We start from the raw sequence: 57,255 nt of genomic DNA, 5'->3' as shown, positions 1-57,255 counted from the left end.
TCGTGGTGCGCGCCGCGGCCGAAAGCATGATCCCGCTGATCTCGGCCGTGGGCCACGAGACCGACATCACGCTGATCGATTTCGCCGCCGACAAGCGCGCGCCGACGCCGACAGCCGCTGCCGAAATGGCGGTACCCGTGCGCGCCGAACTGATGGTGGAGATATCCGGCTTCGAGCGCCGCATGATGCTGTGCTGGCAGCGCGGCCAGGAATCCCGCCGCAACGAACTGCGCGCCGCAGCGCGTGCTCTGCCGGATCTCAGCGAACTGCTCGCCATTCCGCGCCAGCGTCTCGACGGCGCAACCGCATCGCTGCCGCGCGCTCTGAAAGCAAATACACACGCGCATCATCGCCGCTTCGCGCAGGCCAGCGCCGGACTGACGCTGCGCGTGCTGCGCGCACAGATCGCGCACGCCACGCAGCGACTGACGGTATCGGGTGAACGCTTGAGCCTCTCCGCGCGTGCCCTGCTTCGGCAGCGCCGCGATCGCTTCACTGGCCTTGAAGCACGATTGAAGGCCTCCAAACTCGCCAATGCGCAGGCGCAGCGCAATGCCATCACGCGCGATCGGGAGCGCGCTCTGCGCCTTGCCGAACGCGCGCGCCGTGCATTGACGACACTGGTGCAGCGCCAGCAGGCGCGCGTACAGGCGTCGAGCCAGCTGCTCGGTGCCCTCTCCTATCGCAGCGTGCTGGCCCGCGGCTTCGCGCTGGTGCGTGACGAGCAGGGCGCAGCGCTGCATGCCGCCGCTGCTGTCGGAGCGGGCGCGCGCCTGAGCATCGAATTCGCCGATGGCCGTGTGGATGTGACCGCCGATGGCGACCGCACGGCACCTGCTCCCCGCGAGGCCAAGCCTGCAGCGCCGGCTGCGCCGAAAAAGGCGACGAAAATCGATCAGGGCAGCCTGTTCTAGAGGTTGCGCGGGCCGCCTTTATTGGGCGACGCCGCGGCCCTATTTATGCTACGAGATGACGACATTCAGGGCCGGTGACCGATCCGGCAAGACGACTTAGTGACGATCCAGGAGACAGCCGTGCTGAACAAATTTGGCCCCTCGGGCCACGGCGAAGCCCAGTTGCAATATCTCGACGGCGATTTCCGCGTGGTGTCACCCGGCACCTATGTGACTTGCGCCATCACAGGCGAGCGCATTCCGCTGGACGAGTTGAAATACTGGAGCGTCGATCGTCAGGAAGCCTATGCGGTGCCGAATGCCGTGCTGGCGCGGCATTATCCAGACGCGGTGAAGGGTCAGAAGTAAAGTCGTAGGATGGGTAGAGCGTCTTCGCGAAACCCATCATCTCCCCGCACGAAAGGTGATGGGTTTCGCGGAGTTTATCATTGGGCGCGCTTCGCGCGACCCGTTGGCTCTGCCCATCCTACCTTCCGAGTGTCTTCACTCTTGCCCGATTGAGCCGTTCGATCACGAAAGCCTGCAACGCCGCCTTGTCCTCGAAGACCAGCGTGACGGCGAATGGTACGATCTCCGCTGCGGCCGGCACGCTGCTGAGTTTGACGACATCCTTCTCCGTCGTCACCAGCGTGAGCCCATCTCGCTTCGCTTGCAGGGCCAGCGCATCGATCTCAGCGGGCGCATACGGGTGGTGATCGGCGAAGGCTTTCTCCACAGCCACGTCCACACCTGCATGACGCAACGTGCGGAAGAAGCGTTGGGGATCGCCGATTCCCGCAAAGGCCAGCACGCGCTTGCTGCGCAAGGCTGCCACTGACGTCTCGTCCGGCACGAGGCGCGCCGTCAACACCGGACCGCCCTTGCCAGCGACCAGCGCCGCAACGCCCGTCGCTGCAACACCATCGCCGATCACGACCAATGCATCGGTGCGTGCGATCTGCAGATCGAGCGGCGCCCGCAAAGGTCCCGCGGGCAGCACGCGCCCGTTGCCGAGACCGCGATTGCTGTCGATCACAATAAACGACGCATCCTTGGCGATGGCCGGATTCTGGAAACCGTCATCCATCACGATGACGCTGGCGCCGGTCGAGCGCGCCAGCGCTGCGCCAGCGACGCGATCCCCGGAGATCACCACCGCCACCTGTCGTGCCATCATCAGCGGTTCGTCGCCGACATCTGCCGCCACGTGCCTCGACGGATCAACTTTCACCGGGCCGCGCAGCTTTCCACCATAGCCGCGGCTGAGCACCACCGGCGTCTCGCCGAGATCGCGCAGCACTTGCACCAGCGCTAACGTGGTCGGTGTCTTGCCGGCACCGCCGACGTGATAATTGCCGACGCAGAGAACGGGAATGCCGACATCGACGCCCTTGCGCGCCATGCGGCTGCCTGCGACTTCGCCATAGATGGCGCCAAGCGGCATCAGCAGACGCGACAACCATGTCGATGGCGGCCGCCAGAATGCCGGCTCACGCATCCTGCGCTCCCGCTTCGAGCCGGAGCTGCATCAGATAAGGCTCCAGCGCATGCAGGGTGCGATCGAGCGCACCGCCAAGCCGTTCAACCACGCGATGCCCGGCCTCGATCGCGGCCTCGCGTGCCGCCTCGTTGCCGAGCATCTGGCCGAGCTGTTTCACCAATTGCTCGGAGGAGTCGGCGAGCTTTGCACCGCCGGCGCCATCCAGCGCCTCATAGACGTCGGTGAAATTGAAGACGTGCGGGCCATGCACCACGGACGCACCGAGCTTCACGGCTTCAATCGGATTCTGCCCACCATGCGGCACCAGCGAACCGCCAATGAACACCACCGGTGACAGACGATAGAACAGGCCGAGCTCGCCCATGGTGTCGGCCACGTAAATATCGGCGCCTGCATGCGGCAATTCCTCGCGCGAGCGCAAGGCAACCTGCGCACCTGCCACCGTAATCATCTGCGCGATATCCGCTCCGCGATGGGCGTGGCGCGGCACGATGACCGTCAGCAATTTCGGGAAGAAACTGGTCAGCGTCTTGTGAGTCTCGAGGATAATTTCTTCTTCGCCGGGATGCGTCGACGATGCGACGATGATGGGGCGACCGCGCGTTACCGCCATGAGCTTGTCCAGCTTCACGGCGTCGCCCGGCGGCGCCTGCACGTCGAGCTTCAGATTGCCCGTGACGACGACGCTGCGCGACCCCAATGCGCTGAAGCGCTCGGCGTCGGTTTCGGACTGCGCCAGGCAAATCTCGAAGCGGCCGAGCAAGGCGCCGATGGTCGCCGAAAATTTCTGCCAGCGCGGGAACGAGCGCTGCGACATGCGCGCATTGATCAGCACCATCGGCAGACGGCGCTTAGCGGCGGAGATGATCAGGTTCGGCCACAGATCGCTCTCGATAAACAGTGCCAGACTCGGCTTCCAGTGATCGAGGAAGCGCGCCACGAAGCGCGGTGAATCATAGGGAATGTACTGGTGGATGATATCGGTCGGGAATCGCTTGGCGATGATCTCGGCCGAGGTCACCGTGCCGGAGGTCAAGAGGATGCGCATGCCCAGCGCGCGCAGCCGCTCGATCAGCGCTGCCGCCGCCAGCACTTCGCCGACGCTGGCGCCGTGAATCCAGACCAGCGGCCCGGCGGGGCGCTCGATCTGCGAGATGCCGCGACGCTCGTCTAGGCGCGCAGGATCTTCCTTATTCTTCTTCAACCGTTGCCTGATCAGGACGGGCGCAAGCGGCGTCAGCGCCGCCGACAATCTGCGATAGGCGCGCAGCGTGATCGGCAGCGCGTTAGGCACGACGCGCACCTTCCGGCCGACCTACCGCGTCATAGGCCCGCTGCGTGGCCTCGTTCAGCGTGGCTTCGAGCTGCAGGCGCAGCGCCTCCATCGTGGCAGCGTCGGCATCGGCAGGAACGCTCAGCGGTTCACCGCCGACCAGCACGCCGCGACCGAAAGGCAGATTGATCGTGGTGCGGTCCCAGTTGTTGAGCTGGACGTAGCGGCTGGTGGCCATCGCGAACGGCATGATCGGCCGGCCGCTTTCGCGTGCCAGCATGATGATGCCCATGCCGGCGACACGCGAGCGCTTCGGCACGTCGGCGGTCAGCGCCATATTGATACCGCGCTCCAGCACCCGCACCATTTCCTTGAACGCACCGACGCCGCCCTTGCGGTGAAACGCGCCGCCATGATCGCCGGAGCCGCGAACGGTCGCGATGCCGAGCCGCTCGGCAGCCAGCGCATTGAACTCACCGTCGCGATGCTTCGAGATCAGCACCGCGCCGCGATAGTCCTTCTGCCGGATGAACGGCGTCATGAAGTGCTGGCCATGCCAGAACGCCAGGATGACCGGCATCTGCGGCTCGACAATGTCATAGACATCGACGGGATCGAAGGTGAAGGTGTTGGTCTTCCAGACCAGACGCAAAAATTCGGCCGCGAGAACCCCCGCGGCGCGCTGAACCCAGCTGCTGCGCAGCGTGTTTCGGAGCAGTCGTTTCAAGCGGTCGGCTTCGCGTCTTGACCCGGATCGAGCAGCCGATGGAGATGGACGATGAAGTAGCGCATGTGGGCGTTGTCGACGGTCTGCTGCGCCTTGGCCTTCCAGGCGACAAATGCCGTCGCGTAATTCGGATAGACGCCGACGACTTCAACCTGGCTGAGATCCTTGAACGTCGTCTCTTTCAGGTTGGTCAGCTCGCCCCCGATGACCAGATGAAGCAGTTGCTGTGGTGTGTCAGACATGAATCCTGTTCCTGCAGCGACCGGCTGCGATCCGATAAGTCAAAGATAGTGGTGCAGCCGGTTAAACCCGGCGGTTCTGGAATTGCTCGACGATGTAAGCATGGCGATCGGCCCCCGCTGCCACCAGCAACCCGTGCGTGACTTCCCGGCGATTATAGAGGATGGGATCGCCCGAAAGCTCGGTCATCCTACCATTCGCTTCGTGCACGATCAAATCTGCGGCGGCCAGATCCCAGTCCCGGCTCTGCCCCCCGGCAAAGGCCGCATCCAGCCGGCCATTGGCGATCCAGCACAATCGCAGCGCCAGCGAGCCGATTCGCGGATAGAGGGTAATGTCCTGCCGGGGATGGACCATCCGCTCGACCAGAGGCTTCGGCCCCGCCACGCGCGAAAAGTCCATTGCGGAACCGGTCGTGGCCCGAACCGGAATGCCGTTGCAGGTGGTGCCCTGCCCGCGGATCGCCAGGAAAAATTCATCTGTGGATGGCGCAAATACCGCGGCCATCACCGGCCGGGCGTCCTCGACCAGCGCGACACAGACACACCAATCCTCGCGACCGGCGAGATAGCTGCGGGTGCCGTCAATCGGATCGATGATCCAGGTCAGCCGTTTGCCGAGACGAGATTCGTCATCGGCGCTCTCCTCCGAAAGCCAGCCGTATTCGGGCGTCGCGGCGCGAAGCCGCTTCTCGATCAGATCGTTGACGGCGATATCCGCTTCGGAGACGGGGGAGGATTCGCCCTTGGTCCATTTCTTGAGTTCTGTACCGAACATTGCGAGGCCGAGCTCGCCGGCCGCACGCACGGTGTCCGCCATCAGGGCGACATCGTGCGCGAGCCGTTTGTCGATGTCGAGATCAGCGTCCGGCAATCGTCAGTCCCTCGACGCGCACGGTCGGCGCGTTGACGCCGTATTTGAAAGCGAGGTCGTTGGCCGGGATCATCGACTTGAAAATCTCGAACAGATGACCGGCGATGGTGATCTCGCTGACGGCGTAAGTCAGCTTGCCGTTCTCGATCCAGAATCCGCCGGCGCCGCGGCTATAGTCGCCGGTCACGCCATTGACGCCCGAACCGATCAGATCGGTGACGTAAAAACCTTCCTTGATATCGGCGATCAGGTCTTCGGGGCTCACGTCGCCTGCTTCCATATGCAGATTGTAAGCGCCGGGCGATGGTGACGACGACACGCCACGATGCGCGTGGCCTGTCGTGGTCATGCCGAGTTCGCGCGCAGTGGCGCAGTCCAGCAGCCAGGTCGTAAGCACGCCACCATCAATGATGGCCTGCTGCTTCGTCGCAACGCCTTCGGCATCGAACGACTGCGAACGCAACCCGCGCACGCGCAGGGGATCGTCGATGATGCGGATATTGCTGCTGAACAGCTGCTTGCCGAGACTGTCCTTGAGGAACGTGGTCTTGCGCGCGACGGACGCGCCATTGGCGGCACCGATGACGTGACCGACCAGCGAGTTCGAGACGCGCGGATCGTACACCACCGGCACCTTGCAGGTCGGCACCTTGCGCGGATTGGCCCGCGCCACCGTGCGCTCGCCCGCGAGTTTGCCGACACTGGCCGGCGAGTCCAGATCGGACGCATGCAACGCCGAGGTGAAGGCGTAGTCGCGCTCCATCTTGGTGCCGTCGCCGACGATGGCTGTCATCGACACGCCCTGGCTCGATCGCAGATAAGATCCGTGGAAACCCGTGGAGGTGACGAGCACCATGCCGCCGATGCCGGTCGAGGCTGATGCGCCGCCCGACTTTGTCACGCCCTTCACCGCGAGTGCGGCTTCTTCAGCTTCGACAGCGCGGCGTTCGAGCTCTGTGACCGATGGCACGACGGGATCGAGCAGATCGAGATTTGCAAAGTCGCGCGCAAGCAGCGCTGGGTCGGCAAGGCCGACATATTGATCATCGGGTGCGACGCGCGCCATCGCGACAGCACGTTCGGCCAGTTGTGCGACATTGTCGCCGGACATGTCATTGGTGGAGATCACCGCCTGACGGCGACCGACGAACACGCGCAGCCCCATGTCGTCGCCTTCCGAACGCTCGGAGGCTTCGACCTTGCCGTCACGCACTTCGACACCATGCGACACGCCGCGCACCGCGACCGCATCCGCGGCATCCGCGCCGGCCTTCCTGGCAGCCTCGACGAGACGCTGCGCCAGCGTGGACAGTACGGACTGATCGAGCAGATCGGAATTGTCGGATTTCGTGGAGACAGACGACGATGCGTTTGGTGAAGAGTTCACGAACAAAATCCCAACATTGAGAGACGATTTCAACAGGTCCGAAGCGGCGATGGCCGCTGTTAGAGATGTGCTTATTTCGCAGGGACTTCAAGCATTTGCCGCGCCGAAAAGGAAAGAATTTCAGGGCTCTCGCAACGGTTCGTCAATCATGCCTGCCAAGCTTCTGTCAATCATGAAGGGCAGTCGGATTCGATTAACCAGCCTTTTTAAGCCGATTCCGAACCGGCTCTGGCAAGGTCTCCCCATCGACCGGGAACATAATTCCGGCGGGGAGATAAAAAGCCGTGAGGCATCAAACAGCGACAGGTGGGGCCCATGCCCCGGGATCGGGCAGCGCATTGCGGCTCGATCCCCATTCACTTCCGGTTCGTTTCGAGGCGCATGATACCCGCGCCGACGGAGCGATCCGCCATATCGAACTGCATCGTACCCGGGTCGTCCTGCATCGCGCCGTCGGCGGCATGCGCATGGCGATCAATGTGCGCGTCAGCGATTTTCTCGGCGTCACCTTGCGCGGTCTCGACGACGGCAAGATGCTGATGCTCGCGCATCGCGATCCTTCACTGTCGATTCCATTGCTGGTCAGTTCGGATCGCGAAGAAATCGACATGGCCTGGCAGATGTGGAGCGAGATCTTCGCGCTTCCGCAATTGCCGGAAGAGAAGACTTACGAACCGTCTCAGCGCCGCCGTCGCCGCAATGCGATTCGCGAACGTCGCCCGAAATTTCTGGTACGTCGTCGTCCGGGCGCTTTGCTCGGCGAAGCCGGCAGCTACAAGGGTGAACGCGAGATCATCGCGCGACACTAAGAAGACAGGCAGGAGCCTCCTGCCGTCTTACTCTCCCGGCAGTCGCAACACCTTGACCGGATTCATCATCCGGTCGGGATCGAGTGCGAGTTTCACGCGCCGCATCAGATCGAGCTCGACTTCCGACGTGTAGAGCGGAAGCCGATCGATATGCATGCGGCCGATGCCGTGCTCGGCGCTGATGCTGCCGCCACAGGCGACGCTTTCCTGATGCACGATGGTGTTGGCCTCGTGCGCCGCAGCCTCGCGGACCCGCGCATCGCCGATGTCGTAGGGAAACACGACGATCACATGCACATTGCCATCGCCGACATGCCCGCAATGCGCGACCTGCGCATTGGGCAGTTCGCGCTGCAGCCGACGCGTGACGCGGTCGATGAATTCCGGCAGCGCCGAGATCGGCACCGACGTATCGTTCGACACCGTAAAACCCTCGCGCTTGTTGGATTCAGAAATCGTGTGACGCAGGTTCCAGATCCTCTGGGCCTTGGCCTGATCGGTCGCAATCACCGCATCGCCGATGAGCCCTTCCTCCATCGCTGCGGCCAGTGCCGTCTCCAAGCTTTCCACGGCGTTCCAGTCCGCGGCGCTGTCCGCCAGTTCGAGCAGCACATACCATGGCGCCTCACCCGCCATCGGACTGCCGCTCGCAGAACCATGACGAAGCACGATCTGCAATTGGCTCTGCGACATCAGTTCAAAGGTTTCGACACGACCGCCCGTGGTGCGCTGCAGATACTGCAATAGCGCAATCGCCTGGCCGACCTCGTCCATCGACACCATCGCCGTCGCTGACACCATGAGCTTCGGATACAGTTTCAGCACAGCGGCAGTGACAATGCCGAGCGTGCCCTCGGCGCCGATGAAGAGCTGTTTCAGGTCGTAGCCGGTATTGTCCTTGCGCAGCGCCCTGAGGCCATTCCAGATCTGACCATCCGCCAGCACCACTTCCAGCCCGAGCACCTGCTCGCGCATATTGCCGTAACGCAGCACACCCGTGCCACCGGCATTGGTGGAGATCAGTCCGCCGACCTCGCAACTGCCGACGCTGCCGAGCAACACGGGAAATTGCCGGTCGTGCTGGTCAGCCAGCGCACGCACATCGGCCAGAATGCAGCCGGCTTCCAGCGTCACCGCATTGTTGAGTGGATCGAGATGACGCACACGGTTGAGCCGCGAGACATTGACGATCAGGCAGTCCAATTCATCCGGTGCGACCGCTCCGCCGGTGAGCCCGGTATTGCCGGCTTGCGGCACGACGGCCACACCGAAGCTGCGGCAGACGCCCATCAGTGCCGCAACTTCCTCCGTACTTCCCGGCAGGGCTACAGCGACAGCAGCCCCGCGATAACGGGCGCGCCAGTCTTGCTGATAGGCATCGGCATCCGCACCAGTGCGCACATATTTGCCGCCAATAACTGCGGCCACGGCAGCAAGAAATGCGGCAGGATCAGCTTTCAGAGACGTCAACACGCTATCCTTCCGCAGAGCTACTCCGCCTTCAGACCGGCGGCCCGAATGATCGGGCCCCACTTCACGCCCTCGGCTTTGACCTGCGCCTCGAGCTCGGCGCCGGTCGAGCCCACCGGATCGCCGCTCAGCTCGCGCAACTGCTTCGCCACGTCCGGATCGGCGACGGCCTTGCGGAACTCCGAACTCAACCGCTCTGCCAACGCCGGCGCCATGCCGGGTGGGCCGAACACCGCGTTCCAGGTATAGGTCTCGTAATCAGGCAGGCCGGACTCGGCAACGGTCGGGATATCAGGGAAGGACGGCGACCGCTTCTTGGTCGTAACGGCCAGCGTGCGGATCGAGCCCGCCTTGATGAACGGCGCCGCGCCGCTCAGCACGTCGAACAGTACCGGGATCTGTCCGCCCATCAGGTCGTTCATGGCCGGCGCGCCGCCGCGATAGGGCACGTGCTCCATCTTCACGCCCGCCTGCACCTTGAACAGTTCTCCCGACAGATTGGGCGGCGTTCCCACGCCCGACGACCCGTAACTATATTTGGTCGGATCGGCCTTGAGCAGCGCGATGAGTTCGCCGACGGTGGTCGCCTTCACCTGCTTGGACACCATCAACACATTGGGCACCGTCACCAGCATCGAGATCGCGGTGAAATCCTTGACCGGATCGTAAGGCGGCACCTTCGCCATCAGAGGATTGATGGTGTGGGTGGAGATGGTGCCCATCAACAATGTCAGCCCATCAGGCTTCGCGCGCGCGACCCGCGTGGCACCGACCACACCGCCAGCGCCGCCGGCATTTTCAATGAGGATCGTTTGTCCGATCTGATCGGAGACCTTCTTGGCGACATGCCGACTGACGATGTCGGTGGCCCCGCCAGCTGCGAACGGCACGACCAGCGTAATCGGGCTTTTCGGCAGGTCCGCCTGCGCCCAGACACGGGTACTCGGAATCATCATGCTGGACGCCGCAACGGCTGCCGAGCGGCAGAACGTGCGGCGTGTGATCTTGCTCGCCATTGTTTCCCTACCCTTGATGATTTTTGTTTCCCACACTGGTTTTCCAGCATTGGGTCTTCCAGCGATCGTCAGAAGGGCGCCGCATCCACATGGATGAGCGCCCCTTCCGTTGGTTCAGAGCGGCGCGTGTCCCAGCGCTGCACGGAATCGGTTCTTCACATAGACACCATCACGCGGCGGTAGCACGCGCGGCGGGTTTTCCGCTTTCACTTTGATGGTCGCTAGCTTGACGCCATCGCGCGACGACAGGCGAGTGCGCAGATCCTCCACGCCGGCCATATCGCGGATCTCGCGCGTCCAGCCGAAGCCGCAGGCCTGCGCCACGCGATCGAGATTGACGCCGAGCCCGGCGTGGCTGACCTGCATGCCGGTCTCGCCGAAATGTCCATTGTCGAGGATCGCGATGGTGAGATTGGCAGGTTTGCGGGTAGCGATGGTCGCGAGTCCACCCATACCCATCAGCATCTCGCCATCGCCCGTGATGACCAGCACCGAATGATCGGGCTTCGCCGTCGCCAGTCCAAGCCCGACCATGGCGGCGCTGCCCATCGCCGCCCAGAGATAGTAGTTGTTGTCGTGGTCGCCGGCAGCCATCACGTCATAGGACGGTGAGCCGAGGCCGGTGACCACGAGCAGATCCTTGCGGCCGGCCAGCAGCTTCTGCACGACCTCGCGGCGATCGAGCGCGCCGGTTGCGTTTACTTGACCCACTGCTTCTCTCCGATCAAACGCTGCCCCAGGAGCAATGCGCAGGCTGCATCACCATTGAATGCCATCGATGCGGCACCATGCAACAGCGGCGCAACATCCTGCGGCTCATCGGCGCGCCAGGTCAGCACGCCCATCAGGTTGAGCGCCTTGTCCGTCGCCTGCCCCATCGGATTCTGCCACGCATTGAACTCGGCCCAGTCGCCGCGCATGGTCACGACCATCAGAAGCGGGAAGCGCGTGCAGGCCTGCAGCGCCAGCGTGTTGATACAATTTCCGACACCGCTGGACTGCATCAGCAGCGCGCCGCGCTCGCCACCGAGCCAGGCACCCGCGAGATAGCCGATGCCTTCTTCCTCGGTCGTCAGCACCACGGAGTTGATCGCATTATCCTCGTCGGCGAGACGGATCGCCGTGGAATGGCCGGCATCGGGCACATAGACGATGTGCTTGACGTCGGCCTCCTTCAGGATGCGGAACACATCGTGCCGCCAATCCACCTGTGAACCGGGCGTGGGCCCTGCATCTGACATTCCAGTCTCCGTTGCTTGCAGCATAGCGCTGACTCACGCTTAGCCCAAAGCAGACAGCCCGACGCATACCGATTTGCTCGAAGAGATATGCCGAGATTTGATCTCTGGCGTTGCAGCACTCGACAACGCGCGAATGGTGCGACGCAGCTACGTTTTCCTGGGATCGATCATGTGTCCAACCCAGATATTCCGGGCGACGAGATCGGCGGCGATCTCCGTGAATGTATCGCCGACGAAGCGCGCCGCCGCGCTGACCGAACGGTCTGCCGGATAGGCCAGCACCAGCTTGCGCGCCGGTGTGGGATCGATTAGCGGCGCCGCACAGAGCACGCCGCTCTCGACCAGCACGTGGATCGGCGCGAGCGGCAAAGCAGTGGAGCCAACACCGTTGCGCACCAGATCGATCATCGCGCCGAAGGAGTCTGCTTCGACACTGCCACGCAACTGAATGCCAGCCTGCCGCGCGCATTCTTCCATGATCCCGCGCAAGCCATGGCGCAGGCTGGGGAGAACCAGCTCTTCGTGGGCCAGCGCCGCGAACGGAACGGGACGGTCCATCCGCAATCCCTTGCTGCCCGCGCTGACGAACAGCAGGTTCTCCATCATCACCGGCACGATGCGCAGTGAACGCAGCGGCTGCGGATCATAGGACACGGCGAGTTCGAGCTCGCCGCGCTGCAGCCAGTCGAGCAGATGGCCCGTGAAGGCCGATGACAGCCGGATCGAGAGTTGCGGATGCACTTCCTTGATCTTCTTCACCAGGGGAACGGTGACGATCTCGGCCACGGTCGGCGTCGTGCCGATGGAGACGAGCCCCTTGAACGACGCGCTCTCCTCCGAGGTGACATTGCGAATGGCATCGAGCTCGGTCATCACGCGGGTGGCGTGGTTGAGAACTTCGCGGCCGATCTCCGTGATAACCATGCCGCGCCCGTGCCGCTCGAACAGCGCGGCGCCGAGCTCTTTTTCCAGAAGTCTGATCTGCCGGCTCAAGGCCGGCTGCGCAATGCGAAGGCGATCGGCGGCCTTGCTCAGGCTTCCCAGTTCGGCCACATGGATGAGTGTCTTGAGCTGCGCGACGTCCATCTCTGTGGTCCACCAGTGCTTAGGAAGGCGCGATTACGCCGCCCGCATGATGGCATCCACAAGCAATCCTGCAAACAGCAGCAGCCCCGCGTCACGGTTGGACTTGAACAGCCGCAGGCATAGCGCGGAGTCGCTGATATCGGTGCGGGTGATCTGCCAGACCAGATGCAGGGCGAATGCCGCGAGGCCGAGCCATGCCGGCCAGCGTGCGCCAGCCAGTGCTAGCGCCGCGCCGATCAGCAACACGGTAAGCCCGTAGAACAGCGTCAGCGCGGCCTGCGTGCGTTCCCCAAACAGCAGCGCGGTGGACTTCACGCCGATCAGCGCGTCGTCCTCGGTGTCCTGATGAGCGTAGAGCGTGTCATAGGCGATCACCCAGCAGATCGAACCCGCGTACAAAGCCAGCGCTGTTGCATCGATGCGGCCGAACACGACAGCAAAGCCCATCAGCGCGCCCCACGAGAAGGCGAGGCCCAGCACGCTCTGTGGCCAATAGGTGATGCGCTTCATGAAGGGATAGGCGGCAACGATGCCAAGCGAGGCGATGCCGGTGGCAATCGCGAAAGTGTTAAACTGAAGCAGCACCACGAGACCGATGAGGGCCTGCAGCACCAGAAATGCAAAAGCCTGTTTCGCCGTGACCTGCCCGGCCGGAATCGGCCGCGAGCGTGTGCGCTCCACCTTGGCGTCTAGGTCGCGATCGGTGATGTCGTTCCAGGTGCAGCCGGCGCCGCGCATGACGAAGGCGCCGATGAAGAACAGCGCGATCATCTTGGGCAATTGATGGATATCATGCGCCATGCCGGAGGCGAGCGCCGCCGACCACCAGCACGGCATCAGCAGCAACCATGAGCCGATCGGACGGTCGAAGCGCGACAGCCGCAGATAGGGCCGCGACCACAACGGCGCCGAGCGATCGACCCAGTTGCCGGTCGCATCCGCAACGCGGGCGGCCGCGTCGCTCATTGGAACAGAATGATCTGCCACCCGATCATCGGGTGAGCACGTTGCCGTTCAGCGTATCGAAGGTGGTGCCGCCGCTCTTGCGCGCATTGTTCGCTTCCGGCAGCGATGCCGAGGAGCCCAGCACGTCGCTGAGGCGCGGCGCTGCCACCGGGCCGCCACCACCGCCACCCCGTTGCTGCTGCGCGACGCTGCACACCTTCTGCCGCATGCCTTCGGTGTTCTTGTGGCCGGTCTTCATCTGTTCGCCGACATTGGGCGGGATGCCGCACTTCTGCGCATTCGCCTCGATGTATTTGATCATCTTGACTTCGGTCTGCGAGAAAGAGGTGATCAGCTTGCAGGCCTCGTCCGGCGGCGCGCGACGCTCGCTCGCAGCCTTGATGGCAGCGCCCTTCTTTTCGGCGTCCTGGCGCAGGGGCAGAAAGCCCTTCATGCAATCTTCGCCGCCGGGCGGGCCCGCCTGTTGCTGCGGAGGAGCGCCGAAGCCGCCACCACCAATCGGCGCAGCGCCATTGGAGGGAAACGCACTGGGTGCGGCAGCCGCACCATTGACCGGCGGAAATGGCGACGCACTGGCAGGCGCACCATTCACCGGCGGGAACGGCGACGAACTCGCAGGCGCAGCCGAGCTGTTGCCCGGCAGCGGCGCGGGAAACGCGCCCTGGGCATGAACTTCGATAGCCTGCATGGCGAACACGGCCATGGACAGCGGCACAATCAAACGACGGATGATCACAGATATTCCTCCGGCAGCTCAGTGCCCCGATTGATCGGGGGCGAAGCCCATCCTGATTCAGGACTTTCTACGATTCCTGCCAAGCCTTAACAACCCACCAAGAGCACGCGGATTCGGGCGGCAGCGCGGCGCAAACCCGCGTTCTCGCATGATAATTCGTCGCAGTTGGGCTAAAGCTCGCCCTCTGAATGGAACATGAACGATGCCGCAAGCCGATTTCCGCAGTCCCCGCCTGTTTGTCGATGCGCCTTTTACAGCCGACGCGACCATTTCGCTCGACCGCAACCAGAGCAATTACCTCGGCAATGTGCTGCGGCTGGGCTCCGGCGCCTCGGTGCTGGTGTTCAACGGCAAGGACGGCGAATGGCAGGCCGCCATTTCTGGCGGCAAGCGGGCAGACCGCCTGACCCTGCTGACCCAGGTCCGGCCGCAGGACCACCTGCCCAACGTGACCTATGTATTCGCCCCGCTGAAACACGCCCGGCTCGATTACATGGTGCAGAAGGCCATCGAGATGGGCGCCGCGGCGCTGCAGCCGGTCATGACGCGCTTTACCCAGGCCAGCCGGGTGAATACCGAGCGGATGCGCGCCAATGTGGTCGAGGCGGCCGAACAATGCGGAATTCTGAGCGTGGCCAGCGTCGCCGAACCGCTGAACCTGCCCAAATATCTCGACCAGCGGGACGCCAAGCGGCTGCTGATCTTCTGCGACGAAGCCGCCGAGGTGGCCGATCCCGTGGCCGCGTTGACCGGTGCCCGCACGGCCGCCTCAGCCGGAATCGATGTGCTGATCGGCCCGGAAGGCGGCTTTGCCGAGGAAGAACGGGCTTTGCTGCTGAAACAGGCCAATATTCTCCGGCTGGCGCTGGGTCCGCGGATCATGCGCGCCGATACGGCGGCGGTGGCTGCGCTGGCACTGGTGCAGACGGCCCTTGGTGACTGGAATGGTAACCAAGTAGGCAAATAGCCCGCTGCCATGACCCGACATTAAGGCCACCGGGTGATGGTGGTCGAAACGTCGCAACCGCCATGCTATGGGCTGCGCCAACGACCACTCTGTTGAGATTGCTGGACTTCGAGATGACCAAACCCGCCGCCCCTCGCGCGACCGGATCCGCCGCCTGGGCGGATGCGCTGCTGTTGTCGTTTGCCGAGGCCGGCTACGCCCATGCCGAGCCGGCGATCCTGCAACCCGCCGATCCGTTCCTCGATATGTCCGGCGAAGACATCCGCAAGAGCCTGTATCTGACGACCGACGCGTCGGGCGAAGAGCTGTGCCTGCGGCCGGATCTCACGATCCCCGTGGCGCGCGATTATCTCGCCTCACCGCAGGCTGGCCAGCCTGCGGGCTTCAGCTATCTCGGCCCGGTGTTCCGCTATCGACAGGGCACGCCCAGCGAATTCCAGCAAGCCGGCATCGAATCCTTCGGCCGTCAGGATCGCGCAGCCGCCGATGCCGAAATGCTGGCGCTCGGCCTCGAGGCGACGGCTGCCTTTGGCCTCAGCGATATCGAAATCCGCACCGGCGACGTCGCCCTGTTCGCGGCGCTGATCGAGGCGCTCGACCTCTATCCGGTGTGGAAGCGCCGGCTGATGAAGGACTTCAACCGCAAGATCAGCCTGACCCACGATCTCGACCGGCTCACCCTCGCGGAGTCGCCGGTCCGCAACGAATATGAAGGCGTGCTCGCCGCTCTCGCGGGCTCCGACCGCAAGGCAGCGCTGGCACTGGTCACCGACCTGATGTCGATCGCCGGTGCCACCAATGTCGGCGGCCGTTCGGTGGCGGAAATCGCCGATCGCTTCCTCGAACAGTCGACGCTGAAAGGCGGCGCACTGCCGCGCGATGCGCTGGTGCTGATCAAGCGCTTCCTCGCGATCTCAGGCGATCCCGACGATGCCCTGCAGCAACTGCGCAAGCTCGCCTCCGATGCCAAACTCACCATCACGGCCGCCATCGACGAATTTGAAAGCCGCATCGGCTTCATGGCGGCGCGCGGTATCGATACCACCAGGACGCGTTTCTCGACCTCATTCGGCCGCGGCGTCGACTACTACACCGGCTTCGAATTCGAACTGCACCGCAAGGGCAATGGCACCGAGCCGCTGGTCGCCGGCGGCCGGTATGACGGGTTGCTGACGCAGCTCGGCTCCGCTACGCCGATCCCAGCGGTCGGCTTCTCGATCTGGATCGAAGCCCTCACTCACAACGCGTCCTCGGCGCTGGTTTCCGGGAGCGCGTCATGACCACACCATTCGTCCTTGCCGTTCCGTCCAAGGGACGCCTGCAGGAAAACGCCGAAGCCTTCTTCACCCGCGCCGGCCTGACGTTGGCGAAGCCGGGCGGCGTGCGCGATTACCGCGGCACCATTGCCGGCTTCGACAATGTCGAAATCGCCTATCTCTCGGCCAGCGAGATCGCCTCGAACCTGGCGCGCGGCGCCGTGCATCTCGGCATCACCGGCGAAGATCTTTTGCGCGAGAGCATCCCCGACGCCGACAAGAAGGTCGCTTTGATCGAAGGCCTGGGCTTCGGCAGCGCCAATGTGGTGGTCGCGGTGCCTCAGGCCTGGATCGACGTCCGCACCATGGCCGATCTCGACGACGTCACCACCGGCTTCCGCGCGCAGCACAATCGCCGCATGCGCGTCGCCACGAAGTATATCAACCTGACACGCAACTTCTTCGCGTCGCACGGCGTAGTCGACTATCGCATCGTCGAAAGCGCCGGCGCCACCGAAGGCGCACCGGCCACCGGCACCGCCGAACTGATCGTCGACATCACCACCACCGGCGCGACCCTCGTCGCCAACGGCCTCAAGGTACTCGATGACGGCGTCATCCTGCGCAGCCAGGCCAATCTCGTCGCCTCGCGCGCCGCCGACTGGTCGCCGCAGTCCCTGGAAACTGCGCGCATCATTCTCGACCACATTGCCGCGCGCGCCCGCGCCAGCAAATACAAGGAAGTGCGCACCCGCTTCGCCGGCTGCAATCAGGCGCTCCTCACCGAGGCCCACAACCGTTTCGGCGTGGTGTCGCCGTTCGGCGGCCCGACCTCGTCGGGCATGATCACGCTGCACTGCCCGCCGGCGCAGCTTTACGCGCTGAGCAGCTTCCTGCGTGCCAACGGCGCAGATACCGTCTCGGTCGCCTCGCTCGACTATGTGATGGATCGCGAGAATCCGCTGTTCGCCAAACTTGAGGCGTTCTTGCGGCAGTAACGCGCAGCGCGGCGTTTCGCCTTGCTGGCGGACGCACTGGCTGATTACCATATGATTCATGAGCGTATTTTAGATATCGGAATCTGATCGATGATGCTGGGCAGCGACGTATCGAGCCTGTCGACCGATGCCGCGACCGCCGCGGCACAAGGCCTGTCGATCGTTGTGCCTGTTTATAACGAGGCACCCGGCCTTGCTTTGTTTCATGAACGGCTGGCGACGCTTGCGACGACACTGAAAGAACGCCACGGCCTCGCCTGTGAAGTCGTCTATATCGATGACGGCAGCGCCGATGGCACGCTAGCGGTTGCGCGCGGCCTGCAAGCGACGTCGCTCGACGTTCAGGTCGTGTCGCTGTCGCGCAATTTCGGCAAGGAAGCCGCGCTGATGGCAGGGCTCGACCATGTCACCAAGGGCGCAGTGCTGTTCATGGATGGCGACGGCCAGCATCCGCCGTCACTGGTCGAACAGCTAGTGCGGCACTGGATCGTCGAAGGTTATGACGTCGTCTATACCGCCAAGGCGCATCGCGACAACGAGTCCTTCCTGCGCCGCCAGGCCGTGCGCGGCTTCTATGCGCTGATCAACTGGGGCGCGCGGCAGAAGATCCCGGAAGATGCCGGCGATTTCCGTTTGCTGTCGCCGCGTGCGGCGGCGGCGCTGCGCCAGTTGCCGGAGCGCAACCGGTTCTTCAAGGGATTGGCCACCTGGATCGGCTTCCGCCAGCTCCGCGTCGACTATGAACCGGCCGCGCGCGAACATGGCGTGACATCGTTCAATCCGAAGCAGCTGATCGGCCTGTCGATCGAAGGCCTGACCTCGTTCTCGGTGGCGCCGCTTCGTTTCGCCAGCCTGCTCGGGCTGCTGCTCGCCTTCGGCGCGTTCCTGTTCGGTCTGTCGATCCTGTGGGAGACATGGGTGTCCGGCAAATCTGTCCCGGGCTATCCGTCGCTGGTCGTCGGCCTGATGACCCTCGGCGGCGTGCAGCTGATCATGATCGGCGTGCTCGGCGAATATATCGGCAAGATCCTGTCCGAACTGAAGGCGCGGCCGATCTATTTCGTCGCCGAACACAGCGTGAAGCGTAACGCGACCGATAGCACGGCGCAAACCACCGACCGGACCGCCGCCGAATGACCGGTGCAGCCCTGCGCCGCATCACACTCTGCGCCGACGATTACGGCATCAGCCCCGGCGTCAATCAGGGCATCCGCGAACTGATAGCGCTTGGACGCCTCAACGCCACATCCGTGATGGTGGTCGGACCTGCGATTTCGCGCGATGACGTGAGTGCGTTGCAGGACGCCGTCGCCAAGAATCCGAATTGCGAGATCGGGCTACACGCGACGCTGACCGCCCCGTTTCATCCGCTGACGATGCATTACCGGCCGCTGCTCGATGAACTGTTTCTGCCGCTCGGCAAGATGCTGCGCTTCAGCCTGTTGCGAAAACTCGATCGCGAGGCGATCGAAACCGAGCTGACTACGCAGATCGCGAAGTTTGTGGCCCTGTTCGGGCGCGCCCCCGACTATGTCGACGGGCACCAGCACGTGCAGACGTTCCCGCAGGTGCGCGATGCGCTCCTCGCCGCAATGAAGAGAAATGCGCCGACGGCCTGGGTTCGACAATCCGGCCGCGTGCTGCCGTTAGGCCAACGCCTCGATAATCCGAAAGCGCTGTTGCTCGACACGCTCAGCGCCACGTTCCGCCGACGTGCGACGCGCGCCGGCGTGACGTTCAATCCGGGCTTCGCCGGCGCCTATGACTTCTCCAAGCAAGCCGACTTCGGCACGCTCATGGCCGGTTTCCTCAACGACCTTCCGGATGGCGGACTGGTGATGTGCCACCCGGGTCATGTCGATGAGATCCTGATCGACCTCGATCCGTTCACCGATCAGCGCGAGCGCGAATATCAATATTTGGCAAGCGATGCCTTCGCGCAGTTGCTGGCGGCGAGCAACGTCACGCTGGCGCGTTAGTCCGCAAACTGTCCGCTCGCCTTGATGATCGGCGCCCAGCGGTCGACTTCGCTATCGAGCTGCTTCTTCAATGCCTGCGGCGTCGCCTGATCCTGTGGCACCGGATCGGTGTTGATGTCGTTGAAGCGCTTGATCAGCTCGGGATCGCGCAACGAATCCTGCAGCACCTTCGCCAGTTTCTGCACGATATCGTCAGGAGTTCCCTTTGGCGCGTAGATGCCATGCCAGGCGCCGGCCTCAAAACCCTTCAGGCCAGCCTCGTCGGCCGTAGGGAGATCCGGCATCGACGACAGGCGTGTCTTGGTGGTGATGGCGTAGCTCTTCACCAGCTTGGCTGCGATCGGGCCGGTGGTGTTGGTGGTCTGATCACAAGTGAGATCGATCTGGCCGGCGATCAGGTCGTTCATCACCGGGCCGTTACCCTTGTAAGGCACTGACAGGATCTGCTTGTCGATGGCATTCATGAACATCAGGCCGCACAGCTGCGAGGCGGCGCCAAGACCCGCATTGCCGAAGGTCATCTTGTCGCCGTTGGCCTTGATATAGGTGATCAGCTCGGCGAGCGTGTTCGGCGGCAGGTTCGGCCTGGAGATGATGGTCATCGGCGCATTGGTGACGAGGCCGATCGGCGCGAAGGCGGTCTTGGTGTCGTAAGGCAGTTTGCGATACAGCGTCGCAGCGGTGGAAATTCCGATGTGATGGATCAGGATCGTATAGCCGTCCGGCTCGGCACGAGCCGCGCGTGCGGCGGCGATGGTGCCGCCGGCGCCTGTGGCGTTTTCGATGATGATGGTCTGGCCGAGGATCTTCGACATTGTCGCAGCGGTGACGCGCGCAACGGTGTCGGTGGCGCCACCGGCCGCGAACGGCACCAGCATGGTGATCGGCCTGTTGGGATAGCCCTGCGCGAAGGCAGCGGAGCTTGCCAGCGTAATCGCAAACGCAAGTGTAGCTGTGGCTTTCATGAGATCCTCCCTAAATATTGTTTTGATTTATTGAAAGCGAACGCCCCGGTGAGGCCGGGGCGTTCGGAAATCGCGTCAGACGTTCGAACTATGGATCGCCTCTACCACGGCGTCGGTCACTTCTTTCGTTGTAGCCTTGCCACCGACGTCCGGTGTGATGATGCCCGCTTCGCAGACCTTCTCCACCGCACGCATCAACCGCGCTGAAGCATCGGGTTCGCCAAGGTGATCGAGCATCTGCGCTGCGGTCCAGAAACTGGCGACAGGATTGGCGATGCCCTTGCCGGTGATGTCGAAAGCCGAGCCGTGGATCGGTTCGAACATCGAGGGGAAGCGGCGCTCCGGGTCGATATTCGCCGTCGGCGCGACGCCGAGGCTACCGGCCAGCGCGCCGGCGAGATCTGAGAGAATGTCGGCGTGAAGATTGGTGGCGACGATGGTGTCGAGGCTCTGCGGCTTCAGCGTCATCCGCACGGTCATGGCATCGACCAGCATCTTGTCCCAGGTGACGTCAGGGAAGTCCTTGGAGACTTCGTCGGCGATCTCGTCCCACATCACCATGCCGTGGCGCTGGGCATTCGACTTGGTGACGACAGTGAGCAGTTTTCGCGGACGTGACTGCGCGAGCTTGAACGCGTAGCGCATGATCCTGACCACACCGACGCGGGTGAACACCGAGACTTCGGTACCGACTTCCTCCGGCAGCCCGCGATGTACACGACCGCCGCAACCGGCATATTCGCCTTCGGAATTTTCGCGCACGATCACCCAGTCGAGATCGCCGGTTTCGATACCGCGCAGTGGCGAGGTGATCCCGGGCAGGATCTTGGTCGGGCGCACATTGGCGTATTGGTCGAAGCCCTGGCAGATCGGCAGCCGCAGGCCCCACAGCGTGATGTGATCGGGCACATCAGGCGCCCCGACGGCGCCGAAATAGATCGCGTCGAACTTCTTCAGCTTCGGCAGACCGTCGGCCGGCATCATCACGCCGTGCTTGCGGTAATAGGCTGAGCCCCAGTCGAAGGTCTCGACATTGAAGGTCACGTCGCCGACCCGCTTCTGCAGGGCTTCGAGCACACGGGTGCCGGCGGCGATAACTTCGGGGCCGATCCCGTCGGCCGGAATGGCCGCGATGGAATATTCGCGCATGGTGAGGTCTCTGCTGGGTTGAACTGGCTCTCCCCACCCTGCAGGTGAGCTACGCCCGGCTCAATCGAGGTTGTTTATATAAATAAATGATATAATAACTTCCGAGGCGGCCGAAGGGCGCCATCGGGAGGCTTGATGGATCTGCACCAGTTGCGCTGTTTCGTGACGGCGGCGGACGAACTGCATTTCGGCCGCGCGGCGCAGCGGCTCGAAATGATGCCGTCCGCACTCGGCCGCTACATCCGCCTCCTCGAGGACGATCTCGGCACACGCCTGCTGACGCGCACGACGCGCAGCGTCGCCCTCACCGATGACGGCGCCGAGTTTCTGAAACAGGCACGCGACCTGCTCGCTCGCGCAGATCAGATCGCGTCGTCCTTCCGCGCACGCGTGCGTGCCCGTGCAGCCACGATCCGGGTCGGCGCAATCGACAGCGCCGCCGCCGGGCTTCTGCCGGCGCTGCTTCACGATCTTCGCGAACGCGCCCCTGACCTTGCTATCAAGCTGGATGAGGACAAGACGATCCGGTTGCTGCCGCGCCTGCTGTCGGGCCGGCTCGATCTCGCTTTCGTCCGACCGCCCGAGAGTGCTGACAAGCGGCTGGAATTCATGTTTCTGTTTCACGAGACAGCCGTCGTGGCCGTCTCCGAGCGCCATCCGCTGGCGTCGCGCACGCATCTGACGATCGCCGATATCGCCGACGAGCCGCTAATCGTGCCGGAGCGACGGTCGCGACCGCACAGTCACGACCTGACGATGAAGCTGTTTGCGGAATCCGGGCTACAGGCGAATGTCGTTCAGATCGCCGACGAGAAGCAGACCATCGTCAATCTCGTCGCCGCCGAAATCGGGCTGGCGATCGTGCCGCGCTGGACGTCTCGCATGCCCGCACGCGGCGTTCGCTATATGCCGCTAGGCATGGCGGCAATGAACAGGCTTCCGCTCGCCGCGGCGTGGGTCAGAGGGACCCGCGATCCGGCACGGGATCAGATTCTCGACATGCTGAAGGCCAATCTGGCGCGCTACGCGCTGGAAGCATGACAAGAGGAAGCACGACAAGGCTTGCCGGTCGTTTTGTCGCATAACTAAATTTAATCCAGGCGGCACTTATTGCGACACAAAGCGTCACTACATCTCCAGCGCGCAAAGCAAGCGCGCTTTGAAGACAGAGGACGCCATGACACCGCAAGAACGCCAACTGGTTGACGATCTCTTTGACCGGCTCAGCAAGGTCGAAGGCGCGCCACGCGATCCGGACGCACTCGACGCCATTGCGCAGGGCCAGCGCCGCGCACCCAATGCGCTGTATGCGCTGGTGCAGACCGTATTGCTGCAGGACGAAGCGCTGAAGCGCGCCCATGAGCGCATCCAGCAACTGGAAGGCAACGGCGCCCCCGAACAGGCCGCTCAGGGCGGTTTCCTCGATTCGATGCGGGACGCCCTGTTCGGTCAGGGTCAGAGCCCGAACCAGCCGCGCGGCTCCGTGCCGAGCGTTCGCCCGCCCGAGCCGAGCCGTCCTGCCTGGAACACCGGGCAGGTCATCGGCCAGCCACAGCCACAGGGTGGCTATGGTCAGGGCGGATACGGCCAAGGTCAGGCGCCGGGTCAGTTCGGCCAGCAGCAACCTCAGGCTGGTGGCGGCGGTTCGTTTCTGGGCACCGCAGCGGCAGCCGCAGCCGGCGTGGTCGGCGGCTCGCTTCTGCTCGGCAGCATCCGTTCGATGATGGGCGGCAGCCATCAGCAAGGTTTTGGCGACGCCGCCAATGCCAGCGAGAGCAAGAGCCCATGGAGCTCCGGTTCGGATTCCTCCGGCGGCAACCTCGGCAATCAGGCCGGCGTCAATGATATCGGTTCGTCTAGCGGCTCCCGCGCCGGATCGTTCGATCAGGCGCAGGCGGATGCCGATCAGGACCAAGATCAAGACCAGGACGACGGCGATTACGACGCCATGGACATGGATTCCGACGACAGCGATTTGGCCTGATCGTTTAGACCAGCAACACAAAAACGGCCGCTCTCACGAGCGGCCGTTTTCATGTGACGGGAGATCAATCAGATCACGACCACCCGGGCGCCGACGCCGACGCGGCCATAGAGATCGATGACGTCCTCGTTGCGCATGCGGATGCAGCCTGAGGATACGTTGGTGCCGATTGTCCATGGCTCGTTGGAGCCGTGAATGCGGTACAGGGTCGAACCAAGATACATGGCGCGGGCGCCGAGCGGGTTCTCCGGACCGCCTTCCATGTAACGCGGCAGATCAGGACGGCGCGCCAGCATTTCCTTTGGCGGCGTCCACGACGGCCATTCCTTCTTCGCCGTGATCGTCTTCACACCGGACCAGGTGAAGCCTGGACGGCCGACGCCGATGCCATAGCGCATCGCCTTGCCGCCACCCTGTACCAGGAACAGAAATTTGTTCGGCGTATCGACGACGATGGTGCCAGCGCTTTCGCTGCCCTGATACTCGACCATCTGCGGTTGATACTTGGGATCCAGCGCGGGACGCGCGGCATCTGCCGTCTCCTCCTGCCGATAGACACGCTGTTGCGGATCCATCGGCGGCAGCAGCGAGCGGCGCTGCTCGTAAGAGTAGTCCGGCTGTTGCTGGTAACGCTGGCCCTGCTGCGCCGGACCATCACTGAACAGAAACTCGATGAAGCCGCCGCCCATGCGCGAGCGTTCGGCATAGGCCGTGCGCTGCATCGGGCGCTGCGGCTGCTGCGCATAGACCACCGGAGGCTCGGCGAATTGCGCCGCGGCTTCCACCGCAAGCGTCTGATGCGATCCAGCGGCGATGAAAGATGCGCTGGCAAGAAGCGTGAGAGAGAACTTTCTGAACATCGACGTACTCTGTACTGTTTCGTCGTGCGCGTTCTCACCTGAGAAGCGCTTTGCACACTCCGACTTAAGGTTAAAATCGCCTCGGTTTGGTAAACACAATCGCCGTTTGGATTCACCACGTCGTCAAACGGCGCAGTTCTATTTGGTAGCGTTTATTTTGAATGAACGTGAAAGCCCCATGGTTAACTAACAGTTTGCGCAGCGATTATCGGCTATAGGTGCGATGTTCCCGCGTGAACTTCACGTTAAACTCATGGGTATACGAACGGGGGATTGATTGAACGTTGGGGGACCTGATGTCTGTTCGTCGCAAGCGATTTCGCATTGAAGAAGTTTTCGGTACTGCACCTATGCCCAATGAAGTGGTGGGCAGCAGCGAGCCGATGCCAATGCATCGCGAAATCATGGCTGAGCTCCGCGCGATCCGCGCGCAGATGGGAGCGCCGGCCCGCAACGCCGTGACAGATCAGGTCGGCGCCGCCGCCGATCAGCAGGTTGCGGAAGCGCAGGCGCTGCTGGCCACCTATCGCGCTCAGATCGAGCAGTGCGAAAAGCTGAAGATCGAACTCGATCTGATCCACGACGCCATTACCCGTACCAAGATGGAAATCGCAGTTCTTCACGGCAAGAGCTTCGAAGGCGACGAAATGGCGAAGGTCAACGGTGAGCTCGGCGCCGTCGTCGGCGGCACTGAAGAAGCCACGCAGCAGATTCTCGCCGCAGCCGAAGCCATCGATAATGCATCGACAGCGCTCGGCAAGGTGACCTCACCCGATCAGCAGAAGCAGATGCTGGAAGAGATCGGCGATAACGTCGTCGCGATCTTCGAAGCCTGTAACTTCCAGGACCTCACCGGCCAGCGCATCAGCAAGGTGATGACCACGATGAAGTTCATCGAGAATCGCATTACTGCGATGATGGACATCTGGGGTGGCGTCGATGAGATCAAGGCGCATGCGCCGGCCAAGGTCGATGACCGCAGCGAAGACGACAAGCTACTCAACGGCCCGAAGCTGGACGGCGACGTCGGCCACGCTTCGCAGGACGATATCGACGCGCTGTTCGGCTAACGCCGGAACCTGCGCGCAAGGTTAGAAACGACTTAACGCCGGGCCGCAACGCCCGGCGTTTTTATCATCACGAAACAGAGCAGCACCGCCAGCGCCAGCACGGTCCCAAGCAGCAGCACCATGCGGTCGGACAGTGTTTCGACTGCGGACGCCACCACGAATGGCGCAAAGGCCTGCACGAACAAAGCCGGCCGCGCGATACGGCCGATCACACGGCCATACCCCGCCGGACCGAACATCAGAAGCGGCAGCGCACCGCGCGCGATGGTCATGACGCCATTGGCGGCGCCGAATCCGATAGCGAACAAGGCCGCCAGCGGAAACGAAATCCCTGCAAAGGCCAGCATTGCGAAGGCCGATACTACGAGCACCACCGCCCCGCGCGCGATCCACAGCGGATGGGTGCGCCCCGCGAGCATGAAGTCTGCCAGCCGCGATGCCACTTGCGCCGGTCCGAACATCGCACCGATGGTCACCGCCGTTGCAGCACTGAGCCCGCCGCGCTCCAGCAGCGCCAGCAGGTTCGACGTCACGCCCGACAGAATGAAGCTGTAAAGCGAAAAAGCCGCCGCCAGCAGGATGAACGGCCAACCTTCCGGGCGCAGGGTTGCTTGCTGGGGGACGACAACGGCGTCCACCACGGGCAGCGGCGCGACGGCGACGTGGCGCGGCAATGCAAAAGCATGAAGCGGCGCAACGACAAAGGCGAAGATCGCTGCGAAGGTCAGATACGTCCCGCGCCAGCCGACAGCCTCAAGCAGAAGATGGGTCGCCGGCCAGCCGACCGTCGAGGCAAAGCCGCCTGCAAAGGTCACGAAGGTGATCTGCCGCCGCGCCGAGGCACCGAAGATACGCGTCAGCGTGGCGAAGGCGGGATCGTAGAGCGACGCAGACATTGCAGCGCCGAGCAACAGCCAGCAGGCCAGATAGGTCGCGGGATGATCGGCTACTGAAAACAGAGCGAGACCCAAGGCACCGGCCAATGCGCCCGATGCCATGACGACATTGCCGCCGTGGCGGTCGATCAATCCACCAACCACCGGCGACAGCAGTCCCGATACGATTAGCCCCAGCGAAAAGCCCGCCATGCCGAAGGCCAGCGACCAGCCATGTGCCGCCGTGACATGCGGCATGGTCAGGACGGGTGGATAGATCAGGATGCCCCAGGTCAGGATCTGGGTGAATGCCAGCACGAGGACCGCGCGGCCCGGTCCGAAAACGAGGTCGCGCAATCGGTGCATGGGCTCACGTCTTCAAGGGAGTGGCGGGACCCGCCTTACGCCTCAGGTCAGGCCTTGTCAGGTCAGGCCTTGGGTGCGCAACGGACATAGACCATGTTGCCGTAGCGAACCGCAGCGTCCTTGTCGATGAAGCGCGTGACGAGAATCCGGCCGTCGAAGGAGACGATCTCGCGATCCTTTTCGCCACCGGCGGGACCGGGCGGGCCGATATAGTTCTTGCCGCTCGGCGAGCCCTTGAGGCGCAGTTCCTGCGGCGTCGCCTCGTCGGCAAGATGCATGATGACCCCGCCGGTGGCGCCCTGGCCGATGATATAGGGCTGCTTGCACTGGCCGCGCGCGGCGTTCTCGGTGCGAACGCGATCGTTGGGATTCATGTAGGACGCCAGACCCCAGCGGCCGACGAGTTCTTCCGAGCGGATCGAGGCTGGCAGTTCCGGCGCCGGCGGAGGCTCCGGCGGCGGTGTCGGCTGCGAGTTCCCAAAGCTGAACCCGCCCAATCCACCAGACGTGCCGCACCCGCCCAATGACAGCGCCAAAGTTGAAACGATCGCAAGATGGGCAACCGTGCGGGCGTAGCGTGACCTGATCATATTATCCCCTAGAGCAAATTCCCCGGCTGCCCGTCCCGGCAGCCAAGCGCAAAACACCTGACGGCGCAATGAGGTCGGCAGAATTACGCCGACTCTCCATTATGGTTTCCAGATCATCCTATATTGGCCTCACCAAGGCCTTAAGGCCTCGCTTGACTCAAAAAGCGTCTGGCCATATTTCCCGGACGCTCAATTAGCACTCCCGGAGCGCGATTGCTAAGGGAATGAGCCGGCCGCCTTGAGCGTTCCGGCTGGATCCCCGCCCGCCTCCGAGATGGCAACGAAATCGCAAACCCTAAAGGGACACTCCCATGGCCAAGACCAAATTCCGCCCGCTGCACGACCGCGTCGTCGTCAAGCGCATCGTCGCCGACGAAAAGACCAAGGGCGGCATCATCATCCCGGACAGCGCCAAGGAAAAGCCGTCTGAAGGCGAAGTCGTCGGCGTGGGCCCTGGCGGCCGCGACGAAGCCGGCAAGCTGATCCCGATCGACATCAAGGTCGGCGACAAAGTTCTGTTCGGCAAGTGGTCGGGCACCGAGATCAAACTCGACGGCGAAGAACTCCTCATCATGAAGGAGTCGGACATCATGGGCGTGATCGCTTAAGCGACTCGCTTCAGCCTCCCTACACGCCGTCATCACCGGGCTTGTCCCGGTGATCCACGTCTAGGCCGCAAGCTCGGCAAGGCGTGGATGACCGGGACAAGCCCGGCCATGACGGAGCTTTAAACTTCCCAAATTGGAGCACCATCACATGGCAGCCAAAGACGTTAAATTCTCCGGAGACGCGCGCGATCGCATGCTGCGCGGCGTCGACATTCTCGCCAACGCCGTCAAGGTCACGCTCGGTCCGAAGGGCCGCAATGTCGTGATCGAGAAGTCGTTCGGCGCTCCGCGCATCACCAAGGACGGCGTCACCGTCGCCAAGGAGATCGAGCTCGAGGACAAGTTCGAGAACATGGGCGCGCAGATGCTGCGCGAAGTCGCCTCGAAGACCAACGACACCGCAGGCGACGGCACCACCACCGCCACCGTGCTGGCCCAGGCCATCGTCCGTGAAGGCGCCAAGTCGGTTGCTGCCGGCATGAACCCGATGGACCTCAAGCGCGGCATCGATATCGCCGTCGCCGCCGTCATCAAGGACATCACCAAGCGCGCCAAGCCGGTTGCGTCTTCGGCTGAAGTCGCCCAGGTCGGCACCATCTCCGCCAACGGCGACGCTGCCATCGGCAAGATGATCGCCCAGGCAATGCAGAAGGTCGGCAACGAAGGCGTCATCACGGTTGAAGAGAACAAGTCGCTCGAGACCGAAGTCGACATCGTCGAGGGCATGAAGTTCGATCGCGGCTACCTGTCGCCCTACTTCGTCACCAATGCCGAGAAGATGACCGCCGAGCTCGAGGACGTGTACGTCCTGCTCGTCGAGAAGAAGATCTCCAGCCTGCAGGCCATGCTGCCGGTGCTCGAAGCCGTGGTGCAGTCGGGCAAGCCGCTGCTGATCATCGCTGAAGACGTCGAGGGCGAAGCCCTCGCCACCCTCGTCGTCAACCGCCTGCGCGGTGGCCTCAAGGTTGCTGCCGTCAAGGCACCGGGCTTCGGCGATCGCCGCAAGGCGATGCTGGAAGACCTTGCGATCCTGACCGGCGGTCAGCTCGTCTCGGAAGATCTCGGCATGAAGCTGGAAAGCGTCACGCTCGCCATGCTCGGCCGCGCCAAGAAGGTCGTGATCGACAAGGAAAACACCACTGTCGTCAACGGCGCTGGCAAGAAGCCGGCGATCGAAGCCCGCGTCAATCAGATCAAGGCGCAGATCGAGGAAACCACCTCGGACTACGACCGTGAGAAGCTGCAGGAGCGTCTGGCCAAGCTTGCAGGCGGCGTCGCGGTGATCCGCGTCGGCGGCGCGACCGAAGTCGAAGTGAAGGAAAAGAAGGATCGCGTGGATGACGCGCTGAACGCCACCCGTGCGGCCGTTCAGGAAGGCATCGTCCCCGGCGGCGGCACTGCGCTGCTGCGTGCCAAGAAGGCCGTCGGCCGTCTCACCAACGAGAACGCCGATGTGCAGGCCGGTATCAACATCGTGCTGAAGGCGCTGGAAGCTCCGATCCGCCAGATCGCCGAAAACGCCGGCGTTGAAGGTTCGATCGTGGTCGGCAAGATCCTGGACGAGAAGTCCGAGACCTTCGGCTTCGACGCACAGACCGAAACCTATGTCGACATGGTCGCCAAGGGCATCATCGATCCGGCCAAGGTGGTGCGTACTGCACTGCAGGACGCCGCCTCGGTTGCCGGCCTGCTGGTCACCACCGAAGCCATGGTCGCCGAACTGCCGAAGGAAGCTGCACCGGCGATGCCGGGCGGTGGCGGCGGTATGGGTGGCATGGGCGGAATGGGAGGCATGGGCTTCTAAGCCCTGCTTTCACGCTCAACTGCATTGTGATCGAAGGCCGCCTCCGGGCGGCCTTCTTTTTTGCCCTGATACAATGCGCCTGCGACTTATGGCCTTTCGCCTTGGTCGCGGTTCTGATTCAATCCCGTGATTAATCTCGCATGGGCGGAATCAGATAAATTCGCCCGGAGACACGTCGATAACGTCCAGGGACTTTTGAAATGCGCGCGCTTCATCTTTGTCTGCTCGGCCTTACGGTCACCGCCTCGGTTGGGACCGTCCACCACGCCTTCGCGCAGGTGAAAGCCGCGCCGAAGAGCCAGCCGGCAGGCCCCGAGACGCGCTATTTCACCTCGATCGACGGCGTCATGAACGGCAATGCCGACGTGATCCTCCGGGAGACGCGGCAGGGCAAGGCCGTCACGGCCGCGACGCTTGATGTCTGCTATCCCGCCGAGAAGGGCAGCGACCGCAAGGATCGCTTCGTCGCCAATCTCACGGTCAGCGGTTCGACGCTGACCGGCGCAACGCAGACCCAGGTCGACAAGCTGCCGGTGACCATCAAGCTGAACCGCCGGCCGACCGGCGACACGTTCGAATTCAAGGGGCAGATCTCGGTCGGTCAGACCAACAACAACGTGACCTCCTCGGACAATTCCGATCAGAGCGAGAAGGAATTCCAGGACAATCAGTCCACCGACGACAATATCGCGCCCGCGCCGAAGGATTTCACCGAAGTGTCGCCCGAAGCGATCGCGGTCAAGATCAAGCTCGAAGCCGCGCTCGATTTCGTGCGCACGCTGCGTGGGCAGAGCGTCGAGGTCGCGTTGAACAGCCTGGCCGTATCGTGCGATGCACTGCGCGCCGGCGAGCAGGTCATCAGCCTCGCCATCGATCCGGAACGCGCCGCGACGTTCGTCGCCAAAACCAAGACCTATCCCGGCGTCGTCAATGTCGGCTGGACCACGGGCGCTATCGACATGGATCGTACCGTGCGCTTTGCAGCCGCCGACTGGCGCGATGGCGACAAGATCAATCGCGACAAGGTTGCGACGGCGCTGGCGAATGTGCTCGCCAGGACCATGTCGGGCAAACCTGCCGCCGCGTCATGGGACGACGAGACCGGAAAGCTCAAGCTGACCTTCAAGCGCCCGAGTCAGGTTCTGCCCGCGCTCGAATTGACGGAGACGGTCGAGGTCAACGCGATCATCGCTCCCGACAAGCCCGGCACGACGGATAAGCTGATCCTGTGGGTCAGCACGCCGTCAGTAACAACCGCGGATGAGAACTCGGGCGCGAAGCTGGCTCTCGCGGATTCGCCGACGGCCGATGAAGAGAGCGATCCGCGCGACGACAACGGCGCGGTTGCGGCCGTCGCGGCGGAGTTCAAGGCACAGCGTTGGGATGCAGATAATTCGAACTGGAAGTGAGTGACAGCATTCTGCTCAGCCGTCGTTAGCAATGCCGAAGCGTAGGATGGGTAGAGCGCCTTCGCGAAACCCATCAACCAAAATCGTCGAAAGCGATGGGTTTCGCTGCGCTCTACCCATCCTACGCGAGCCGCTCTAGTTCGTATTCAGCCGAAACCGCAGCGACTTCGGCCCGACGAACGTCACTGCATCACCGCGCCGCTGCCAGTTGGTGGCCGCGCCGAGATCGGCGATCAACTGATCGTCCATCGCGGCCTGTGCGTCCGAGCAGCTGCGTTGCTCCATCGCGCCGGCGACGAAGACGACGGTGTTGCCAGCGACCGAGAACTGGCCCTTGCCGCCCTTGCACCACAACTCCACCCGCGCCTCGCCGGCGTCGCCGATTTCGAGATTGGGAATCCGCTTCGAGCCGGGCTGACGCTGTGCATCCAGAGTCATTTCCATGCCAAATGGAAACTCGTCGGCGGCATGCGCAGGGACGACAATCAGAAACGCAGCACCGGCAAGAGCGGCCCGCAGCAAAGTGGTCATGGCAGTCATACGAATTCTCGGCGTGATGGGATCGGCGACAATGGCCGCGGTTCTACGCGCGGCCACGACGGTTGACCAGAACCGTCGGGAAACAATATGGCGCGACAACGAAAAATCCCCGCGGCCTTGCAGCCACGGGGATTCGTCATTGAGTCGTTGCGTGCGCCCTACGGCGCCAGAACCATCAGCGTGAACGGATAGACATAGGCCTGCAGCATCACGAACAGGCCGACCATGCAGGCCAGCACGATCGAGTGCCAGAACACGAAGCGCAGGATGGTGCCCTCATGCCCGAACCAGTTGGTCGCGGTGGACGCCACAACGATCGATTGCGCGTCGATCATCTTGCCCATCACGCCGCCGGACGAGTTCGCCGCGCTCATCAGGATCGGCGACAGACCGAGCTGTTCGGACGTGATCCTCTGCAGGTTGCCAAATAGCACGTTCGATGCGGTGTCCGAACCGGTGAGCGCCACACCGAGCCAGCCAAGCAGTGTGCCGAAGAACGGGTACAGCACGCCGGTGGCAGCGAAGGCCAGACCGAGCGTCGCGTCGACACCCGACAGGCGCGTGAGCGTGCCGATGGCCAGCATCGCCGAGATGGTGATCAGCGAGTAGGCACAGATCTTGATGGTGCGGCCATATTCCACAATCATCTTCGCAGGCGAAAAGCCCATGATGAAGCCGGAGATGATCGCAGCCAGCAACATGCCGCTGCCGGTATAGGAAACGTAAGTGAACGCGAACACCGCGCCTTCCGGCGTCGGCTTGGCGGCCACCGGCGGCACCTTGTTGATCATGTTGTGCAGTTCAGGCACTGGAAAATTCCAGGAGAAGATCGGGTTGACGATCCCCTTGAACCAGTTGGTGCCCCAGACCAGCAGGATGACGCAGAGGATGATCCATGGGGTCAGCGCGCTCCAGACCTGAGCCGAGGTCAGCTTCTCCGTGCTCATCGGTTTCACCGGCGGCACGGTGGACGCGGAATCGTCGTGCTGGCGCAGCGCGGCCGAGGTCCAGATCGTCTTGGGCTGCCAGACCTTCAGGAACAGGATCAACGCGCCCATCGAGATCAGCGAGGCGCCGATGTCGACGATCCACGGATTGATGAAGTTCGAGATCACGAATTGCGGGATCGCGAAGGAGAGCGCGGTAACGAGGATGGCAGGCCAGACTTCCTTCATGCCCTTCCAGCCGGCAAAGGCCCAGACCACCCAGAACGGCACGATCATGGAGAAGATCGGAAGCTGGCGACCGACCATCGCGCCCAGGATGAAGGGGTCGAAGCCGGTGACGGTGGCGAGGCCCTGGATCGGCGTGCCGAGCGCGCCATAAGCGACGGGCGCAGTATTGGCGATCAGCGACAGGCCCGATGCTGCCAGCGGCGAGAAACCGAGGCCGATCAGCACGGCGCCGGTGACAGCCACCGGCGTACCGAAGCCCGACGCGCCTTCGAAGAACGCGCCGAACGAAAACGCGATCAGCAGGATCTGCAGGCGGCGATCATTGGTGACGCCGCCGATGGCGCGCTGCAGCACCTCGAAGCGGCCGCTGTCGACCGTGAGGCGATACATGAAGATGACGTTGAGGACGATCCAGCCGATCGGGAAGAAGCCGGTGACGACGCCGAGCGCCGATGCGCGAAGCGACATATTGGCGGGCATCGTGAATGCGTAGATCGCCACAAGATTGGCCAGCACCAGCGCAATGATCGCAGCGATATGTGCCTTGACCTTGTTGGTCGCGATCAGCACCAGCAGGACGACCACCGGTATCGCGGCTACAAGCGTCGAGATCGTGGAGCTATTGAATGGATTGTAGACCTGATTCCACATGGCCGTTTTCCCCCTTTATATTATTGCAGCGGCTCGATCGTTATCGATCGGCAAATTGCTGATTGTTCACTTGCGAGGGCATCCACGATCGGTCAAAGCCGATAGCGCCCATAGGCTACGCGAATGCGAGGCCCCCATGCCTCGCTTTTTGTCATGCTAGGGTGAATCACAGTTTCGCGACAAGGTGCCGCAGGCCATCAAACCAGCTACTTTAGTCTAAACGCTGGAATTCATTTTTGATCTTAAGGGCTTAGGGCCCTCCTCCCGGAGACGACCTGTGAATAACATCCGCTCCACGCTCGCGACCGTCTGGCGGATCGCGGTTCCTTATTTTCGTTCCGAGGACAAATGGGCGGGACTCGGACTCCTCACGGCGGTGATCGCCATCGAGCTGGCGGTGGTCGGTCTCAGCGTTTTGTTCAATCGCTGGAACAACACCTTCTACAACGCACTGCAGGACAGAAACCTCGACGTCTTCACCTATCAGCTCGCTTACTTCAGCGTGCTTGCGGCAATCAACATCGCACTCAAGGTCTATCAGCTCTACCTCAACCAGTGGCTCCAGATCCGCTGGCGGCGCTGGATGACCGAGCGCTATCTCGGCAACTGGCTCGCCGACGCCAACCACTATCGCATGCAGCTGCAGGGCGACGCTGCCGACAACCCGGATCAGCGCATCGCCGAAGACGTGAAGCTGTTCGTGGAGAAGACGCTCGACATCGGCATCGGCCTGCTGAGTTCGGTCGTCACGCTGTTCTCCTTCGTGATCATCCTGTGGGGCCTGTCCGACGCGGCGCCGCTGCATGTGTTCGGTCGGGATATCCCGATCCCCGGCTATCTCGTCTGGGGCGCGCTTGTTTACGCCGTGATCGGCACCGCGCTGACGCACTATATCGGTGCACCGTTGATGGCACTGAATTTCCAGCAGCAGCGCTATGAAGCGGACTTCCGCTTCAATCTGGTGCGTGCGCGCGAAAATGCCGAGCAGATCGCTCTGCTGCGCGGCGAGCCGGTCGAGCGCCAGCGACTCTCGACCCGCTTCCAGCTGGTCGTCGGCAATTGGATCGACATCATGCGCCGCACCAAGAAGCTGACATCCTTCACGGTCAGCTATCAGCAGATCGCGATCATCCTGCCCTATGTTCTGGTCGCGCCAGCCTATTTTGCGGAGAAGGTCCAGCTCGGCGCCGTGATGCAGACTGCGGATGCGTTCGGCACCGTGCAGGGTGCGCTTTCATTCTTCGTCACAGCCTATCGCACACTGGCGGAATGGCAGTCCGGCGTGATGCGCCTTGATGGCTTCGAGACAGCCATTGCCAACGTACAGGCGCTGACGACCAAGGCCGATATCGTTCACGCCACTGAGACCGGCACCAGTGACATCGCACTGAGCGATCTGACGCTCACCCTCCCCAACGGCGCTCCCATGGTGCAGACGCCGGGCTTCAGCTTCCGCCGCGGGGAACGCACGCTGTTTACGGGCCCATCGGGCTCCGGAAAATCTACGCTGTTTCGCGCCATCGCCGGCATCTGGCCGTTCGGCAAGGGCAAGATCTCGATCCCCGCGGATGCGGCGGTCATGATGCTGCCGCAGCGGCCGTATTTTCCGGTCGGTACATTGCAGGATGCGGTGGCCTATCCTGCCGGGACCGACGCGTTCAGCCCACAGGAGGTCGCCGATGCCGTCAGGTCCGTGGGTCTGCCTGCGCTGGCGACCCGGCTTGACGAAGATGGCCACTGGAATCGCATGCTGTCGCTCGGTGAACAACAGCGTCTCGGCGTCGCCCGCGCGCTGCTGCAAAAGCCGCAATACCTCTTCCTTGACGAGGCGACCGCGTCGCTCGACGAACCATCGGAAGCGGCTTTGTACCGGCTGCTGGAAGACAAGCTGCCTGGCACGACCATCGTTTCGATCGGCCACCGCAACACGCTCGATGACTTGCATCAGCGCAAGGTGTCGCTAACGCGGTGCGGCGATCACTTCGCGCTGGGAGATGCAAAGGCCAGGACGGAAACCGCCTGAGGCGTGACACGCCCCGCTAAAGCCAGTGCCGCGGCCAGTCGCGGCCTGCCGCATAGCGATGCCAGACAAACGTGAAGCTCGCGAGCAGCAGCGCGCCGACCAGCACCGGCGCGAGCAGGAACGTCCACGGTAGTGCGTGAGACACCACCAGCAGCGGGTTGATCCCGGCGGGCGGGTGGAATGTGCCGGTGACATACATCGCCAGCACAGCGAGGCCGACTGCCATGGCGGCGGCCCAGGCATGGGGGCCGGTCAGCTTGAGCACCGCGAGCCCTACCAGCGTCGCGACGATGTGTCCGCCGACCAACGCGCGCGGCTGCGCCGGCTCGGCTTCGGGTGAGCCGATCACGAGGACGATCGAGGTCGCAAAGGGGATGATGACCAGCGGATAATGCGCAACGGCCGAGAAGAACTCCATCACACCGATGGCAATCCCCGCCCCCAGCCCGGCAACGGCACCAGCCAGCGCATTGCGATGATTGTTGCGACGGATCGTCTTCGCTGCGCGCCGCAACCAGTCCCGATTCATGGAAGCTCTATCCCAAAAGAAAAGGGGCGGCAGATTGCTCTGCCGCCCCTTCGATCTCAGTCGAAATGCTTACTTCAGGTTGGTCATCGCGGTCAGGTCAGCCGACAGCTTGACGATGCCGGTGGCGCCGCACCAGCTCGAGCCAGCGCCCGACGGGTTGATCGCGGTGAAGTTGGTGCCAGCGGCAGGAGCCGTGAAGTCCGAAGTGAAGGCGTTGCAATCACCCTTGGACAGGTTGGTGTCCGAGTAGCGCAGGTCAAGCGTGAAGACCTTGTAGGTGAAGCCGATGCCGATGTTCCAGGTGTTGTAGTCGGCGTACTTGATGCCGTTCGGGAAGGCGACGGTACCGTAGAAGGAATCCGAAGTGCCGAGCCACTGGCGACCGAACTCGCCCGAAACGTAGGAGCCGATGCCGGTCGAACCGAACCAGGTCGACGGCGCGATCACCTTACCGGTGATCGAAGCATAGGTACCTTCGGCGCCGGTGTTCAAGAAGTTCGGCGAGTAGAACGCGTTGCCGCCCAGCGAGAAGTAGTCGTTGAAGGTGTAGTTGAGCTTGGCATAGCCTTCGTAGAAGCTTGCGTTCTTCTTGGCGACGCTGCCGTTGGGCAGCGCGACAGCGGAGAGATCGCCACCGCAGAAGGCGGGGGTGTTGAAGCACTGGCCGCCCGGATAGCCGTAATAGAAGAAGCCGAAGTCGAACGCTGCTGCGCCCCAGGTCGGGCGGATACCGAAGTAGCCATCGAGTTCCATCGACGCGCGGTTCGGGAAGGCGATGCTCTCACCGGAGACACCAGCGTAGATCTGGACGTCCTTGGTGATGTTGTAGCGCGGCTCGAAATAAGCTGCGACCGAACCCTTGTTGCCGTTCGACTGGGTGATACCGCGGAACACGTAGTTGCTCATGACGGCAGCGCCGAAAGCGATGTCCCAAGGATCGTAGGCGGCCACGATCGGCGGCGCCTTCTTGTACATCTTCGCGCCCAGATCGGCTGCGGAAGCCGAGCTCATCCCCATGGCGAGCACCGCAGCAGAGGCGACAACAATTTTCTTCATGACATTCCCCATCACTTTTGAAACCAGAGGCAGTTCCGTGTCTGAAAGACGGCGAGACCGCGAAATTCATCGACTGAACGCAACTTTGAGGCGCAAAGCCGCAGTGGTGAAGGAAAAAAAACGAGCAAGTGCCGCCTAAATAGGCGTTCTGACGTTTCCGTGAGAGGTTGTGGCGCGGTGTTGCAAAAGCACAACGTTTTTGGAGGGATTCCAGCCCGAAAATACCACCACGGGGAATTACTACTGACTGGGAATTGTGGATTGCCGTCCGTGGAGCGGTTAACAGCTGCCCGTCAGAGCCTCCGGGGCCGACGATCACTCGAATCGCCTGCAAATTCAGGACACCCGGGCATCGGTTGAAATACGCATGCGCGACAGAGCCTGACCAAGCAAAAACCGCAGCGGCGAGCGCTGCGGTTTTCCGGAGTTTATTGGCGCGTCAGGAACGCGGACTTGATCCGGTTCGACTATCTGGTTTCGTCGTGATCGGGCGACGTATCGCCAGGAGATTCGATTGCCGTCGTCTCGCCTGAAGAATGCCCTTCGACCGGTGACGGATCAGGCTCCGGCGTCGCCCAGCTCGGTGTCTCAGCGATTGCCGGTGCGACCGGCTGGGGCTTGGGAGCACGCGGCTTGCGCGGCGGCTTCGGCGGCAGCGCGACCGGCGCTGGAGCTTCTGTCATAGCGGGCGCGGGCGCCGTGCTCGACAACAGCGTAGAAGGAACCTTCACTGACTTCTTGGCAGCTTTCTTCGGTGTTGCTTTCTTGGCGGCCTTTTTCGGCGCAGCCTTCTTCACTGCCTTCTTGGCGGGAGCTTTCTTCGGCGCCTTCTTGGCAGACTTCTTCGCGGCCTTCTTGACGGTCTTCTTGGTGGCTTTCTTGGCCGCCTTCTTCACCGTCTTCTTGGCTGATTTCTTCGCAGCCTTCTTGGCCGCTTTCTTCACAGCCTTCTTCGCGGATTTCTTGACTGACTTCTTGGAGGACTTCTTCGCGGGTTTCGCCGCCGTCAAAAGCTTCTTCTGCTTTTTCTTGTCCTTCTTCGACTTCTTGCCTTTAGCCATCGTGGTCCTCCTGTTGGCGCCGATCCAAAAGGGACCGGCGTTTCAAGTCTTCCGCGCCAGCGCGGGGCCAGTTTAACGCGGGGCCGTTGTCACAATTAGATCAGTTCAATCCTGGCCTGGGACCGCCTGTCGCCCAATCGAGTAGCTCAATCGTATGTACGACCGGGACTGAGGTCCCTCCGGCGATCTGAACCATGCAGCCGATGTTGCCGGCAGCGATGATATCCGGCTTGACCATCGCGATGTTGGCGACCTTTCGATCGCGCAACCGGCTCGCAATATCAGGCTGGAGAATGTTGTACGTCCCCGCCGAACCGCAACACAAATGGCTCTCTGGGATATCTTTCACCACGAATCCATTCTTGGAAAGCAATTCTTTGGGAGCCTGTGTGATTTTCTGCCCATGCTGCAGCGAACACGCCGAGTGATAGGCGACGACAAGGTCGCTTTGTTTGTCAGGCTTCGGCAGATCCATGGCGCTGACATACTCGCTGATATCCTTCGCCAGCGCAGAGACCTTGGCGGCCGGCGCGGCGAACTCAGGGTCCTCGCGCAGCATGAAGCCATAGTCCTTGATAACGGTTCCACAGCCGGACGCCGTGACCAGGATGGCGTCGAGACCGCCCCGGTCTGCCTCCCCGAGCCAGACGCCGATATTGGCCTTGGCCCGCGCCAGCGCATCCCCGTCGCGGCCGAGATGATGGGTCAGCGCACCGCAGCACTGTTCGTCCCGGACCAGCACGACCTCGACGCCATGGCGGGTCAAAAGGCTGATGGCGGCCTGGTTGATCCGCGGCGCCAGCACCTGCTGGGCGCAGCCCTGCAGGAGTGCGACCCGGCCACGGCGAGCGCCGATAGCGGGAAAAATGCTGCCACCCGATGGACCGGCGGCGGGTAACTGCTTCGGCGCCATCGTCAGCATCGCCTTCACGCGGCTAAGCAGGTTCGGGTTGGATTGCTTGCTGGTCGAGGGCAGCAGCGCCGCCAGCGGCCGCGCCAGCCGGGCCATTGTCATGCTCAGGCGAAACAGACCGGGGCGTGGCAGTACCCAGGCCAGCACGTCACGCAGCAATCGCTCGGAGAGCGGCCGGGTGTAGTCCTTCTCGATCTTGACCCGCGCCTGATCGACCAGATGCATGTAGTTCACGCCGGACGGGCAGGTCGTCATGCAGGCCAGACACGACAGGCAGCGGTCGATATGCTTGACCACCTCCTGAGTCGGCTTCTGGTCCTTTTCCAGCATCTCCTTGATCAGGTAGATGCGGCCGCGCGGACTATCGAGTTCGTCGCCGAGCAGCACATAGGTCGGACAGGTCGCCGTGCAGAATCCGCAATGCACGCATTTGCGCAGGATCTTGTCGGCCTCGGCAATATCCGGATCGGCCAGTTGGGTCGGAGTGAATTCGGTTTTCATGTCGCAAGTCTTTCAAGTACCAAGGCCACGCGACATCCGGCCGCGATTGAGAATGTTCTTTGGATCAAAGCTGTTACGCACACGCTCGCCGAGCGCCGCGATGCCTTTGGGCTGCGGATGAAACACATCAACGGCACGGCGCACATCTTCCGGCGCGCGGATCAGCGTCGCATGGCCACCGGCTGCATTGACCAGCTTGCGGAGCTGCGCTGCCTGCGCATCGGCCGATGGCGGTAGCGCCGCCCAGATTAACCCGCCGCCCCAGTCATAGATCACCTCGCCTTGCGAGCCCTTGGCGATGGCTTGGCCAAGTGCACCGCCGGATGCCGGCGGCGTCACGATGCGCCATACCGGCCACATCGCGCGCGGACCGCTGGCTGCGAATGGCGTCACGTCACGGACAGCCGCCCACAGCACCGCGGATGCAGCGTCTTCAAGTATCTCGGCCACGCCGAATGACTTCAGCGTCGTGCTCAGTGACACCGCACGCTGCGACGCAGACGCGGTGATGCCTTCAAGGCGGATCAGCGTCGCCGACTGGTCGGGCGACGCGATCTCGCCAAGCGCCCCCTGCGTGGTGCGCAGCGCCGAGCCCGGCAGATGCGCGGCACCTGAGACATCGAAGGGCGACCCCAACGCCGCGGTCATCGCCTTGTTGGCTGCGATATCATCGAGCCCGCGCAGCACCAGGGTGCGTTCGCTCTCTGCCCGCGGCATGACCTTGAGGGTCACCTCCGTCATCACGGACAGCGTGCCCCACGCGCCGGCGAGCAGCTTGCAGACATCGTAGCCGGTGACATTCTTCACCACCCGGCCGCCGGCCTTGTAGCTGTCGCCGAAGCCTGACACTGCATGCACGCCGAGCAGATGATCGCGCGCGCCGCCGGCCTGAATGCGCCGTGGCCCGGCGAGCCCGGCCGAGATCATGCCGCCGATGGTGCCCATATCCGGCGTGCCCAGGAGCTGTGACGTGTTCATCGGCTCGAACGAAAACTGCTGATTCTTGGAATCGATCAGCGACAGCACGTCGGCCATCGGCGCACCGGCCTGTACGGTGAGGATCAATTCGTTCGGCTCATAGGACGTCACCGCATTCAGCGCCGACAGATCGAGCACCGCATTGGTCGCAATGGGCTGGCCGACCATGCGCTTGCTGCCATGACCGATGATTTCCAGCGGCTGCTCGCTTGCAATTGCCGCGCGCACCGCCTGCTCGACGTCCTGAGCGTCGCGTACTTTCAAAATGTCCACGATAGATGCCCTACACGCTGTAGATTCCCTCCCCCCTTGCGGGGGAGGGTTAGGGAGGGGGGTAGCCACACGCTCCGGAGATTGGGGTTCCCCCCCTCCCCGGCCCTCCCCCCTAGCGAAGCTTTGCTTCGCGCGGAGGGGGGAGGGAGCACTTTGTCCGCGCGTGCTGCAAAAGCAGATGGCACTACTAACTTCACAGTTCTCATCATCAAAACCGCGGCAGATCGGGAAACGCCAGCTTGCCGCCATGCACATGTACGCGGCCAAGTTCGGCGCAGCGATGCAGCGTCGGAAACACCTTGCCGGGATTGAGCAGACCCTGCGCATCGAAGGCGCATTTGATGCGCTGCTGCTGATTGAGATCGACCTCGCTGAACATCTCCGGCATCAGGTCGCGCTTCTCGATGCCGACTCCGTGCTCGCCGGTCAGCACGCCGCCGACCTCGACGCACAGCCTCAGAATATCTGCGCCGAAATCTTCCGCGAGCTGCAACTCGCCGGGCTTGTTCGCATCGTACAGAATCAGCGGATGCAGATTGCCATCGCCGGCATGAAACACATTGGCGACGCCGAGGCCGTATTTGGCAGACATCTCCTTCATGCGACGCAGGACGAGTGGCAATGCCGCACGCGGAATGGTGCCGTCCATGCAGAGATAGTCCGGCGAGATGCGGCCCACCGCGGGGAAGGCCGCCTTGCGGCCGGACCAGAATAGCAGGCGTTCCTGTTCGGAGGTCGATATCTGGCAGGTGGTCGAACCGCAGCCGAGCGCGATCTTCTCGACGCGCTTGATGAGTTCGTCGACTTCGACGCCTGGGCCGTCGAGCTCGATGATGAGCAAGGCTTCGACGTCCAGCGGATAGCCTGCATGCACAAACGCTTCCGCGGCATGGATCGCCGGCTTGTCCATCATCTCCATGCCGCCGGGAATGATGCCGGCGCTGATAACATCGGCAACGCATTGGCCGGCCTGCTCGACCTCAGCGAAGCCAATCATCAGCGCACGCGCCGTTTCCGGCTTCTGCAGGATGCGCACGGTGATTTCGGTGATAACACCCAACAGGCCCTCGGAACCGGTTATGATCCCCATCAGGTCGTAGCCCGATGTCTCTGCGGTCTTGCCGCCAACGCGAATGACTTCGCCCGACATCAATACGATCTCGCAGCCGAGCAGATTGTTGGTGGTCATGCCGTATTTGAGGCTGTGCACGCCGCCGGAATTCTCCGCGACATTGCCGCCGATCGAGCACGCGATCTGCGACGACGGATCCGGCGCGTAGTAGAAGCCCGCATGCGCCACCGCCTGGCTGATGGCGAGATTGGTGACGCCGGGCTCGACGACGACGGCGCGGTTGTCGAAATCGATCTCGCGCACGCGCTTGAACTTGCCGAGACCAAGCAGTACCGCGTCGGCCAGCGGCAGCGCGCCACCAGACAGCGACGTGCCCGAGCCGCGCGGCACCACCTTGATGCCGTTCTCGTGACAATATTTCAGAACTTTGGAGACCTGTTCAGTCGTATCGGGCAACACGACGACCATCGGCGGCTGGCGATAGGCCATCAGCCCATCCGACTCATAGGGCAGCATTTCCGCAGCACTGGAAATCACCCCCTCACCCGGCACCAGCTTTCGCAATGCAGCGATAATGGCCTCGCGCCTTGCGAGGACAGCCTGATCCGCCGCCGGCATCATGATGGTCATTGAACGCGCACTCCCGAAGATCGCAGCGATCACTCGGCTGCTTTGCCATGAATCAACCACGTCCGTGTGGCTTTGGGTAGCTTACCAAAGCATGACGCGTCGCATGGTGCCGGAACGCGCGGCAGCCGCCATCGCACTTGTGGACTACTCGGAGCGTGTGCAACAAACTAAGCTGGAAAGCCAACCAACAAGAAGAGCCATCCATGAAGTCTGTCACTTTCGGCGCCCTGATCGTTCTTGCCGCCTCGACCGCCTCCTCCTTCGCACTTGCACAGGACGTCGCCGCCGGGAAATCCTCCTTCAACAAGTGCCTCGCCTGCCACGCCGTCGGCGAAAACGCCAAGAACAAGGTCGGTCCGGAACTCAACGGGTTGAACGGCCGCAAATCCGGCGTCGCCGAGGGCTATTCATATTCGGACGCCAACAAGAATTCCGGCATCACTTGGGATGAAGCGACGTTCAAGGAATACATCAAGGACCCGAAGGCCAAGATCCCGGGCACCAAGATGGCCTTTGCCGGCATCAAGAAGGAGTCCGAGGTCAACGACCTCTGGGCCTTCCTCGTGCAGTTCGACAAGGACGGCAAAATCAAGCCGTAAGCGCTGAAGCCTTTTGGTTTGGCGCGTTTTCTTGATGCGAACCGGTGCCCACTGCGCTTGAAAACGCGCTAGGCGCCGGCCGCCATCTTGGTCGGAAGCACGGCCTGCACCACAAGCCCGCGGGCGCGGGCATCCATCACGCCGACGGCGCGCAGCGCCAGCAGCGTGACGGTCTGCACCGCGTCGCGCAGCTTGGCCTGATCTTCGAGATTGTCAGGCGCCATCGGCCCGACCAGCGCTTCATGCAACGCGCCAAGCAGTGCAGCAGCTGCGAGCGCCGTATCCTGCGCCGGCAAATGACCGGCGCGAATGGCTGCCGAAATGCGGGATTCGATCTCGCCGGCGATCTCGCGGCGGCTGGCCAGTCGCGACTCCGTCACATCGACTTCGACCGGTTCGGCCAGGATGCCCCACGACAATTTGCGGTGAGAAACGACATGCACGGCGACCGTGGTCACCGCAGCGGCGAGCGCCGATGACGGACCCGGCGCGGCATCCGCAGCCCGGCGGATCGCGGCGAGTTCGTCGCGCGAGACGTCAGCGATGAGTTCGGAAATCAGGTCGGCCTTGGACGGGAAATACCGATAAACCGTGCCCGCCGCGACATTGGCGCGAACCGCAACCGGCGCGATCTGGACCGCCGCCATACCACCTTCGGCACAGGTTTCGCGTGCCGCCGCCAGAATGGCGCTGCGCCGCGCCGCAAGCCGCTTCACGACTTGATGGGTCCGTCGGTAAACCATGAGCGTCTCATCCCCGGCACCCCTTGGCCAACCTGACGGCTGTCACAAATAAGGTGCGTAACTTCAAGGTTTTGAGCGAACTCCCGAGGTGCTCGCGATAAGAACTGAACACTAGTTCAGACTCGTTGACAAGGTGTTTTGCGCATGGCGGGATTCAACTTTTCGGGTAGACCTAGCCGCCAAAACCGAGCGCGCGGGCGGCCGCGGCTACCGCCATGCCGGTGATGACGGCAATGAAGTCGTTGCGGCGGATGATGGTCACGACCATCGCGGCAAGGATCGCGAAAACCACCACCGGCCCGCCATTGACGGCCACGGGCAGTGCGGCAGCAACGATGATCGAGCCCGGCAATGCATCGAGCATCCGGCGAACCCGCGGCGTAACGTTGACGTAGCCCATCAGCCAGTAGCCACCGAGGCGCGAGGCCACCGTGACCGCGGTCATGACCGCAAAGGCGATCATCACATCGCTGCGCAAAAATTCCGTCATGCGGACACACCCGCCGGATGTTGCGGTTCGGGTTCGTCCATGAGCCCGGCACTGATCGCTCCCGATAGCGCGCCGGCGATGATGAACCACCAGCCCGGCACCAACCAATGCACCGCGAGGGCAACGATGCCGGACACAACCCAAGGAATGGCAAGGCGCGGGCCCTTCCATGCGGGCACCAGCATCGCGGCATAGAAGGCCGGCATCACCAGATCGACACCGTACTTTCTCGGGTCAGTGAGTTGTTCGGCCAGCAGGAAACCGGGGATGGCCGAGAACAGCCAGGTGAAATACAGCACGATGCCACCGCCGAGATAGAACGACGCATCGGCCCCGCCATGATCGCGATAGCGCATCGCGGCGAGCCAGCCGCCGTCGGTCACGAGCAGCATCGACGGATAGGCCTGCCATGCGGGCAACGTGCCGAACCACGGGCGCAGTGTCGCGCTCATCAGGAAGAAGCGGATGTTTACGGTGAGTGTGAGCAGCGCCAGCGTCGCGATCGCACCCGGCGTCAAAACAGCTGGCCACGACTGCACCGCAACAAATTGCGATAGCCCGCCATAGACCGTCGCCATCATCACTTCGACTTCGGCAAGCGTGAGGTTCTTCTGCGCACACAGCGCACCGAATGCCATGCCGAAAGCGAGCGTGCCGGGCAGCATCGGTCCGATGGCAATGATGCCGGGCACGATGGCGGCCTTCGACCAATAGGCTGGCGCTTTCGGGATGTGGCTGGAATGCATCGACTGATCCGCATGACGCCCGCAGGCCAATCATGCCTGCGGGCATCACGCGATCAGGTCAAGCGATGCGGATTCATATGCGCCATGCAGCGGCGGATATGAGACCAAAGACTACTCCCAATTCAGCGCGCCGCCATTCTGGTACTCGATCACCCGGGTCTCGAAGAAGTTCTTCTCCTTCTTCAGATCCATGGCTTCTGACATCCACGGGAACGGATTTTCCGTCTCGTTGAACACCGGCGCGAGACCTATCTGCGCGCAGCGGCGGTTGGCGATGAAGTGCATATAGGTTTCGCACAGCGCCGCATTCAGCCCGAGGAAACCGCGCGGCATGGTGTCCCGCCCATAGGCGGCTTCAAGCTCGGCCGCAGTGCGGATCATGTCGCGGATTTCCTCCTGGAACGCTTTGGTCCAGAGATGCGGATTCTCGATCTTGATCTGGTTGATGACATCGATGCCGAAGTTCAGATGAATCGATTCATCGCGCAGGATGTACTGATACTGTTCGGCGATCCCGACCATCTTGTTGCGGCGGCCGAGCGACAGGATCTGCGCAAAGCCCGTATAAAACCACATGCCTTCGAAGATCACATAGAACGCCACGAGATCGCGCATGAAGGCCTGATCGGTCTCCGGCGTGCCGGTCTTGAAGTCGGGATCGTCGAGATGCTGGGTGTGCTTGAGCGCCCAGGCGGCCTTCTCGGTGATCGACGGCACCTCGCGATACATGTTGAACAGCTCGCCCTCATCGAGGCCGAGACTCTCGACGATGTACTGGAAGGTGTGCGTATGCACCGCCTCCTCGAACGACTGCCGCAGCAGATATTGCCGGCATTCCGGATTGGTGAGGTGGCGATAGATCGCCAGCACGATATTGTTGGCGACGAGGCTCTCTGACGCTGCGAAGAAGCCGAGATTGCGTTTGATCGCACGGCGCTCGTCTTCGGTCAGGCCATCGCGCGACTTCCACAGTGCGATATCAGCCTGCATCGAGACTTCGGTCGGCATCCAGTGATTGTTGCAGCCGGCGAGATACTTCTCCCACGCCCATTTGTACTTCAGCGGCAACAGCTGATTGACGTCCGCGCGGCAGTTGATCATGCGCTTCTGGTCCACCGAGACGCGGCCGCCAGAGCGATCGATGGTGCCGAGACCGGTGGCGTCGGTGGGAGATTGCGGGATCGGGATGAAGGCGGGGGTTTTGGGAGCGGATGAGGTATCGGACCAGTCGAGCATGGGTGTTCCTTGCGTATTTGTTCGGCCCTCATGGTGAGGAGCCCGCTTCTTCAGCGGGCGTCTCGAACCATGAGCGTGGGGCCATCCTTCGAGACGCGGCCAAGAAGCCGCTCCTCAGGATGAGGTCAGTGTGTTTGGCGCACCCTTACTGGCACGCCTCGCATTCGGGATTGTCGATCGAACAGGCCATCGCTCCGGACAGATCCGGTGCAGTGACGGCGGAGGACTGAACGAGGATCGGCGCACCCGCCGTCTTCGCCGCAGCGACTGTCGCTGACACGGCATTGAGCTTGCCGTCAGTCCCCTTCAGCGTCGACTTCTCCACATGCGTCGCGCTGCGCGAGCGCAGGTAGTAGGTCGTCTTCAACCCCAGCGTCCAGGCCAGGCGATAGAGCTGATCGAGCTTCTTGCCGGATGGATTGGCGATATAGAGATTGAGCGACTGCGCCTGATCGATCCACTTCTGACGGCGCGAGGCCGCTTCGATCAACCACGCGCTGTCGATCTCGAACGAGGTCGCGTAGAGCGCCTTGAGATCGTAGGGCACGCGATCGATCGATCCGACGCTGCCGTCGAAATATTTGAGGTCGGAGACCATCACCTCGTCCCACAGGCCCCTCTTTTTCAGATCGCGCACGAGGAAGGCGTTCACCACCGTGAAATCGCCCGACATGTTCGATTTCACATAGAGGTTCTGATAGGCCGGCTCGATCGACTGCGCGACGCCGCAGATATTGGAGATCGTCGCTGTCGGCGCAATCGCCATCACGTTGGAATTGCGCATGCCGGTGGACTTCACGCGGTCACGCAGGCCGTTCCAGTCGAGCGTGGTCGAGCGATCCATCTGCACGCCGCCGCGTGCCTCCGCGAGTATCTCGATGGAGTCGATCGGCAGGATGCCGCGGCTCCACAGCGATCCCTCAAAGGACGGATAGCGACCGCGCTCGGCGGCGAGATCCACCGATGCCGAGATGGAATGGAAGGCAATCGCTTCCATGCTGGTGTCGGCAAACGCCACGGCCGCATCCGACGCCATCGCGATACCCTGCGCCTGCAGTGCATCCTGAAAGCCCATCAGACCCAGACCCACCGGACGATGCTTGAGGTTCGAGCGGCGCGCTTCCGGGATGGTGTAAAAATTGATGTCGATGACATTGTCGAGCATCCGCATCGCCGTGGTCACGGTACGCTTGAGCTGCGCGTGGTCGAGACCATCCTTGCCGATATGATTGAGCAGGTTGACGGAGCCGAGATTGCAGACCGCCACTTCGTCGTCCGAGGTGTTCAGCGTGATCTCCGTGCAGAGATTCGATGAATGGATCACGCCGGCATGCTGCTGCGGCGAGCGCAGGTTGCAGGGATCCTTGAAGGTGATCCAGGGATGGCCGGTCTCGAACACCATGGTCAGCATGCGGCGCCACAGGTCGGTCGCGCGCACTTTCTTGAATACGCGGATCTCGCCTCGCGCAGCCTTCTCCTCATAGGCCGCATAGCGCTCGGCAAACGGCTTGCCATAGAGATCGTGCAGCTCAGGCGTTTCGTCCGGCGAGAACAGCGTCCATTCGCCGTCGGCTTCGACGCGCTGCATGAAAAGATCCGGCACCCAGTTGGCCGTGTTCATGTCGTGGGTGCGACGGCGGTCGTCGCCGGTGTTCTTGCGGAGATCGAGAAACTCCTCGATGTCGATGTGCCAGGTTTCCAGATAGGCGCAGACCGCACCCTTGCGCTTGCCGCCCTGGTTGACGGCGATGGCCGTATCGTTGGCGACCTTGAGGAATGGCACCACGCCCTGGCTCTCGCCATTGGTACCCTTGATATGCGCGCCGAGACCGCGCACGCGGGTCCAGTCATTGCCGAGACCGCCGGAATATTTCGCCAGCAGTGCGTTGTCCTTCACCGACTTGAAGATGCCGTCGAGATCGTCCGCCACCGTGGTGAGGAAGCAGGACGACAGCTGCGGCCGCCGCGTACCCGAATTGAACAACGTCGGCGTCGAGGCCATGAAGTCGAACGACGACAACAGATTGTAGAATTCGATGGCGCGGGCTTCGCGGTCGATCTCGCGCAGCGCGAGGCCCATGGCAACGCGCATGAAGAACGCCTGCGGCAGTTCGATCCGATTGCCCTGCACATGCAGGAAGTACCGGTCATAGAGCGTTTGCAGGCCCAGGAACTGAAACTGGAGATCACCCTCCGGTTTCAGCGCTGCCGAGATTCGCTTGAGATCGAAGCGCGCGAGTTCGGGATCGAGCAGCTCGGCCGCAATGCCGGTCTTGATATAGGCGCCGAAATATTCGGCGTAGCGCGTGGTCATGTCGGCCTGCGACGCGTGGGTCGGCGAGCCCCCGACAAAGGACAGGACTTCGGTGCGCAGTTTGTCGAGCAGCAGGCGGGCGCTGACGAAGGTGTAATTCGGCTCCTGCTCCACCAGCGTGCGCGCGGCCATGATGCCGGCCAGCGCCAGTTCGTCCAGCGCGATGCCGTCATAGAGATTGCGGCGGGTTTCCTCGAGCACGGGCGCGGCATCGACGCCGTCCAGGCCGGCGCAGGCCTCGTTGACGATCAGCGCGAGACGCGCCGAATCGAGCGGTGCGCGCGTGCCGTTGGCGAGCGTGACATGCAGCACCGGTGCGGTGGAGACGAGCGCCGGCCTGGCGGCCAGTTCTTCGGCGCGGGTGCGAGCGCGCTCCTCGCGGTACAGCACATAGGCGCGGGCCACTTTGTGGTGCTCGCTGCGCATCAGCGCCAGTTCGACCTGATCCTGGACGTCCTCGATATGGAAGGTGCGGCCTTCACCGACGCGGCGAGTCAGCGTCGCCACGACTTCGCCGGTCAGTTGTTCCACCGCCTCATGGACGCGGCGCGACGCCGCTGCCGTGTGGCCCTCGACGGCCAGAAAGGCCTTCGTCATCGCGACGGAAATCTTGCTGCCGTCGAAGGGCGACACCGTGCCGTTGCGCCGGATGATCTGCATCGAGGGTTCGCGCGCAGGCGCAGCGAGCGTTTCCGGCGACAATTGAATCAGCGGCGCATGAGCCGCATCGCGTCCGTTGGACAAAACAGAAGATGAAGTAGGCATCGGCAAGACCCCGTGTGATGCATCAAGCAATGGGGGCTGGGGCCGAAAGGACGCTGCAAAATACACGGCGGAGATCCGCCGGCATTGCCTGCAAGCGACCGCTGGGACACCCCGCCCATGGACGTTCTGGTGTCGCGGCAGGTCTCCTGGCTTGCAGGTCAATGTCTGTTTCAGCCTTCCCGATGCTTGCGCATCAGTGACTTCGATCGAAACAGACTCACTGCTTACAGTTGCGGGGGCAGCGCCGGAATATGACGCAAAACAGCGTCTTTACCGGCTTCCCTCTTAGCCACCAAGTCTTGCGACATGGCGGACCGTGACGTCTATATTTGGTGTGACCCGCGGCGAAGTGTCAAGCGGGCATTGGCGCCGAACGCAACAAATTCGGTAGGGCTGTTGGTTCAGTGGACAACCGCTTGCGTGGCGGAAACCGCGGGGTCGTTGGCGGTTTCTGCACGATGCGATTCGTTGCCGCCGAGCACCGCGAAGCGCAGAACATCGTGATCAACCGATGGAGGATGCGATGCGCGACCTGATGACGACCACTGAAAGGATCAACTTCAACGCTTTCGTAGAGCGAGCCGGTGCGCTCACGGCGTTCGAGACGACGGATCAGATCGCCCGGCGCCGCCTCGACGAGATGCTGAACGAAGCGCTGATGGACAGCTTTCCTGCGAGCGATCCGATTTCTTCGCTGCAACTCGCCTGAGCAGAATCAGACCGCGCGAAAGCTGGCCCGATACTGGCTGGGCGTCAGGCCCAGCCGTCGCACGAAGACCTGACGCATATGTTCGGCGGTGGTGAAACCGGATTCATAGGCCACGACCTTGAGCGGCAGATCGCTGCCTTCGAGACGGTTACGCGCCGTGTCGATCCTGGCGCCCTCGACAAAATCTGCCGGCGTCATCTTTGTTTCGAGCTTGAATACCCGCGCGAAGGTCCGCGCGCTCATGCCCGCCACATCGGCCAGTTCATCCACGCTGTGCGTGTCACGCAGATGGGCCATCACATGGGCATGAACTCGCGCAATCGGTGAATCCGGCTCGGCCGGCGGTACCAGATAGGGACTGAATTGCGACTGGCCACCCTGGCGCTGCGCTACCACGACCAGACGCTTGGCCACGGCCAACGCAACGTCCGCGCCATGATCTTCCTGGACCAGTGCGAGACCGAGATCGATCCCTGCGGTGACGCCGGCCGACGTCACCAGCGCGCCGTCACGACTATAGATGCGATCGAACTCCACATGCGCTTTGGGGAACCGCAACGCCAATAGCGGCGCATTCTGCCAGTGCGTCGTCACCGTCTTGCCGTCGAGCAGGCCTGCATGGCCGAGCGCGAATGCCCCGGTGCACACCGAACCGTAACGCCCCGCCTGGAGCGCCGCATTGGTCAGCCACTCTGTAAGCTGCGGGTCAGCCTCTGCCGTCGGCAGCCCAGGCCCGCCGGCCACCAGAACCAGATCCCAGGGTTTGTTCGCATCACTGAACGCCAGATCGGCAGATATCCGCAGGCCGTTCGATGCACGCAGCGGCGCGCAGTCTGCAGCGACAAGTGTGATGTCGTAGCCGTCGCCCGGAGCGACGAAGCCATTGGCCTCCATGAACACATCAAGCGGACCGGCTACGTCCAACGACTGGACGCCCGGAAAGATCGCAAGAGCAACGGTCTTCATGGTGATGCTTCATTCCATCGATGGCAGTGAACCCAAGCGTTACGGAACAGATAGTCGCCTTCCCGCAGGAAATCACGGGCGAATGGCAGCTTTGCAGGGCGCGGCGTGATTGCGAGGACACCGCCCGCCGGCGACAACGGACGCATCACAACAACCCTGCAAGGAGCATCCCATGAGCAAAACGATTGCCGGCATCAAAGTGCCCGACAGCGCCCTCGCCCGCCAGGTAGATCAGCTTGTGCGCGATACCGAAAGCGATCTTCTGTATCATCATTCCAATCGGGTTTTCCTGTTCGGCGCGCTCGCCGGACAGCGCAAGGGTCTCAAAGTCGATTCCGAGTTACTTTATGTCGGCGCGATGTTTCACGACATGGGCCTGCAGGCGCCCTATGCGAGCAAGGAGGAGCGCTTCGAAGTCGATGGCGCAAATGCTGCCGCAGACTTTCTGCGCAGCCACAGGATCGATGAGCGCGACATCGACGATGTCTGGGACGCCATAGCGCTTCACACGACACCGAGCATTCCCAAGCACAAACGGCCTGTCGTCGCGCTGGTGACCGCAGGCGTCGAGATGGACGTCTTGGGTCTGGAGTATGAGGCCTTCACCGAACACCAGCGCCACGAAGTGTGCACGTGCCATCCGCGTGGCCATGACTTCAAGAACGGGATCATCGATGCGTTCGCTGCGGGGACGATCCACAAGCCGGACACGACCTTTGGCAACGTGAAGGCTGACGTGCTCGACCTCCGCGACCCCACCTACAAACGCGGGAATTTCTGCAGCATCATCCTGAACTCGGCGTGGAGCGAATAGACTCCCGCACGCGCATGGCGATCAACGCTGCCACCAGCAGCGTTGCGCCAAAGCCCGTGGGAGCGCCGAGGAACGGATAGGCGATCAGGAGCACAGCAGCTAGGCCGAGCACCGACAGTTCGTGACGGCGAAAGCCTTCCGCGAGACCGATACGGGCGATGAAGCCGACGGCAATCGCAAGCACCATCACGTCGTACAGGAAAAGGTAGGGCGTTGTGAGCAACGCACCGACTGCCAGCGCAGCGGCTTTCAACTCGTAGCGCACACTGCTGCGCCACAGCGGGACCAGCACGATCACGACAGCGCCGATCATGATCCACTGAAACGTCCAGGCCAGCGGCTCGCTGCCGTCGAAATAGCGCACCAGGGCAAAGATGCTCTGCATCTTGCCCCATGGCGCGCGGCCTTCGGTGAGGAAGGCCTGCGAGAACATCGGCATCCAGTGAATAAACGCCTGCCAGCTCTCGGTGCCGAAAGCGAGCCACGACACCGCGGCCAGCAGCACGGTGGTGATGCCTGCGCTGACAAACGCCTTCCATTGCGACGCTGCGATCAGCATCAGCGGAAACAGGAAACCATATTGCGGCTTGTAGCTGAGCAGACCCAGACAGATTCCCGACAGGATCGGCCGCGTCGGCAGCAGCACCAGCATGCCGCCGATCAGCGCCGCGGTCAGAAATCCATTCTGCCCGACAAGGCCGTTGGTCATCACCACCGGAAAAGCCGCAGCCAATAAAAGACCGAAGGGACGACCGATGATCGCACGCATCGCCGCCAGATACGGCACGAAGCTGACCGCAGCCCAGCCGGCAAAAGCTACAGCATAAGGCAGCTTTGCGAGCAGTGCCGCGATGAACAGGAACGGCGGCGGATAATGCCAGGCGAAATTGCCGGGATAGCTCTGACCGAGAACCGCAATCTGGACCTTTTTCTGGATGTCCCAGTCATAAGCCCAGGCCGGATGACCATCGAGCACCAATCGCCCGGCAGACCAGACATTGACGAAGTCGGTGGGCGAGCCGAGGCCACCCTCGTAGATCCAGCCGCGACCGTAGAAGGTCGGGAAGAAGGCGAGATGCAGCATCGTCAGGATCGTGCAGACAATCAGCAGCACCGGCGGAATTGCGCCACGCTCGGGTATCGAAGTCATCGTGAGCGGCGCTGGCATACGGTCCCCAATGCGCATCAAGGGCGCCGGGCGACAGTGCCGAGGGAAGTTTGAGGAAGGTTTAAGTGGAACGTGGTCGCCGAATCGGGCCTCGCTCCATTCGAGCTACAGATAATAATAAAACGCGGCCTTTCGGCCGCGTTTTGCATGTTTACGTGTGTCGACTTTACGCCTGCGGCTGCGGCTCCAGGCCACCGTCCGGACGCGGGCGCGGCTTGCCAGCGGGAGGCACAGCCGAGGTACGCGGGCCCGACGGCTCCAGCACCGACTCGCGGTTCGGCTTCTTGCCGTTCAGCAAATCCGTGATCTCGTCGCCCGAGAGGGTTTCGAATTCCAGCAAGCCCTTGGCCAGCGTTTCGAGGTCATCGCGCTTCTCGGTGAGGATCTTGGTCGCTTCGTCATAGCCTTCGGCGACCAGACGCTTCACTTCGGAGTCGATCTTCTGCGCCGTGGATTCCGAGACCGCCTGGGTGCGGTTCATCTGCATGCCGAGGAAGACCTCGTCGTTGTTCTCGCCATACGACACCGTACCGAGTTCTTCCGACAGGCCCCAGCGCGTCACCATCATGCGAGCCAGCCGCGTGGCCTGCTCGATATCGGAGGACGCACCCGAGGTGACCTTGTTGCGGCCGAAGATCAATTCTTCAGCAACGCGGCCACCCATCATGATGGCGAGGCGCGAGGTCATCTGCTCCAGGGACATCGACATCTTGTCCCGTTCCGGCAGCTGCATGACCATGCCGAGCGCACGGCCGCGCGGAATGATAGTCGCCTTGTGGATCGGGTCGGTTGCGATGACGTTGAGGCCGACGATGGCGTGACCGCCTTCGTGATAGGCCGTCAGCATCTTCTCTTCCTCGGACATCACCAGCGACTTGCGCTCGGCGCCCATCATCACCTTGTCCTTGGCCTCTTCGAACTCGCTCTGCGTCACCATGCGCTTGTTACGGCGCGCGGCAGTCAGTGCGGCCTCGTTGACGAGGTTCATCAGATCAGCGCCGGAGAAACCGGGCGTGCCGCGTGCGATCGTCTTGAGATTGATATCCGGCGCCAGCGGCACCTTGCGGACATGGACCTTGAGGATCTGCTCGCGACCGACAACGTCCGGATTTGGCACCACGACCTGACGGTCGAAACGGCCGGGACGCAGCAGCGCGGGATCCAGCACGTCCGGACGGTTGGTGGCGGCGATCAGGATCACGCCTTCATTGGCCTCGAAGCCGTCCATCTCGACCAGCAACTGGTTGAGGGTCTGTTCGCGCTCGTCATTGCCGCCGCCGAGACCGGCGCCACGATGACGACCGACGGCGTCGATTTCGTCGATGAAGATGATGCAGGGCGCATTCTTCTTGGCCTGCTCGAACATGTCACGCACACGGGATGCGCCGACGCCGACGAACATTTCGACGAAGTCCGAACCCGAAATGGTGAAGAACGGCACATTGGCTTCGCCCGCGACCGCACGCGCGATCAGCGTCTTACCGGTGCCGGGAGGGCCAACCAGCAGCACGCCGCGCGGGATACGTCCGCCGAGGCGCTGATACTTGCCGGGGTCGCGCAGGAATTCGACGATTTCCTGCAGGTCCTGCTTGGCCTCATCGACACCGGCGACGTCCTCGAAGGTGACGCGGCCATGCGCTTCCGTCAGCATCTTGGCGCGCGACTTGCCGAAGCCCATCGCCTTGCCGGCGCCGCCCTGCATCTGGCGCGACAGGAAGATCCACACGCCGATCAGCGCGATGAACGGCAGCCATGAGACGAGCAGCGACACGAACCACGGCACGTTGTCGCCCGGAGCCTTGGCGGTGATCGAGACCTTGGCGTCATAGAGACGCTTGATCAGGGTCGGGTCGCTCGGGGCATAGGTCTGGAAGCTGGAGCCGTTGGTGAAGGTGCCGTGAATCTCGGGACCCTGGATTACGACATCGCGGACGTGATTTTGATCAACTTCGGTGAGGAGCTGCGAGAACGAAATGTCCTGCGAGGCGGTGCGCTGACCAGGATTCTGGAAAAGCGTGAACAGCGCGAGCAGCAACAAAACGATAATGACCCAGAGGGCAAAATTGCGCAGGTTCGCGTTCATCGATCTTCCTTCGTCGCCGCGCGAAATCGCGGCCTTATTCCCTTGTGAGTCGCCACAAGGGTTCACCCTGGGTCGGTCGGATACAATCTAGGTGCGACCGAGGGCGCTGCCAAGGGAACTGGGATGGACTATTTAACGCATCTACGCGCATTTCCGGTTCAAATAATGGCAGTGCTGACAGGGTTTTCCCACGGTGGTTAAGGTACTGTGGGGCCACTGGTAGGTCTTTGCACTCAATCGGCGCGGCGACGCCTGGGCGGCGCCGGAACGATTCTCAGGCGGTCCTGCGTCAGCGTGATCATGGCACCGGCGAGCGTCTGCTTCAGCAGAGTACCTTTCCCGCCCGATCGCGTGGCCTTAACGATGGCGAATACAAGCGTTTCGACCTTGCCGAGCTCGGCCGGCCCTTCGTGCCCGACCTGATCGATCATCCGCAGCAACAATCGAACGCGAATTTCCTCCGCCAGCCCCGCAAATGCTCCCGCATCGATGGCTTCAGGCATCTTGCCCGGGCTGTGCAGCGCCAGAAACCGCTCTGCCCCGTCGACCATCAGTTCCAGCGCCGCATCGGCACGCCGCAGCCGCGTTGCCAGCCGGGCGAGGTTGCGCGAATCGAAGCCCTCGGACACTAGCGCCGGCATCAGAGCCCTCAGCCGCGGACGGGTGTAGTTCGGATCTGCGTTACTCGGATCGGTCACGAAGTCGATTTTCGCTTTGGTCAGCGTGGCAACAAGTTGCACTTTCGCGATGTGCAAAAAGGGACGCGCGAGCTGGATGCCGTCACGCTCGGTCAACCGCGCCATGCCCGCGAGGCCGGCGATGCCGCTGCCCCGCGCCATCCGCATCAGCAGGGTCTCGGCCTGATCGTCGCGGGTATGCGCAGTCAGTACATGGAATGCTCCGACGCTGCGCGCGGCCTTGGCCAGCAGCAGATAGCGCGCCTCGCGGGCTGCAGCAGGCAGTCCGGTTCTCGGCTTGGCACCAGTCCAACGGAGGGTGCGGTGAGGAATATCGAGAGATGCCGCGAGCCGCTTCACGTCGCGGGCCTCGCGGGCCGCTTCAGGTCGTAAACCATGGTCGATGGTCACGGCAATAAGGTCGGGGCCGCGTTTGAACGCACGCCGCCAACGCGCGGCGAGCCACATCAGGGCGACGGAATCAGGACCACCGGACACGGCCAGGACCAATGCTGGCGCGGACGCCCAGTCAGCGAATAGCTGTTTCGCCATCTGGGCCGAAATCGGCGACTGGTCGTCGTCGGACATGCGCGTCGGAACCGGTTGCGACCCGGCTCATCGTCCGGGGCGATTACCTAGCACTTAACGCGTTTTTGCTCGCGGTCCACGCCCTGTTTCACGCCAGCCGAGGCGCGGGGATATTTCCGTGTCACTTCACCGAAGGCGGCACAAGCTGCTTCCTTTTCCTTCAGCGCGGCCAGCGACTGGCCAAGCCGCAGCAACGCATCAGGCGCCTTGGCGGAAGTGTCGTACTTCGTGGTCACGCCCAGGAATATCTCGGCGGCATCGCGATATTTCTGGCGCTGGAAGAAGCTCTCGCCGAGCCAATACTGCGAATCCGCAATCATTGGATCACCAGGATATTTCTGGGCGAAGTTGCGCATGGTCTCTTCGGCCAGCGCGTAATCACGACGCTGCATATAGCCGATGCCGAGATCGAACTCGTCCTTCGGGGTCGCGCCCGGCGGTAAGGTCGTCAGTGCTGGCGCTGCTCCGGCCGGGGCGGCATTACCCAGCGGGAGCGGCTCGCCGGCCCCACGACCGCCCTGTGCACCGACCGGCGCGTTTGCGGGCATCGGCTGCTGCCCGCCACCCAGCGCGCGCGGCACGCCCGGCGCATTGGGGTTCGCATTGGGATCGAACGCATCGTTACGACGGCCAGCGCGAGGAGCCGGCGCGGGATCCTGAGCAATTGGTGCAGGCGCCGCGATCTGCGGCTGTTGCTGATTGTAACCGGGCTGCGGCGCCTGCTGCACCGGCGGCTGCTGGACCGGGGCGGCAGCGACATTGGGACGGCCACCGGCAGCACCGGGAGGCGCACCGGCCGAGGCGCCGCCGGCCTGCAGCTGCCGAAGCTGATCTTCGAGCTGGCGGTTACGGAATTG

At 62.7% G+C, this 57,255-nt stretch carries 54 protein-coding genes and 1 riboswitch (2 of these 55 only partly in view); of the genes, 18 read left to right on the top strand and 36 right to left on the bottom strand.

Going from position 1 to position 57,255, the window contains the following annotated elements; all coding sequences use genetic code 11:
• On the top strand, positions 1-914 hold the 3' portion of the coding sequence (gene xseA, locus AB7813_RS25860; RefSeq protein WP_441228732.1) for an exodeoxyribonuclease VII large subunit. It extends 688 nt beyond the left edge of the window; only the last 914 of its 1,602 coding nucleotides appear in the window; its start codon lies off the left edge, out of view; its stop codon occupies positions 912-914.
• A 120-nt stretch (positions 915-1,034) separates the two neighbouring features.
• Positions 1,035-1,262 (top strand): DUF2093 domain-containing protein, encoded by a 228-nt coding sequence (locus AB7813_RS25855; RefSeq protein WP_089261889.1) that lies wholly within the window; start codon positions 1,035-1,037, stop codon positions 1,260-1,262.
• Positions 1,263-1,380: 118 nt separating this feature from the next.
• Here AB7813_RS25855 and lpxK read toward each other — a convergent pair whose 3' ends face one another.
• From lpxK to AB7813_RS25825, 6 genes are all read right to left on the bottom strand, one after another.
• Positions 1,381-2,391 carry a tetraacyldisaccharide 4'-kinase gene (gene lpxK / locus AB7813_RS25850; protein ID WP_441228731.1) on the bottom strand — a complete coding sequence of 337 codons (1,011 nt, stop codon included), beginning with the start codon at positions 2,389-2,391 and terminating at the stop codon, positions 1,381-1,383.
• Positions 2,384-3,688, bottom strand: coding sequence for a 3-deoxy-D-manno-octulosonic acid transferase (locus AB7813_RS25845; RefSeq protein ID WP_441228730.1), 1,305 nt, complete (start codon positions 3,686-3,688; stop codon positions 2,384-2,386). Before AB7813_RS25845 ends, lpxK begins: the two co-directional genes overlap by 8 nt.
• The gene (locus AB7813_RS25840) at positions 3,681-4,394 is read right to left on the bottom strand and encodes a lysophospholipid acyltransferase family protein (protein WP_441228729.1); all 714 of its coding nucleotides are present in this window, start codon (positions 4,392-4,394) and stop codon (positions 3,681-3,683) included. The genes AB7813_RS25845 and AB7813_RS25840 overlap by 8 nt, the downstream gene beginning before the upstream one ends.
• Entirely contained in the window at positions 4,391-4,636 is a 246-nt protein-coding gene (locus AB7813_RS25835) for a DUF4170 domain-containing protein (protein ID WP_068733639.1), read from the bottom strand. The genes AB7813_RS25840 and AB7813_RS25835 overlap by 4 nt, the downstream gene beginning before the upstream one ends.
• A 61-nt stretch (positions 4,637-4,697) precedes the next feature.
• On the bottom strand, positions 4,698-5,453 hold the full coding sequence (locus tag AB7813_RS25830; protein ID WP_441229003.1) for a 3'(2'),5'-bisphosphate nucleotidase CysQ: 756 nt from the start codon (positions 5,451-5,453) through the stop codon (positions 4,698-4,700).
• A 40-nt stretch (positions 5,454-5,493) separates the two neighbouring features.
• On the bottom strand, positions 5,494-6,894 hold the full coding sequence (locus tag AB7813_RS25825; protein WP_439057294.1) for a TldD/PmbA family protein: 1,401 nt from the start codon (positions 6,892-6,894) through the stop codon (positions 5,494-5,496).
• 284 nt (positions 6,895-7,178) lie between these two features.
• Between AB7813_RS25825 and AB7813_RS25820 the strand changes: the two genes are divergently transcribed.
• On the top strand, positions 7,179-7,703 hold the full coding sequence (locus tag AB7813_RS25820) for a DUF6101 family protein (protein WP_439057293.1): 525 nt from the start codon (positions 7,179-7,181) through the stop codon (positions 7,701-7,703).
• A gap of 27 nt (positions 7,704-7,730) precedes the next feature.
• On the opposite strand, the gene AB7813_RS25815 is transcribed toward AB7813_RS25820, so the two are convergent.
• The 7 genes from AB7813_RS25815 to AB7813_RS25785 form a co-directional block, all read right to left on the bottom strand.
• Positions 7,731-9,173 carry an FAD-binding oxidoreductase gene (locus tag AB7813_RS25815; RefSeq protein ID WP_441228728.1) on the bottom strand — a complete coding sequence of 481 codons (1,443 nt, stop codon included), beginning with the start codon at positions 9,171-9,173 and terminating at the stop codon, positions 7,731-7,733.
• 20 nt (positions 9,174-9,193) lie between these two features.
• On the bottom strand, positions 9,194-10,189 hold the full coding sequence (locus tag AB7813_RS25810) for a Bug family tripartite tricarboxylate transporter substrate binding protein (RefSeq protein WP_441228727.1): 996 nt from the start codon (positions 10,187-10,189) through the stop codon (positions 9,194-9,196).
• A gap of 114 nt (positions 10,190-10,303) precedes the next feature.
• Positions 10,304-10,900 carry a thiamine pyrophosphate-dependent enzyme gene (locus AB7813_RS25805; protein ID WP_093759374.1) on the bottom strand — a complete coding sequence of 199 codons (597 nt, stop codon included), beginning with the start codon at positions 10,898-10,900 and terminating at the stop codon, positions 10,304-10,306.
• The gene (locus AB7813_RS25800; protein WP_441228726.1) at positions 10,888-11,430 is read right to left on the bottom strand and encodes a thiamine pyrophosphate-binding protein; all 543 of its coding nucleotides are present in this window, start codon (positions 11,428-11,430) and stop codon (positions 10,888-10,890) included. The genes AB7813_RS25805 and AB7813_RS25800 overlap by 13 nt, the downstream gene beginning before the upstream one ends.
• 147 nt (positions 11,431-11,577) lie before the next feature.
• Positions 11,578-12,516: a LysR substrate-binding domain-containing protein gene (locus AB7813_RS25795; protein ID WP_309947173.1), complete on the bottom strand. Its 939-nt coding sequence runs from the start codon at positions 12,514-12,516 to the stop codon at positions 11,578-11,580.
• A gap of 33 nt (positions 12,517-12,549) precedes the next feature.
• A complete protein-coding gene (gene ubiA / locus AB7813_RS25790) occupies positions 12,550-13,482 on the bottom strand; it encodes a 4-hydroxybenzoate octaprenyltransferase (RefSeq protein WP_441228725.1) in 933 nt (310 codons plus the stop codon).
• A gap of 25 nt (positions 13,483-13,507) precedes the next feature.
• Positions 13,508-14,218, bottom strand: coding sequence for a hypothetical protein (locus tag AB7813_RS25785; protein ID WP_374725691.1), 711 nt, complete (start codon positions 14,216-14,218; stop codon positions 13,508-13,510).
• Between the two features lie 202 nt (positions 14,219-14,420).
• Here AB7813_RS25785 and AB7813_RS25780 point away from each other — a divergent pair, with 202 nt between their 5' ends.
• The 5 genes from AB7813_RS25780 to AB7813_RS25760 all read left to right on the top strand — a co-directional run bounded on the left by AB7813_RS25780 (position 14,421) and on the right by AB7813_RS25760 (position 19,418).
• Positions 14,421-15,185, top strand: coding sequence for a 16S rRNA (uracil(1498)-N(3))-methyltransferase (locus AB7813_RS25780; RefSeq protein WP_441228724.1), 765 nt, complete (start codon positions 14,421-14,423; stop codon positions 15,183-15,185).
• 113 nt (positions 15,186-15,298) lie between these two features.
• Positions 15,299-16,465, top strand: coding sequence for an ATP phosphoribosyltransferase regulatory subunit (locus tag AB7813_RS25775; RefSeq protein WP_441228723.1), 1,167 nt, complete (start codon positions 15,299-15,301; stop codon positions 16,463-16,465).
• Positions 16,462-17,439: an ATP phosphoribosyltransferase gene (hisG, locus tag AB7813_RS25770; RefSeq protein WP_441228722.1), complete on the top strand. Its 978-nt coding sequence runs from the start codon at positions 16,462-16,464 to the stop codon at positions 17,437-17,439. Before AB7813_RS25775 ends, hisG begins: the two co-directional genes overlap by 4 nt.
• Before the next feature lie 93 nt (positions 17,440-17,532).
• Positions 17,533-18,576 (top strand): glycosyltransferase family 2 protein, encoded by a 1,044-nt coding sequence (locus tag AB7813_RS25765; RefSeq protein ID WP_441229002.1) that lies wholly within the window; start codon positions 17,533-17,535, stop codon positions 18,574-18,576.
• Complete coding sequence (locus AB7813_RS25760) at positions 18,573-19,418, top strand: ChbG/HpnK family deacetylase (RefSeq protein ID WP_441228721.1); 846 nt, start codon at positions 18,573-18,575, stop codon at positions 19,416-19,418. The genes AB7813_RS25765 and AB7813_RS25760 overlap by 4 nt, the downstream gene beginning before the upstream one ends.
• Here the strand turns inward: AB7813_RS25760 and AB7813_RS25755 are convergent.
• Positions 19,415-20,383: a tripartite tricarboxylate transporter substrate-binding protein gene (locus AB7813_RS25755; RefSeq protein WP_116661113.1), complete on the bottom strand. Its 969-nt coding sequence runs from the start codon at positions 20,381-20,383 to the stop codon at positions 19,415-19,417. The two genes, AB7813_RS25760 and AB7813_RS25755, sit on opposite strands and share 4 nt — an antisense overlap.
• A gap of 75 nt (positions 20,384-20,458) precedes the next feature.
• Positions 20,459-21,532 (bottom strand): tartrate dehydrogenase, encoded by a 1,074-nt coding sequence (locus AB7813_RS25750; protein WP_441228720.1) that lies wholly within the window; start codon positions 21,530-21,532, stop codon positions 20,459-20,461.
• 135 nt (positions 21,533-21,667) lie between these two features.
• On the opposite strand from AB7813_RS25750, the gene AB7813_RS25745 reads away from it, so the two are divergent.
• On the top strand, positions 21,668-22,573 hold the full coding sequence (locus tag AB7813_RS25745; RefSeq protein WP_120288551.1) for a LysR family transcriptional regulator: 906 nt from the start codon (positions 21,668-21,670) through the stop codon (positions 22,571-22,573).
• 136 nt (positions 22,574-22,709) lie between these two features.
• Positions 22,710-23,516, top strand: coding sequence for a DUF2076 domain-containing protein (locus AB7813_RS25740; protein ID WP_441228719.1), 807 nt, complete (start codon positions 22,710-22,712; stop codon positions 23,514-23,516).
• Positions 23,517-23,584: 68 nt separating this feature from the next.
• Here the strand turns inward: AB7813_RS25740 and AB7813_RS25735 are convergent, their stop codons facing one another.
• Complete coding sequence (locus tag AB7813_RS25735) at positions 23,585-24,376, bottom strand: L,D-transpeptidase (RefSeq protein WP_441228718.1); 792 nt, start codon at positions 24,374-24,376, stop codon at positions 23,585-23,587.
• A 296-nt stretch (positions 24,377-24,672) separates the two neighbouring features.
• Here AB7813_RS25735 and AB7813_RS25730 point away from each other — a divergent pair, with 296 nt between their 5' ends.
• Positions 24,673-25,446, top strand: coding sequence for a protein phosphatase CheZ (locus AB7813_RS25730; RefSeq protein WP_089261924.1), 774 nt, complete (start codon positions 24,673-24,675; stop codon positions 25,444-25,446).
• A 32-nt stretch (positions 25,447-25,478) separates the two neighbouring features.
• Here the strand turns inward: AB7813_RS25730 and AB7813_RS25725 are convergent, their stop codons facing one another.
• Both AB7813_RS25725 and AB7813_RS25720 read right to left on the bottom strand, forming a co-directional pair.
• A complete protein-coding gene (locus tag AB7813_RS25725; protein ID WP_441228717.1) occupies positions 25,479-26,687 on the bottom strand; it encodes an MFS transporter in 1,209 nt (402 codons plus the stop codon).
• A gap of 62 nt (positions 26,688-26,749) precedes the next feature.
• Entirely contained in the window at positions 26,750-27,277 is a 528-nt protein-coding gene (locus AB7813_RS25720) for a hypothetical protein (RefSeq protein ID WP_068733601.1), read from the bottom strand.
• A gap of 311 nt (positions 27,278-27,588) precedes the next feature.
• Between AB7813_RS25720 and AB7813_RS25715 the strand changes: the two genes are divergently transcribed.
• From AB7813_RS25715 to AB7813_RS25705, 3 genes are all read left to right on the top strand, one after another.
• Positions 27,589-27,885: a co-chaperone GroES gene (locus tag AB7813_RS25715; RefSeq protein ID WP_089261928.1), complete on the top strand. Its 297-nt coding sequence runs from the start codon at positions 27,589-27,591 to the stop codon at positions 27,883-27,885.
• Positions 27,886-28,033: 148 nt separating this feature from the next.
• Positions 28,034-29,689, top strand: coding sequence for a chaperonin GroEL (groL, locus tag AB7813_RS25710; protein ID WP_068733597.1), 1,656 nt, complete (start codon positions 28,034-28,036; stop codon positions 29,687-29,689).
• A 200-nt stretch (positions 29,690-29,889) separates the two neighbouring features.
• On the top strand, positions 29,890-31,098 hold the full coding sequence (locus tag AB7813_RS25705) for a hypothetical protein (protein ID WP_439057271.1): 1,209 nt from the start codon (positions 29,890-29,892) through the stop codon (positions 31,096-31,098).
• Between the two features lie 135 nt (positions 31,099-31,233).
• On the opposite strand, the gene AB7813_RS25700 is transcribed toward AB7813_RS25705, so the two are convergent.
• A complete protein-coding gene (locus AB7813_RS25700) occupies positions 31,234-31,629 on the bottom strand; it encodes an META domain-containing protein (RefSeq protein ID WP_439060427.1) in 396 nt (131 codons plus the stop codon).
• 167 nt (positions 31,630-31,796) lie between these two features.
• The gene (locus tag AB7813_RS25695) at positions 31,797-33,464 is read right to left on the bottom strand and encodes an L-lactate permease (protein ID WP_089261934.1); all 1,668 of its coding nucleotides are present in this window, start codon (positions 33,462-33,464) and stop codon (positions 31,797-31,799) included.
• A gap of 277 nt (positions 33,465-33,741) precedes the next feature.
• Here AB7813_RS25695 and AB7813_RS25690 point away from each other — a divergent pair, with 277 nt between their 5' ends.
• Positions 33,742-35,487, top strand: a complete 1,746-nt coding sequence (locus AB7813_RS25690) for an ABC transporter ATP-binding protein/permease (protein ID WP_439057270.1) — start codon at positions 33,742-33,744, stop codon at positions 35,485-35,487.
• 16 nt (positions 35,488-35,503) lie between these two features.
• On the opposite strand, the gene AB7813_RS25685 is transcribed toward AB7813_RS25690, so the two are convergent.
• The 6 genes from AB7813_RS25685 to AB7813_RS25660 form a co-directional block, all read right to left on the bottom strand.
• Positions 35,504-36,016, bottom strand: coding sequence for an HPP family protein (locus tag AB7813_RS25685; RefSeq protein WP_089261937.1), 513 nt, complete (start codon positions 36,014-36,016; stop codon positions 35,504-35,506).
• A 69-nt stretch (positions 36,017-36,085) separates the two neighbouring features.
• Positions 36,086-37,072, bottom strand: coding sequence for a TorF family putative porin (locus AB7813_RS25680; RefSeq protein WP_089261939.1), 987 nt, complete (start codon positions 37,070-37,072; stop codon positions 36,086-36,088).
• Between the two features lie 467 nt (positions 37,073-37,539).
• A complete protein-coding gene (locus AB7813_RS25675; protein WP_441228716.1) occupies positions 37,540-38,133 on the bottom strand; it encodes a hypothetical protein in 594 nt (197 codons plus the stop codon).
• Between the two features lie 100 nt (positions 38,134-38,233).
• Complete coding sequence (gene glcF / locus AB7813_RS25670) at positions 38,234-39,547, bottom strand: glycolate oxidase subunit GlcF (RefSeq protein ID WP_439062293.1); 1,314 nt, start codon at positions 39,545-39,547, stop codon at positions 38,234-38,236.
• 12 nt (positions 39,548-39,559) lie between these two features.
• Positions 39,560-40,798 (bottom strand): FAD-binding protein, encoded by a 1,239-nt coding sequence (locus AB7813_RS25665; protein WP_309947146.1) that lies wholly within the window; start codon positions 40,796-40,798, stop codon positions 39,560-39,562.
• 208 nt (positions 40,799-41,006) lie between these two features.
• A complete protein-coding gene (locus AB7813_RS25660; RefSeq protein ID WP_309947417.1) occupies positions 41,007-42,500 on the bottom strand; it encodes an FAD-linked oxidase C-terminal domain-containing protein in 1,494 nt (497 codons plus the stop codon).
• 203 nt (positions 42,501-42,703) lie between these two features.
• Between AB7813_RS25660 and cycA the strand changes: the two genes are divergently transcribed.
• A complete protein-coding gene (gene cycA, locus AB7813_RS25655) occupies positions 42,704-43,099 on the top strand; it encodes a cytochrome c-550 CycA (RefSeq protein ID WP_309947418.1) in 396 nt (131 codons plus the stop codon).
• A 68-nt stretch (positions 43,100-43,167) separates the two neighbouring features.
• Here cycA and AB7813_RS25650 read toward each other — a convergent pair whose 3' ends face one another.
• The 5 genes from AB7813_RS25650 to AB7813_RS25630 form a co-directional block, all read right to left on the bottom strand.
• On the bottom strand, positions 43,168-43,842 hold the full coding sequence (locus AB7813_RS25650; RefSeq protein WP_089261951.1) for a TetR/AcrR family transcriptional regulator: 675 nt from the start codon (positions 43,840-43,842) through the stop codon (positions 43,168-43,170).
• Positions 43,843-44,014: 172 nt separating this feature from the next.
• Positions 44,015-44,332: an AzlD family protein gene (locus AB7813_RS25645; protein ID WP_441228715.1), complete on the bottom strand. Its 318-nt coding sequence runs from the start codon at positions 44,330-44,332 to the stop codon at positions 44,015-44,017.
• Positions 44,329-45,078 carry an AzlC family ABC transporter permease gene (locus tag AB7813_RS25640; protein WP_441228714.1) on the bottom strand — a complete coding sequence of 250 codons (750 nt, stop codon included), beginning with the start codon at positions 45,076-45,078 and terminating at the stop codon, positions 44,329-44,331. The genes AB7813_RS25645 and AB7813_RS25640 overlap by 4 nt, the downstream gene beginning before the upstream one ends.
• Positions 45,079-45,189: 111 nt before the next feature.
• Complete coding sequence (locus AB7813_RS25635; protein ID WP_441228713.1) at positions 45,190-46,314, bottom strand: ribonucleotide-diphosphate reductase subunit beta; 1,125 nt, start codon at positions 46,312-46,314, stop codon at positions 45,190-45,192.
• 145 nt (positions 46,315-46,459) lie between these two features.
• The gene (locus AB7813_RS25630; RefSeq protein ID WP_441228712.1) at positions 46,460-49,393 is read right to left on the bottom strand and encodes a ribonucleoside-diphosphate reductase subunit alpha; all 2,934 of its coding nucleotides are present in this window, start codon (positions 49,391-49,393) and stop codon (positions 46,460-46,462) included.
• Positions 49,394-49,512: 119 nt separating this feature from the next.
• Positions 49,513-49,727: riboswitch (cobalamin riboswitch) on the bottom strand.
• Between the two features lie 189 nt (positions 49,728-49,916).
• On the opposite strand from AB7813_RS25630, the gene AB7813_RS25625 reads away from it, so the two are divergent.
• Positions 49,917-50,102 (top strand): hypothetical protein, encoded by a 186-nt coding sequence (locus AB7813_RS25625; RefSeq protein WP_441228711.1) that lies wholly within the window; start codon positions 49,917-49,919, stop codon positions 50,100-50,102.
• Positions 50,103-50,108: 6 nt separating this feature from the next.
• On the opposite strand, the gene AB7813_RS25620 is transcribed toward AB7813_RS25625, so the two are convergent.
• The gene (locus AB7813_RS25620; RefSeq protein ID WP_441229001.1) at positions 50,109-51,074 is read right to left on the bottom strand and encodes a GlxA family transcriptional regulator; all 966 of its coding nucleotides are present in this window, start codon (positions 51,072-51,074) and stop codon (positions 50,109-50,111) included.
• Between the two features lie 166 nt (positions 51,075-51,240).
• Here AB7813_RS25620 and AB7813_RS25615 point away from each other — a divergent pair, with 166 nt between their 5' ends.
• Positions 51,241-51,882: an HD domain-containing protein gene (locus tag AB7813_RS25615; RefSeq protein WP_441228710.1), complete on the top strand. Its 642-nt coding sequence runs from the start codon at positions 51,241-51,243 to the stop codon at positions 51,880-51,882.
• Here AB7813_RS25615 and AB7813_RS25610 read toward each other — a convergent pair.
• The 4 genes from AB7813_RS25610 to ybgF all read right to left on the bottom strand — a co-directional run.
• Positions 51,854-53,050, bottom strand: coding sequence for a glycosyltransferase family 87 protein (locus tag AB7813_RS25610; protein WP_441228709.1), 1,197 nt, complete (start codon positions 53,048-53,050; stop codon positions 51,854-51,856). The genes AB7813_RS25615 and AB7813_RS25610 overlap by 29 nt on opposite strands.
• A 166-nt stretch (positions 53,051-53,216) precedes the next feature.
• Complete coding sequence (gene ftsH, locus AB7813_RS25605) at positions 53,217-55,133, bottom strand: ATP-dependent zinc metalloprotease FtsH (RefSeq protein WP_089261969.1); 1,917 nt, start codon at positions 55,131-55,133, stop codon at positions 53,217-53,219.
• 233 nt (positions 55,134-55,366) lie between these two features.
• The gene (gene tilS / locus AB7813_RS25600; protein WP_441228708.1) at positions 55,367-56,398 is read right to left on the bottom strand and encodes a tRNA lysidine(34) synthetase TilS; all 1,032 of its coding nucleotides are present in this window, start codon (positions 56,396-56,398) and stop codon (positions 55,367-55,369) included.
• A gap of 47 nt (positions 56,399-56,445) precedes the next feature.
• Positions 56,446-57,255: the 3' portion of a tol-pal system protein YbgF gene (gene ybgF / locus AB7813_RS25595; protein WP_441228707.1), read on the bottom strand. The gene runs 213 nt beyond the window's last position; only the last 810 of its 1,023 coding nucleotides appear in the window; its start codon lies off the right edge, out of view; it ends in the stop codon at positions 56,446-56,448.

It is taken from the genome of Tardiphaga sp. 20_F10_N6_6 (assembly GCF_052076045.1).
Lineage (GTDB): Bacteria > Pseudomonadota > Alphaproteobacteria > Rhizobiales > Xanthobacteraceae > Tardiphaga > Tardiphaga robiniae.
The sequence above is the reverse complement of the archived record's forward strand: the minus strand, read 5'-3'. Positions and strand labels throughout refer to the sequence as shown.

Excerpts from the sequence above, each read along its gene's own strand:
- lpxK (WP_441228731.1), bottom strand. The coding sequence starts at position 2,391 with ATGCGTGAGCCGGCATTCTGGCGGCCGCCATCGACATGGTTGTCGCGT.
- AB7813_RS25835 (WP_068733639.1), bottom strand. The coding sequence starts at position 4,636 with ATGTCTGACACACCACAGCAACTGCTTCATCTGGTCATCGGGGGCGAG.
- AB7813_RS25830 (WP_441229003.1), bottom strand. The coding sequence starts at position 5,453 with ATGGCGGACACCGTGCGTGCGGCCGGCGAGCTCGGCCTCGCAATGTTC.
- AB7813_RS25810 (WP_441228727.1), bottom strand. The coding sequence starts at position 10,189 with ATGGCGAGCAAGATCACACGCCGCACGTTCTGCCGCTCGGCAGCCGTT.
- AB7813_RS25800 (WP_441228726.1), bottom strand. The coding sequence starts at position 11,430 with ATGTCAGATGCAGGGCCCACGCCCGGTTCACAGGTGGATTGGCGGCAC.
- AB7813_RS25795 (WP_309947173.1), bottom strand. The coding sequence starts at position 12,516 with ATGGACGTCGCGCAGCTCAAGACACTCATCCATGTGGCCGAACTGGGA.
- ubiA (WP_441228725.1), bottom strand. The coding sequence starts at position 13,482 with ATGAGCGACGCGGCCGCCCGCGTTGCGGATGCGACCGGCAACTGGGTC.
- AB7813_RS25780 (WP_441228724.1), top strand. The coding sequence starts at position 14,421 with ATGCCGCAAGCCGATTTCCGCAGTCCCCGCCTGTTTGTCGATGCGCCT.
- AB7813_RS25775 (WP_441228723.1), top strand. The coding sequence starts at position 15,299 with ATGACCAAACCCGCCGCCCCTCGCGCGACCGGATCCGCCGCCTGGGCG.
- hisG (WP_441228722.1), top strand. The coding sequence starts at position 16,462 with ATGACCACACCATTCGTCCTTGCCGTTCCGTCCAAGGGACGCCTGCAG.
- AB7813_RS25765 (WP_441229002.1), top strand. The coding sequence starts at position 17,533 with ATGCTGGGCAGCGACGTATCGAGCCTGTCGACCGATGCCGCGACCGCC.
- AB7813_RS25760 (WP_441228721.1), top strand. The coding sequence starts at position 18,573 with ATGACCGGTGCAGCCCTGCGCCGCATCACACTCTGCGCCGACGATTAC.
- AB7813_RS25755 (WP_116661113.1), bottom strand. The coding sequence starts at position 20,383 with ATGAAAGCCACAGCTACACTTGCGTTTGCGATTACGCTGGCAAGCTCC.
- AB7813_RS25750 (WP_441228720.1), bottom strand. The coding sequence starts at position 21,532 with ATGCGCGAATATTCCATCGCGGCCATTCCGGCCGACGGGATCGGCCCC.
- AB7813_RS25745 (WP_120288551.1), top strand. The coding sequence starts at position 21,668 with ATGGATCTGCACCAGTTGCGCTGTTTCGTGACGGCGGCGGACGAACTG.
- AB7813_RS25740 (WP_441228719.1), top strand. The coding sequence starts at position 22,710 with ATGACACCGCAAGAACGCCAACTGGTTGACGATCTCTTTGACCGGCTC.
- AB7813_RS25735 (WP_441228718.1), bottom strand. The coding sequence starts at position 24,376 with ATGTTCAGAAAGTTCTCTCTCACGCTTCTTGCCAGCGCATCTTTCATC.
- AB7813_RS25730 (WP_089261924.1), top strand. The coding sequence starts at position 24,673 with ATGTCTGTTCGTCGCAAGCGATTTCGCATTGAAGAAGTTTTCGGTACT.
- AB7813_RS25725 (WP_441228717.1), bottom strand. The coding sequence starts at position 26,687 with ATGCACCGATTGCGCGACCTCGTTTTCGGACCGGGCCGCGCGGTCCTC.
- AB7813_RS25720 (WP_068733601.1), bottom strand. The coding sequence starts at position 27,277 with ATGATCAGGTCACGCTACGCCCGCACGGTTGCCCATCTTGCGATCGTT.
- AB7813_RS25715 (WP_089261928.1), top strand. The coding sequence starts at position 27,589 with ATGGCCAAGACCAAATTCCGCCCGCTGCACGACCGCGTCGTCGTCAAG.
- groL (WP_068733597.1), top strand. The coding sequence starts at position 28,034 with ATGGCAGCCAAAGACGTTAAATTCTCCGGAGACGCGCGCGATCGCATG.
- AB7813_RS25705 (WP_439057271.1), top strand. The coding sequence starts at position 29,890 with ATGCGCGCGCTTCATCTTTGTCTGCTCGGCCTTACGGTCACCGCCTCG.
- AB7813_RS25700 (WP_439060427.1), bottom strand. The coding sequence starts at position 31,629 with ATGACCACTTTGCTGCGGGCCGCTCTTGCCGGTGCTGCGTTTCTGATT.
- AB7813_RS25695 (WP_089261934.1), bottom strand. The coding sequence starts at position 33,464 with ATGTGGAATCAGGTCTACAATCCATTCAATAGCTCCACGATCTCGACG.
- AB7813_RS25685 (WP_089261937.1), bottom strand. The coding sequence starts at position 36,016 with ATGAATCGGGACTGGTTGCGGCGCGCAGCGAAGACGATCCGTCGCAAC.
- AB7813_RS25680 (WP_089261939.1), bottom strand. The coding sequence starts at position 37,072 with ATGAAGAAAATTGTTGTCGCCTCTGCTGCGGTGCTCGCCATGGGGATG.
- AB7813_RS25675 (WP_441228716.1), bottom strand. The coding sequence starts at position 38,133 with ATGGCTAAAGGCAAGAAGTCGAAGAAGGACAAGAAAAAGCAGAAGAAG.
- glcF (WP_439062293.1), bottom strand. The coding sequence starts at position 39,547 with ATGAAAACCGAATTCACTCCGACCCAACTGGCCGATCCGGATATTGCC.
- AB7813_RS25660 (WP_309947417.1), bottom strand. The coding sequence starts at position 42,500 with ATGACCATCATGATGCCGGCGGCGGATCAGGCTGTCCTCGCAAGGCGC.
- cycA (WP_309947418.1), top strand. The coding sequence starts at position 42,704 with ATGAAGTCTGTCACTTTCGGCGCCCTGATCGTTCTTGCCGCCTCGACC.
- AB7813_RS25650 (WP_089261951.1), bottom strand. The coding sequence starts at position 43,842 with ATGGTTTACCGACGGACCCATCAAGTCGTGAAGCGGCTTGCGGCGCGG.
- AB7813_RS25645 (WP_441228715.1), bottom strand. The coding sequence starts at position 44,332 with ATGACGGAATTTTTGCGCAGCGATGTGATGATCGCCTTTGCGGTCATG.
- AB7813_RS25640 (WP_441228714.1), bottom strand. The coding sequence starts at position 45,078 with ATGCATTCCAGCCACATCCCGAAAGCGCCAGCCTATTGGTCGAAGGCC.
- AB7813_RS25635 (WP_441228713.1), bottom strand. The coding sequence starts at position 46,314 with ATGCTCGACTGGTCCGATACCTCATCCGCTCCCAAAACCCCCGCCTTC.
- AB7813_RS25630 (WP_441228712.1), bottom strand. The coding sequence starts at position 49,393 with ATGCCTACTTCATCTTCTGTTTTGTCCAACGGACGCGATGCGGCTCAT.
- AB7813_RS25625 (WP_441228711.1), top strand. The coding sequence starts at position 49,917 with ATGCGCGACCTGATGACGACCACTGAAAGGATCAACTTCAACGCTTTC.
- AB7813_RS25615 (WP_441228710.1), top strand. The coding sequence starts at position 51,241 with ATGAGCAAAACGATTGCCGGCATCAAAGTGCCCGACAGCGCCCTCGCC.
- AB7813_RS25610 (WP_441228709.1), bottom strand. The coding sequence starts at position 53,050 with ATGCCAGCGCCGCTCACGATGACTTCGATACCCGAGCGTGGCGCAATT.
- ftsH (WP_089261969.1), bottom strand. The coding sequence starts at position 55,133 with ATGAACGCGAACCTGCGCAATTTTGCCCTCTGGGTCATTATCGTTTTG.
- tilS (WP_441228708.1), bottom strand. The coding sequence starts at position 56,398 with ATGTCCGACGACGACCAGTCGCCGATTTCGGCCCAGATGGCGAAACAG.